The sequence below is a fragment of the Flavobacterium araucananum genome (assembly GCF_002222055.1).
Taxonomy (GTDB): domain Bacteria; phylum Bacteroidota; class Bacteroidia; order Flavobacteriales; family Flavobacteriaceae; genus Flavobacterium; species Flavobacterium araucananum.
Genome location: NZ_MUGS01000032.1, coordinates 1 through 57,233 on the forward strand (window position 1 = coordinate 1; position 57,233 = coordinate 57,233).

Sequence of the window (57,233 nt, forward strand, 5' to 3'; positions counted from 1 at the left end):
TCGCTTTACTAATAGAGATGTTACAGATTAAGAAAATTAGAAAAGATAAATTCTTGTATTTTTTTAATCTTTGATAAAAAAAAATATTGAAATCCTATAACATTTCTGTTTTAAAATATAACATCAAAATTACAAACTAAACTAATTTTACTAAAACTAAAACAAAGTAAAGCCATGGAAAATGAAGATGAAATTGAGGCTTTTTTTTATTTAGATATTACTAAGCAAACTTTTAATAAGTTTAATTATAAAGAGAACATTGGTTATGTTAGTTTATTTTTGGAAAAAAAGCTATTCTATTTTTTAGGATAGCTTTTGTTTTTTTTAGTACCCCTTAAAACAAAAAACAATTATGAAAATTCAGACCTACTACAATCATATCCGGTTTTATACCCCGCATCATTTTGTTTATTACCCAATCTTAAGCCTATTTTTGGCAGCCAGTATTTATTTTGCTTTTACGACAGATGATACTCTGATTTGGTCTTTTGTAAGCGTTGGTTTTGTCTTCTTATTTTGTCTGGCTTTTATGCTGCGACAGCATTATGCACTAATCCTGCAAAATAGAATTGTGCGGTTAGAAACCCGTTATCGTTATTTTACGCTTACCGGAAAAAGATTTGAGGAATTTGAATATAAACTAACCGACGATCAAATATTTGCTTTGCGATTTGCTCCTGATAACGAATTACTGCCACTTATCGAAGATGCACTAAAAAACAATCTTACTGGCGATGCCATAAAAAAAGCAATTGTACACTGGAAAGCAGATTACAACAGGGTTTAAAATGGCAAAGCCAAATTCTTACTACTGATTTTTATTAAACTGATTTTCTTTTGAAATTAAACAAGATATAAATTAGAAATAAAATCAGCCAAACTGCCGCAATAACACCAAAAAAATACGCTATAATAGACGGATGAAGATAGTTGGGTTCATAAAACAATCGCTCTAAAGTCGTGAATTTTTCGGCTAGCGCCTGTCTGTCAAAATTGTTTTTAATGCCATTCAACACTTCATTGTTGTGCGCTTTGTAATATGCAACATCTTTTGCCAGATTCTTAGGTATAATAGAAGTTTCGATTTTATATTTTTTTAATAATGTATCCAGCTTCTGGAAATTAGATACCAACGAATCTTGCTTGTATTTATAAATTAGTTTGTATCGCCTTACCGCAGCATCATATTGCTGTTTTTCTTCCGGAATACCCTTTACAGGTTTGTATAATGTTTTGTTTTCCAGAAAAATACAAATATCTCCGTCATATTTTGGGTTAACTTCTTGGCCTTTGTAGATAATTTGAGTACTGTCTTTTATAACATTCTTTTTTATAATTCTTTCCAGAAGCTCTTTTTTTCCAAAACCAATAGTACTCGTTGCAGTCGAAACTTGATCTAAATCTGCTGTTAACATCTTCAGGGTATCAATGCTGTAGTAATTGTATTCGACACTATAATAATCACCTGTCAAAGTACTGTCGACAACCTCAGCAACAGGATATGGCTTTGGGTATAAGATATTGACGGGATTAAATAATTTCTCTGAACTATAGGACGTATAATTGTATAAAAACGGATTTAAAACATTGAGTAAAGTTTTGTCTTTATTAAATTTCGTCTCCGATAATTCTATTCTCAATTTTGCATTAAGACCAAAGCTATAACTCACAAAAAATGAAAAAGTAAAAAACGAAAGCAGCAGCAACAAACCGCCAATTTTAAGCAAATTACCAAAAGCATAATTTTGCTTTGAATGATTTCTAATTAAAAATATCAGAAAGAAAAATAAAAACAAACCACTTACAAAAAAGTGAGAAATAGAGACATCATCATAGAATTTAAACCTGTAAAACTCCGTGTAGATATTGATATTTCCTATTCCTTCAAACTTAAAATAGCCATATAAAAAATAGCCCAGATGAATCAGTAATAGTATTACAAATGACTTTATAAAGTATTGTTTTAATTTTTTATCCATGTTTTATTTTGAGAAATTACTCTCAAATATAACAAATCCCATTTAAAAATAAAACCTATATCTGTTTGCAAATCAAATATTCAAGACATTATCTGTACAATCTTGTTATAAAGCAGGAAGAAAATATGTAAACAAAAAAAAGACGCACTGCTGTGCGCCTCTACAAACCTTTGAACCTTTGTTCCTTTGAACCTCAGCCCTCGTTATTTAATCTCAAATCCTTCCTTGACAATTTCTTTTTCGACTTTGTCAATAAGTTTATTGGTTTTTCCGGTTAATCGTTCTTTTTTCCAATCGCCTTTAGCATAAATAAGCATCGTTACAATTGCTGTAATAACGGTTGAAACCGGAAAAGCCCACCAAATACCAATTGGTCCAAGAGATGTATTGTGTGATAAAATATAAGCTAGCGGAAATTGCAGAACCCATTGCGAAACCAGTGTTAAAATCATGGGTAATGTGGTGTTTCCAACTGCTCTAAAAACGCCCAATAAACACATTTGAAGCCCCAAAAATCCCCAAGAAAGACAGGTGATTCTTAAAAAAGTTGTTCCCCCCTCTATAACGGCAGGTTCATTTGGAACGAAAAAAGCAATTAAATGTGGTGCAAAAGCAAAAGCAATCAATCCAATTCCGGTTAATAACCCGAAACCTAAATAAGCGCCAAGTTTTGCTATTTTGCCGGCACGAAGCATATTTCCCGCACCAATATTCTGACCTACCAAAGTGGCAATCGCCATCGAAAGCCCCAAAGCCGGAATCATAATAAGCTGAATCAGGTTAGAACCCGCTCCGTAAGACGCTACGGTTGTAGTACCAAAATGCACAATCAAAAAGGTAATTGCCGTTAGACCAATTGCACGCATCGATTGTTCTATCGAAGACGGAAACCCAATTTTGAACGCTTTTTTAATATGTTTGAAATCTGGTTTAAAATCTTTTAGTTGTAAATAAATACCATGTTTGCCTCTAAACAAAATGGCAAATCCTATAATAATTGCTAAACTTTGTGTTGATAAAGTTGCCAATGCGGCTCCTTTTACACCCATTGCCGGAATAAATTTCCATCCAAAAATAAACAAAGGATCTAAGGCAAAATTCAGAATTACAGTGCCCAACACAATATAAACCGGCAAAGTAACGCGACCAACCCCTCGCATAACCGACTGGAAAATCATGAAGCTAAAACTAAAAACCAGTCCAATAAAAGCAATTTGCATAAAGCCCAGGGCATCTTTATAAACTTGCGGGGTTACTTTTAGAATTTGCAGGAAATACGGACTCATAAAATAGCCAATAATCGATAAAACGATCGATGCCGAAATTACCATTAGCAACGTTTGTGCTGCAACATGATTGACCATTTCCTGCTGTCCTGCACCAAAATATTGTGCAATAAGTATCGATCCCGCAATCGCAAGACCGGTTCCTAAAGCAATCATCAGAAAAATTACGGGTGTACTTACAGAAACGGCTGCAACAGCATCCCCGCCTAAACGACCAACCCAAAAGGCATCTACTAATTGATAAGCGGCTTGTAGTAAATTGGCAATCATAATAGGAACCGCCAATTTTAATAAGGAAGAAAGTATTGGACCTTCTAATAATTCGTTTTTGTTCATTTTATATTTTATAATGTTTGTTTGTTTTTGCCACAGATTAAATGGATTAAAAAATTCTTATAATCTATATGTTTTTTTTGCCACAAATTGCACTAATTTTTACTAATTAGTAAGGTATCATTCTTACTAAGGTTTGAAATTTAAACATAGACTTAGCCAATTTTAAAAATTCGGGTTAATTCATGAAATTCGCGGCAAATTTTTTTAAGTTAAAGCGTATCTAATTTATCTGCATATCTTCTGATGGTTTCCAGCGCTTCTGTTCTTTCTTGTGCAGAAAAAACCGCCAGAACCTCATCTTCTGCTTTTTTCATTAAGATTTTTATGTCTTTAGCCAGATTAATTCCTTCTTGCGTGAGACTTACAATATTCTTTCGCTTGTCATTTTTATCTTTTTGAACGACTACCAAAGCTTTTTTTTCTAATGCATTTATACTTCTTAAAATAGACGATTTATCCCGCATTGTTTTGTCCGAAAGTTCTCTTTGTGATAAACTCTTTCGTTGCAAAATCATAATTAATGGCAATTGTTCCAGCTGCAAATTAATGCCCGCTTCGTTCATTAGTGCATTTGTATGACGAAAAATAGTTCGCTTCATACGATGTATCTGAAAGAAAAAACTTTCTGAAATCTCTTCTTTAAAAGTCGCAAAATCTGTTTTGTCATTTTCCATGAGACAAAATTACAAAAAAGAGTGACATGTCAACCAATTTTAACAAAATTACTAAATACCTGACAGTCAAAATAATAAAACTCTAAAAACCAAATTTGAATGATTTTTTTTGTTAACTTTAAATGTTAAAAATTTATCAATAAAATTTAAAAATAAGTCTCATGAAAAAATTATTTTATTTTTTGATAGTTTCCCTTTTCTATGGTACAATTGAGGCTCAGACTACGGCCGAAATTCCAATAGAAAACTCCCTTCCCTCCTTACAAAATGATCCTGAAACACCTCAGGATTACAATGCTACTGATTTGTCCTGGCATGACAGACGGTTTAAAGTAACTGCCGGAGCTTTTTTTCCGGTCAATAATACTGAAATTGAAGTGGGAACGAATAATGGAAACCGGGGTACCAAAATAGATCTTGAAGATGATTTAGGGTTTTCAAAATCAAGTGCCTCTTTTATGGCAACCTTCGACTGGCGTATTTCAAAAAGATCAAGATTGGGTTTTGAATATTTTTCTCTGGACAGAAGTTCCTCAAAAACACTCGAAAAAGAAATTACTTTTGGGGAGCACACCTATACCATAAATACGAGAGTAACGGCCTTTTTTGATGTACAGATTGCAAGAATTGCCTACGGTTATGCTATTTTGGCAAAACCAAAGTACGAAGCCGGTTTACTAATTGGTGCTCACGTACTTTTTACTGATCTGGGCTTACGTGTCAATGCAAATCAGGCGAGTGCAGAATACAGAGATAGCTTTAACTTTACCGCTCCTTTACCGGACATTGGGATCTGGGGCGAATTTGTATTGGCAAAACGTTTTGGATTGTATGTAAATGCAAATTATCTCGCCGTAAAAATTGACGATATCGATGGCCGGATTATTAGTTATAATCTTTCTCTTTTGTACAATGTGCACAAAAATTTTAGTCTTACCGCAGGATATACGGGACTGAATTTTAAAATTGATGCTGTAGAAAAAAGACTGAACGGATTCCTGAAATGGGGATATAATGGTCCAACTCTTGCCGCAGCCTATACTTTTGGCGGGCATATTAAGTTTAAAAAGAGATGATTTCTTTTTAAAAGGTTCATAGGTTCAGAGTTGCAAAGGAGCAAAGGTTTTGATGCTGAAAACTTGAAAACTTGAAAATTGGAACTTGGAACTTGGAACTTGGAACCTGAAAATTGGAACCTGAAACTTGGAACTTGAAACATAAAAAAAACAAACCCGATGTCCTGAAAAAACATCGGGTTTGTGGCTCAAACTTAACTTAACTCAAATAAACTAACTATTTATTTCTGGATTGGGGTAAATTTTATAGCTGTTCCTCCTCCGGCTGCCAACTTAAGATCGAGTATGGTTGTACTGGTTACTTTTTGTTTTGAAATCGTTACCGGATACGGATTCGTTTTATAATTCGCTCCTGCCCCATCTGCATAAACTTCGGCTTCATACTCTTTTCCTTTGTCTAAAAACGATAAGGCAACTTTCAGGTTTCTGGCATTGCTATTTGTTATGGCTCCCAGATACCAGTTTTTCTCGTCCCAGTCTTTACGAACAATTGTAGTATATTCTCCTATTTTAGAATCCAGGACTTTTGTATCTGACCAATTGCACGGTACATCTTTTATGAACTGAAACTCTGGTTTTCCTTCATAGTTCTCCGGCAAATCTGATGCCATTTGCAACGGACTAAAAATAATAACATACAACGCCAATTGGTTTGCCAGAGTAGTTTGCACTCTCGCTCCGGAAGGGGTTTTGTAATCAAAATTGAAATTGCCCGGTGTATAATCAAAAGGTCCTGAAAGCATTCTGGTAAAAGGCAAAGTGGTTAAATGCTCCGGAGTATTCCCGCCATCAACAGACCACGCGTTATATTCCTGCCCTCTACCACCTTCCTGCGACATAAAATTTGGGTAGGTTCGTTGCAATCCTGTTCCTTTTATAGGTTCGTGATTGTCGATCATGATGTGATATTTGGCCGCAGTTTCGATCACTTTTCTGTAATGACGTGCTCCATATTGACTATCATGCCATTCTTTTTTATCTAAATATTTATTTACATAACCTGTTTTTACGGTATTTACGCCCATTTTTTGATACAATTTAAAAGCATCTTCCAATTGACTTTCGTAATGTTTTGTTGCGCCTGCGGTTTCGTGATGCCCTATTAAACGGACATTTTTTATGGCAGCATATTTTGTAATTTCTTCCAGATTAAAATCAGGATATGCTTTTACAAAACTAAAAGATGATCCATCAGCAGTCCAATCGCCATCCCAGCCTTCGTTCCAGCCTTCTACCAGAACGCCGTCTAAATTATTTTTTGCAGCAAAATCAATGTATTCTTTCGTAATCTTAGTTGTCGCACCGTGTTTAGGCCCTTGTCCCCAAGTGTATTTTTCTAAATGCATTCCCCACCAGATTCCTATATATTTTGAAGGTCTGATCCAGGATAAATCTTCAATTTTTGATGGTTCATTTAAATTCAGCATAATAGTCGATGTCGCAACATCTCCGGGCGTTTTACCTACAACAATAGTTCTCCAGGGGGTTTTAAACGGAGTTTCGGCATATACTTTTACACCATTTGCCCAAGGGACTAATTCGCTTTTGTATTGTTTATCATTTGTTTTTAATAACGTCATCGAGGTAAAATCGGTTAAATTGGCTTCATGAATCGCCACAAATAATTTTTCTTTGGTTTCTAAAGTCGCCGGAGTATTTATGGTATCTGTTTTACTAACAGGTGTTTTACGATAGGTACTTTCGTAATAACTGTTTTCGCGATGTACCGGAATCCACCAAACATCATTATCAGATTTAAAAGTAAACTGGGTAATCTCATTCGAGATTTTTACTTTATCTAAATGCGGCTGTTTTGGGAATTCATATCGAAAACCTACACCATCATCAAAAACCCTGAAGATGATATCGACCAAACGTTCTTCTCCTTTTGATTCTTTTAGATGCACAATGAGTTCATTATGATGATCACGTACTTTTTTGAATTCTCCCCAGGGTTGCTCCCAGGTTTCATCGGCTGTATTTTCTTCGGTAGAAACTACTTCAAAATCCTCGGTCATTTTTTGGATTCCCTGAAATTCAAATCCCAGTAAAGACGGCTCGATAACTGATTTTCCGTTTGATGTAAAACTATATTGCGGCTGACCGGAAGGCGTTAATTCAAAAACTAATTCGGTATTTTTTCCCGGCGAACTTATTTTGTATGTTTTTTTAGTACTGCAGGCCACTATCAACATTGATGCTAAGGCGATTATACAGTATCTATATTTTATGTTTTTCATTATTTAATTGTATTAATTACAACTCTTATTTAATTTCGTTTAGTAATTGTTTTGCTTTTGCGGGTTGCATGGATACAAAATAATTAAAAGCCTGATCTAACTTTTTCCAGGCATCGGCATTGCCTTTCTTTTCGATTCTTAGATGGTACATTTTACTGATATCAGGAAAAACAGTTTCGGTATTTTTTACTCCTGCAAATGTTTTTACTTTTTCGATATAGGTATAGCCAAATTCTACTGTGGGTTCGAACATTGTTCCTTCTCCAAAGTCATTCCATGTAATGAGTTGCAGATACTTTAGATTCGCATTTTTAGCCAAAGAAAGTGTTTCATCAAGCGTCGCTCCGTTGTTGTGCTCTATGGTCCAGCCAATCGCCGCTCCGCCACCACCTTGGGCATAAAAATCCTTGAAACCCGGATAAGCACTTCCCATTGCAACAGTAAGTTTGGGTTGGGTATTGGTATAAAAATTAGTGAGATAAGTGCTGTTTTTATAGACCCACGCATATTCGCCCGAGGCGTTATCTCCTGCTTCTGTCGATTGATCCCAAAGCGGTAAAAAAGTAGGTTTTGTGGTCAGGGTATTAAAAACGTTTGTCCATTGGACAGGGGTTTGCAATACAATTGGACCAAAATTTAGCAACAATGGTTTTCCGTTTATTTTGATGTAATTTTTATCGCCAAAATAATTTTTCTCTACATAAGCCAAATCGGTTTTTGCAGCGCTGGTCACTGAAATTGCTTTTCCGGCATCGACCACATTTTTTGTTACGCGATCTTCGTAAACAATTGCATATTCTAATCCTACTTTGCCTAACATGGCAATAAGTTGCTCTGTGTTTTCTTTTACCATCCGATAATCGTTAACATCAAATGTGCCGTACCAATCGATCAAAACTCCGTCGATTCCAGAATATTTCATCAATAATAAATGGTTTTCGATCACATTATTATCACCTGAATGATACGGTCCAATTAGGGGATAATAGTAGGACGCAATTTCTCTGCGATTGCCTGCGCCTATGTTGTCTGGATTTTTGTTTGCCATTGTCCAGTGATATCCCCATTTTTTATCGGCACTACTTTCGTTGGTTTCAAACCAAGGCATATAATGCACATAAATTTTGGTACTATTTGTTTTTTCAATCGCAACAGGTTCAACTGTTACCGGTTCTGTGGGTGTATCAGAATTTTTATCATCGCTGCTACATCCCGCGACGACTAAAATATTCAGAATCCCAAAAAACAGTAATGTGATGGATCTTTTCATAATGATGTACTATTTATTTTTATATTTTTTTGCCACAGATTAAAAGGATTAAAATGATCTTTATCTGCGTTGAATTGATTTGCTTTTAATCTGTATGAATCTTTTATCCCGATTGCTATTTGCAATAGTTAAAATTTTCTCTCGCAGATTTGGCAGATTGAGCAGGTTTTATTTTGTCATAGATCAAGACGAAATAAAATTCACATCTAAAGAAATGCTTTAATAGAGAAAAAAATCTGCTCAATCTGCCAAATCTGCGGGAAACAAAAATCTTTTTAATCCTCTAATCTGTGGCAAAATTATTCTTAAAACATGTCAGCTTTCTACGACTAACCAACATAGAAAACTGACATTCAAGAACCTAATACCCAGGATTCTGTATCAGGTTTTTATTTGTTATTAAAACAGTGCTTGGAATTGGGAAAATCGCTCTGTATTTTTCTGTTGGCCCTTTTTCCCACCAGGATTGGAAGAATGTTCCAAAACGAATATTATCGGTTCTTCTTCTTCCTTCAAAAGTAAATTCCTTAAGCAATTCTTTATCAATAAAATTAAGATCGATTGTTGTTGGCATTTCTTCTCCGGCACGTGCTGTAATTTGCTGAACAAAAGGTTTTGCTAGGTCTGCAGATCCTAAACGCACATAACATTCGGCTTGCATCATTAAAATTTCGGCATAACGAATCAGGACAAAATCATGATCACGTTCCCATTGTTCTCCGGCTTTCATTTCGTATTTTCCTAAACGAACGCCTTGATTTTCTTTGGCATCAGCAACACTTGTTACTTCTTCTGTATAAGTAAGCGGTTCTCCGTTATCCATTACGATCACTTGTCCTGTTGCCACATTGATCTGGTCTCCGGCAACCATACATTTTCTTCTTTTGTCTGTTGCTGCAAAAGCAGAGTAAACTCCCGGTTGTGCACACATCCCGTTGGCGCTCCAGGGATAATCATTTCCAGATGCAGAGATGGTTAATTTATGCAGGTAATGGCAAGACATTGAGTTCATATAATTACCAACGGTTCCTGCTTTTTGATCGTAAGGAATTGCAAAAATAATCTCCGGTGATTTCTCGTTTTGTGTTGCAAAATTGGCAAAGAAATCAGGTGTCAGCGTATATCCGGTTACTTTCTGGCACATGTTGATGCAGTCTTGCCAACGTGCTGTACCTATAAAAGCCTGGGAGTTTAGGTACAATCTGGCTAATAAGGAATAGGCCACATTTTTTGTCAATTTAGAATACACGATATTCGATGTTAAGTGTGGTATAGCATCCAGTAATTCTTTCTCGACAAAATCATATACTTGTTTTCTGGTAGAGTTTGACGGCAATGAGGTATCTTCAAAATTGACTACAATTGGCACATTACCAAATAAATCCAACAGGTTGTAGTAATAATAGGCTCTTAATGCTTTTAGCTCTGCATAAATTGGTGCTTTTGCGGCATCTGTCAATGCCGATTTATCTACCTGATAAATAATCGAATTGATTTTGGCGATTCCGGTATAATTGTATCGCCAAGCCGAAAGTATCAGACGGTTGTCTGTTTTCCAGGTATGTTTTTGTGCGTCCTGATATTGCCCGCCATCGTACCAGTTTGTACCTCTGGTAGGAATTGTAGCTTCGTCTGAAACGGTTTCTTCAAGAAAGAATACATACTCAGATGTTGGGTAATTGTTAGAAATTCCATCTGCAAATCCTCTTAACGAAGAATAAGCTCCTCCAACCAATGCGTCAACCTCTTTTGGAGTATTTCCAAAATTTCCGTCTTCTACCTTATCATATAAGTCTTCATTTAAGTTGGTACATGATATCGTAAAAAGCATGCTAACTACTAATGCTGCTGTTATTTTGACTTTCATTTTTTATATTTTTGAGTTATTCGCTTAGTTATTCAGCGTAAAATTTAATCCTACAGAAATTGTTGTTGGTCGGGGATAATTATTATATCTGTCAATTCCGGGAGCTGCTAATCCGGTTAAATCCATTACTCCGGTTTGGTTTATACCGTCTTGTGCATTTAAACCAATTTCTGGATCTACTCCTTTATAACTTGTAAATACGGCAAGATTTTCGCCCATAAGATATATTCTAAGTTTAGAACTTTTGTATTTTAAAGGCAAAGTATATCCTATAGAAACGGTTTGAAGCCTGAAGAATGAAGCATCTTCGATCCAATAACTAGAATATTTTGGTGCAGATGTAATCCCGCTGTTCAGGAAATTATCAGGAACATTAAAAGTGGGTAATCTGTTAGGATCGTTCAACATCATATTGGTTGCATTCAATGCTTTCTGACCAAACATTCCGTACCCTGAAATACCAAGGTCAAAATTTCCATACGAGAAATTCATTCCCACACCCATCGTCAAATCCGGTTGTACGTTTCCTAAATCTTTTTTATCCCCATCTACCAGTGCAGTGTCCAAAACTTTGTCTCCCGCAGCATTGTAGTACAACATTTTTCCATCAGCACCAAGACCTGCACTTTCAAAACCCCAGAAAGTTCCAACTGCATACCCCTCGGCAATAATTTGAGAATATTGTCCTGACATTCCTGCCAAACCGTGTAGTGATCCGCTATAAATAACATCTGTTTTATAGGTAGGATTGGACAGTTTTTCTATTTTTTGAACATTATGCCCTAAAGTCAAATTTGCATTCCAGGAAAATTTGTCTCCTTTTATAATATCAGCATTTAGCGTAAGTTCTACTCCTTTGTTAGACATTTGTCCAACATTTGCCAACATAGTCCCAACTAAATAAGGAGGCTGAGGAACTTCGTAGGTATACAATAAATCGTCTGTATTTTTAGAATAATACTCGAAGGAACCTGTAATTCTGTTAAACAAACTAAAATCTACACCAATGTTCAATTGTTTTGTCGATTCCCATTTCAGGTCAGGATTCGGGTTTTGTTTAGGCGAATATGCCAAACTCCAGGTTCCTGTAGTTGGATCGTAGTAACTATCGTTTCCAACTCCTAAAATCGAAAGCGATTTATACTCTCCAATTCCGTCCTGATTACCCGTAACACCGTAACCTACCCTAACTTTAAGATTGTCTAACCAGCCTTTTGTTGACCCCATAAATTCTTCGCTCGAAATTTTCCAGGCTGCAGATGCAGATGGAAATGTTCCCCATTTATTGTTTTCTCCAAAACGGCTTGAACCATCTCTTCTTACTGTACCTGTTAGCAAATATTTGCCATCATACGAATAATTTGCACGGGCATAAAAGGATACCAGATTCGATTTTCCTTTATACGAATACACATCGCCCAAACGATAATTATATCCTGCACCCAGATTGTTGTAGCTAAAAGCATCTGTTACAAAACCGCTGCGTTGTGCACCAAAACCTTCGTATATATTCTCTAAATACGAGTATCCTGCAAGCGCACCAATGGTATGTTTATCGATTACTTTATTATAATTTACATAAAGCTCGCCTTGCGCATTTGCATATTCGGCATACGTTTTTTGAGCATAACCATTTTCTGTAGTTCCTTCGAGAACGGCATAACTTGGTTTGTACGTGCTCCCTTTTACGGCATTATGCTCGTATGAAATATTGGCTACAGCCAGGAAATCTTTCAGGAACTTTACTTCGGTTTTAAAATATCCTAACAATCTGTGTCTTTCGTTGTCAACTTTTCTGTTGGTTAGAATTTCGACCGGATTTTCGTAAAGGTTTCCGGAAACAGCCGAAAATTTTCCGTTAGAGTCATACACCGGAATGGTTGGATTTAAATTATAAGAACGTTCAAAAATTCTATAATCCAGCGGATGCCATTTGTCTACATTGGCAAATAAACCCATGTCAAATTTTACTTCTTTATTGTCTCCAAGATATTGGTAGGCGTTAATGTTCCCGCTTAATCTCTCTAAACCTGTCGATTTTATAACCCCTTCGTTGTTCAGGTAAGAAAGCGAAGTTCTAAAACCACTATCTGTTTTACCGGAATTAATACTTAATGTATGCGACTGCGAAATAGCGGTTTGTTGCAATGCTTTTTGCCAGTTTGTATTTCCGCCGTAATCAACAGCATCTTTGTTTCCTGTACTGCGAACATAACCTCGCCATTGATTGGCTGATAAAAGATCTAAATTATCTGTTACATACCCCACACTTGATAAGCCGCTGTAGGTAACCGAAACTCCTTTTGTACCGGATTTTGTGGTTATGATAATGACTCCGTTTGCTCCTCTTGATCCGTATATAGCCGTTGCCGAAGCATCTTTAAGAACGTCTACAGATTTAATATCTGAGGGTTGAACGATGTTGATATCGACACCTGCAATACCATCAACTACAATAAGCGGGCTGTTGCTTGCTGTCAGGGATGTTCCTCCGCGCAAACGAATTGTAGACCCCGCAGCCGGATCTCCAGAAGGACGAATGATGTTTAATCCCGCTACTTTTCCTTGCAAAACCTGCTCTGTAGACGAGATGGTTCCTTTTACTAAATCATCTGATTTAAGGCTTGAAATTGCTCCCGTTAAATCTGATTTTTTCTGCGTTCCATATCCCACAGAAACTACCTGAACTTCGGCAAGCATATAACCATCATTTTGCAAACGAATGTCTATATTAGGCTTTGTTGCTGCCGTTATCTGAACTTTTTGAGTGGTTGCTCCTATGAACGAAACCTCAATAGAACCTCCTACGGCTACAGTCAAAGCAAATTTTCCGTCAAAATCTGTAGTGGTAGCATTTCTGGTACCTGTTTCGATAACCGTCGCTCCGGGCAATAAACCCCCTGTATTATCATAAACGGTACCTGATACCTGCTTTTTTTCCTGAGCAAACATTCCTGCCGAAAGAAAAAGCATGAAAATCATGAATACCACATTTTTAGTAGTCCACATTTGATGCAGGACTATTTTTTTATTTTTACTATTCATATGTAGCTATTTATTGTTTTTTTTATAGGTCATATGTAATTCGCATAACATCATTTGGGCTTGTGACCCATTTTGAGTTATGCTCATTTCATTAGAATTGATGTTTTAATTTGATCGTGAATTATTTGTCTAAAGTTTTAAGCGGAATCGTTGTGTCCGAAATCGTTTTGTCTTTATTGTCTTTTACCAAAACATGTATTTCATTTAGATTTTGAATTCCGTTTAGTTCCGTAACTAAGTTGACAAATCCTTTTATCTCTGCGGTTCCTCCGGCAAACTCACCAGAAATTACTTTGCTTCCTGCCGTAATGGTGTAGCTTAATTTGTTTACCCCGGATTCATTATTTTTTCTGGACATTCCCAGAAAATCTCTCTGACTAATTTGCAAAGGAAAAAATGCAAAAACCGGTGGTGGTGGCGGTACATAAGCTCCTGCAAATAAAACCTGATCCGGAGTTGTTCCTGCCCAATCGTCTTTTACCATCAGGAAAACTAAATTTTTCATCTCATAACCATCCGGTGCATTGTAATACTCTTTTGGAACCAGGTCCATTTTGTAAAAACCATTGCCTAAATCTTTCAATTTTGTTTTGGCTACAACTTCAGGTAACCAGGATTGGTATTCTTGTTTAAGATCCCAATCGTTTAGTCCGCTATGTATATGAACACTGGTAGCGCCTGCGAATCCCGGAACTAAATTGGCATTGAATAAAATGCTTACCCCTTTATCAATTGTTGGTTTGGCCGGATAAGCTCTGATCAGCTCATTGGCCGTAAAAAATGACGAAAAATCGGTATAAGGTACATTGGCGACTTCGCTTTGTTTTGATCCGTTTTTATTTTTTATACGAAGCCAAAACCCGTCGCTTGCAGCAATTTGTGTTGTGGTTTTAGAAAAATATTCGGTTGGGGTTAATGTAAAGCTCCAAATTTTGTCTTTTACATGTGTCAGTTTTGCGAAGTCTGATGAGTTTTCCCAATGACCTGCATCTGGTTCTGATGGTGACCAGATCCAAAGGTATAAATCTTCATTCTCTGCAAATGTGGTTGCCGAAAGATCAAAATACCAGGTCACTTTTTCATCATACTTGTATACTACAGGAAATGATGACATACTACCCACAGCCCCGGCAGTTTCTTGTGCCTGCATAAAATTAGGAACCATAAAAAGGGCTAGTAAAATTGCATATATAAATTTTTTCATATTACTTTTTAATTAATAGCTGTTAATTTAAATACGTAAGACACAAAAACAGTCCCGCCAGAAGTACGTGATAGCTGAATCTCCATCTCTCCGTTTTTTCCCGGAACGGATGATAATCTTAGCTCATCTGTTTTTTGAGTTTTTTGAGCATCACTATACAAGTAAATTTTAATAGCATTACCGGGAGTTGTTGGCTGAAAATCTGAACTTAGTTTCCAGAATCCTTTTGCAGCAAATAAAGGAGGAACATTGCCTGTAACTTCGTAACTCGTTGGCGTATTCTTTTCATCTACATTAAATTTAATTTTAAAATCTTCGTAGTTAAAATAGGTACTCAAGTTTTCTTCGCTTGGCTCGATCTTGTTTGCCTTGGCAAATTCATCTACCATTTTTAAATTTGTCAATCCCCAGTTTCCATTTAATTTTTCGTAAATGGTAACAGGATCAACGTAGCTCCCGTCTTCAGTATTATCGCACCCAATGGCAAATAAACACATGATGACAGCTAACCAGTAAATACTTTTACATCTCATAAATTTTGGTTTTCGTTAGTTTTTTATCCCTCTAAAAGGACAGCACGAAACTAGATGTTAAATAAATCTAAAAAAAAAGATCTTTAAAAAATCAAGATATAATCTGAACAATTAAACACGTAAATACCTAATTATCAAACATTTAAAACATTATAATTAAAACAAAAATCAAGATATTGTTTAGACCAAAAACATAAAAAAAACAGGGTAAAAATGACAATATCTAAATTAAATGATATTATTTTTTCACTATACACATATTTAATTGCTTTTTATTGTATAATTGCAAGTTATTAAACTACTTTTAACATTTTATAACCATTTTTACATTATATTCCTGCTTTCTTTTGACCTGTACTTAAAGAAGTTACCTTATTTTTAAAAGTTGCTAATCATCAGCTCTTAAAGTATTTTTGAATTACAAAACGAATTTACCCACACTGAACTAACCCATTTTTTTACCCTAAACCAAACCAAAAACATGCGAAGAATAGTAATTCTATATTTTTTCATTGCAGGTTTTTCTCTAACGGCAAAAGAGACAAATCCTATTCTTGAAGAATTAGATAAAGTGCTCCTTAAAAAGGATGTTTACTTAAAACAGAAGTATCATAAAATAGAAGCTTTAAAAAAAAATGTATCAAAATTTACTTTAAGCCAGAACAATGAACAGTTATATGATAATTATATGCTATTGTTTGAGGCCTATAAATCTTTTAAATATGACTCTGCTTATTATTATTTAGAACAGGCTAAAATCAAAGCAATTGTTCTAAAAGAACCTAAATATCTCGCAAAAAGCAGGATCAAAGAAGGTTTTGTTTTGCTTTCGTCCGGACTTTTTAAGGAAGCAATTGATACGTTGAATGTTATTGATGATAAAAAATTAGATCTTAAAAACAAATTCGAATTTTACTCCATAAAAGCGCGTGCCTACTATGATTTGGCCGATTATAACAAGGACCAGCGTTTTAACATTCATTATGTACAGCAGGGAAATCATTTCCTGAAAAAAGCTTTAGAGTTAATAGGCACAAATACAAACGAATATTGGGCGGCAGAAAGCTTAAAACGCTTGAAACAGCAAGACTGGCGTGGTGCCGAATTTGCTTTTAGTTACTGGATCAATAATTATCAATTGCCACCGGATTATTACGGAATTGCAACCTCGAGCCTGGGATATATTTACTCCGAAAGAGGGTATACAAAAAAGGCGATTCAGTATCTGGCTCTTGCGGCTATTGCCGATGTAAAAAATGCGACGAAAGAAACTGTTGCTCTTAGAAACTTAGCCAATGAACTCTTTAAAATGGGTTATTTGGATAAAGCCAATGAATACATCAACATTGCAATGGACGATGCCACTTTTTATAATGCGAGACATCGTAAAATCGAAATTTCGTCGATCCTGCCTATTATCGAAAAAGCACAATTGAACAATGTAAAAGACAAAAATGACAAACTCGAAAAGATCATTATTTTATTGACAATTTTGACTTTGATCATCATTTTGTTTTCGATTATTATTTTTAAACAATTAAAAGAAAGAAACAAAGCCCGAAAAATAATGGCATCATCATACGCACAACTTCAGGAAATGAATATTAGTTTAAGCGAAGCCAATGCGATTAAAGAAGAATATATTACGTATTTTATTAAGGCAACATCGGCTTTTATCAACAAGATAGATCATCTTCAGAAAAGTACGCTGCATAAAATCATCACCAAAAAAACAGATGAAGTTATTGCGAGTTTAAAGCAGTATAATGTAAAGGAAGAGCGGGAGAATCTTTTTCATCAGTTTGATGAAATCTTCCTGAAGTTGTTCCCCACTTTTGTGACAGATTTTAATCATTTATTTCCCAATGATCATAAATGTATCGTTAAAAAGGGGGAAATTTTGAACACTGAACTCCGCATTTTTGCTTTGTACCGTTTAGGGATTCAGGACAGCAATCAAATGGCAGAATTTCTGGAACTTTCTGTAGCAACGATTTATACCTATAAAACCAGAATCAAAAGCAAATCAGATTTTAAGGATACTTTTGAAGAGAAGATTATGGCGATTAAAACGATTTAAAAAAGAGTTTAGCCACAGATTAAAAGGATTAAAAAGATTTTTTTATGTAGAGTCTGTTAAAAAGGGATGCCACTAATTGCACCAATTTTCCCTAATTTTTTATGCTGTAAATTGATAAAAATTAATCCGTGCTAATTGGTGAAATTCGTGGCAAAAAAAACCAATTAGTAAATCTTTTTAATCCTTGTAATCTGTGGCAAAAAATGCTTAAAAAAACGCCACGAATTGCACCAATTTTCCCTAATTTTTTATGCTGTAAATTGATAAAAAGAATTCGTGAAAATTCGTGCAATTCGTGGCAAAAAAAACCAATTTTAAATGTCGTTTCTTTACTTTATATTCTATAATCTTTATTCTATGTTCTTTACTCTATAATCTTTACTCTGATGTTTCTAATTGAAGAACTACGTTTTGATATCGTGTACTGAGCGAGAATAATTGCTCGGCAAAAATCATAATTGCCAGCGGAACAAAGAAAAATGATATCTGGTTTTGTTCGTTTAAAAAGTAAGTCGTCACGATAAAAATTCGGCCATATTCAAGATAATACATCCATTTTCGTTGCTCTAATAATGCGCCACAATTGACCAGGGTTATTAGAATAATCGAAAGCACAAAAACTTTATCAATACCATTTAAAAACTCAAAATAATAGGTAAAAACGGTTAAAAACAGTGTGCAGAATCCCAATTGAATATAGAGGTAATTCTTGAATCGAAGTCTTTGATGGGGATTGGCTTTATCCTGCAGAAAACGTTTTTCGAGTGTTGGTCTGATATCCTGATCCATATATGCCGGACTGCCAAAAACAGCTTTCCATTTGGCCTTAAAACCCGTCGAACGTTTCCATAATTCGTAAATTTCAAAATAATAATGAAAATGCTGCCACAGGAAACTATAACTTTTTAGCGGATGTGTTAAACCGTATTTTGGTTTCTCTTCTTCTTGCTGGAAAGTCCCAAAAAGTCGGTCCCAAAAAGTAAACATATCGCCATAATTTTTATCTAAATATTTCTCATCAGATGCATGATGCACTCCATGAACCGAGGGTGTTACAAAAACATATTCTAACCATTTTATTCGACCAATAAGCTGTGTATGCGTAAAAAAAGAATAGGCTCCATGCACAATCAACATGGTAATGACCATCGACGGATGAAAACCAACAAAGGGTAATACACACCAAAATCCGGTCCTGACTACCGCCTGAAAAGTGGTAATTCTGGCTGCGGCTGTAAAATTAAATTCCTCACTATGATGGTGGACAATATGTGCTGCCCAGAAAAAATTGACTTCGTGCCCTAATCTATGATACCAATACCAAACAAAATCTGTGGCAAGAATCAAGGCAAACCAAACAAACGCATTGCTCGGGATATCCAAAATTCTGTAGTTATCATATATCAAATAATACAATTGATAAAAACTTCCGGCTATAAACAAATTTATCAACCGCTCTGCGATACCAATGCTAATATTTGAAACGGAGCTTTCATAATTAAAAATTTCCGGTCTCTTCCTGCGTTGCGCTAATTTATATTCTAAAAATAAGAATAGAAAAAAAGCGGGCATTGCGAAAGCTAGAAAATTAATATGTTTCATTTTAAAAATTTCTTTTTTGATTTATAAAAAATTCAAATACACTTTATTTAAAACCATTGGGTTTAATTATTTTAAGACATAGAAACAGAGCAAATATCTGAAAGAAACACACCCTGCTGGTTGCTATAAACTTAAAACAAAGATATTTTCATCGATTAATACCTTCTCTTTTGAAAATAATATTAACCAATGAAAACAGTCTTTATATTCTAAAACCTAATTTTTAGTTTTGCTTAAACTTCGGAGTATCAAGCGCAACTTCTTTTACAGATTGCGTGTCGGCAACTTTTTGTAAAGCAATAATATAGGCAGCAATACGCGGCGTTACGTTGTGTTTTGCTGCAACTCTAAAAACAGTTTCAAAACCTTTTTCTAAAATATCCTCCAAACGGGTATTGATTTGGTGAATTCTCCAGGACTCCAAAAGCGAGTTTTGCAACCATTCGAAGTAAGAAACCGTAACGCCTCCCGCATTGGCTAAAATATCAGGAACTACTAAGACATTATTATCGTGTAATATTTGATCAGCATCTGATGAGACTGGTCCGTTTGCTCCTTCTACTATAATTTTGGCGCGAATATCAGGGGCATTTTTTTGTGTGATAACATCTTCTTTTGCAGCCGGAATCAAGACATCGACTTCTAATAATAATAAGTCTTCGTGTTTGATGGCAACTGAATTTGGATATCCTTTTATACTTTTATTGTTTAGGTTATAATATAAAATCAGTTCCGGGATATTAAGTCCCTCAGGATTATAAAAAGCCTCAGAAACATCGCTAACCGCTACAACTTTTAGTCCTTTTTCGTATAAAAATAAAGCCGAATGCAATCCTACATTACCAAAACCCTGAATTGCTACGCTGGATCTTGCAGGTCTTAGTTTTAATTTATGAAGTGCCAGCAGGGTAATAATGCTTACGCCTCTTCCTGTGGCCTCTACCCTGCCTAATGATCCTCCTGAATGCAAATGTTTTCCGGTTACAACGGCATGAATTGTTTTGCCGTGTAGTAATGAAAACTCATCCATCAACCAGCCCATTTCGTCAGGTCCTGTTCCCATATCCGGTGCAGGAACATCTTTTTCAGGACCAAAAATATCTGCTAAAGCTTTTGTATACGCTCTTGTAATTTTCTCTAATTCTGTTTTAGAAAGTTTTCTGGGATCACAAATGATTCCGCCTTTTGCACCTCCAAACGGAATTCCGGTTACTGCAGATTTCCAGGTCATCCAGGCTGCAAGTGCCTTAACCTCATCAAGGTTTACAGCTGTATCATAACGAATACCTCCTTTTGATGGTCCTAAAGCGGTATTATGAATAACACGATATCCTTCGAAATTTTGCTCTTTACCGCTGTCTAGTGTAATAGAAAAATTAACCACTATTTGCTTTTCAGGTCGTTGCAATTTTTGCCTGATCGATTCATCTAATTTTAGAATATCGGCAGCGATATTAAAGCGATCAATCATGGATTGAAAGGGGTTCTGTTTTATTAATTCTGCACTCATGATATATATTTTTTTTTAAAATTTGGGTTATTTTGGGTTAGAAGTTTAGGGTTTAAAAATCTTTTGTCGGGCTGCAAAAGATTTTTTACTTTTTATAAATAATTGTAATTCCTGCAACACGGAATTTTCATCAGGCAGCATTGCATCATTATGTTTGTATTTCGATTTGATCTCATTTTATTAATTTTTTACTATTTCTAAAAAAAGCCTTTCATGGTGCATGAAAGGCTAAAAAAAAAAATAACTAACAAGTACTTTCTCTATTAACGCCATTCCATCGCATTGTTTGACATGCAACACATCGTGAAGCTGCACATAAACGGGATGATATATAGGATATAGTTTTTCATTGTTGGGACAAATTTATAAATTATATTCTTAAATTCTATAGAATTAGTCGAGTTTATTTTAAATATTATTCCAATAAAGCAAAAAGAACCTGTAAACTAACGTTTTAAGAGATTAAAAAATTATTTAAATTGTGAGATAACAATAAAAATAATGGAAATTAAGGCCAAAAAGATTCCGATAAAATTAATTTTGGATAATTTTTCCCTAAAAAAAAGCAAGCCTGTAAGACTTCCTAAAATGATCACCCCCATGTTCATTCCGGCAAAAACTGTCGAAGGATTTTCGGCAAAAGCTTTATGTGCTTTTAAATAAAATAGAATATTTCCAAAATTAAAAATTCCCACTAAGGCTCCAAAAAGGATATTTTTAGGTTCTAATTTTATTTTTTTAATTACAATTTGATAAAGCGCAATTAAAAGTGCCACAACAAAAGCAATGCAAAAAACAACAAATAATGACGTAGGATAAGGCAAAGTAGTATAAAGTGCTATTTGCTTAAAAAGGATATCAATTATGCCAAAACCAACCAAAACAGCTGCGGGAAAAATCCATTTGTTTTGTGTGTTTTCAGATTGTTTTCTAAGTATAAATAAAAGTGCCAGAAACCCAATAACAAGTCCTGTCACTTTGTACGAATTAAATTCTTCTTTAAAAATCAACCAGGCGGCAATAATAGGAATAAACAATGATAATCGCTGAGCGGCATCTGTTTTTACAATTCCCATGTGTTTGATAGAAGCAACCAGAAAAAGAAAAACAAATGGCAATAAAACCCCAATAGCAATATAAATATTCCAGGGCGCAGTTGCATCTATTTCTGCCAGATTTGGACTAAATGTAAAATAACATAGTGCTAAAGCAATTACATAATTGTAAGCTACGATCTGAGTTGGATTGCCGTCGTATTTTCGGGTTATCTTAAAAATCACACCAACAATTACACTGCAAAGAATACTTAAAACAAGAAACAACATAGGATTAAATTTTGAACACAAAAATAGTGTTTAAACTCCTTTAGTTTTGTTTTTGACCTCTTTTATTCCAGCCTTTTTTATTTGCAGTTGTGTAATTTTTCCTTTTTTGTCTTTAATAAATTCCAATGTAGTATTATTATTGTCTGAGCGAAAAAACTTTGTTTGAGATTCCGGTAACAATTCTATATCATAATCCAGATAATATAATTTATTGTCTTTCTTTAAGATTTTGATATTCTCATAATCCCCAATATATTGATCATAAACTTTAGTATCTGTTGTTACCTGAACGTGTTTGTACGGAAGTTCTACTTCTTTCCCAAAACATATTCCTGCAAGACCATAAGCGATGTAGTAAGACTTTGATTGATTGTTGGACAAAACCGTAATAAAAACTTTATCCACCATAAATTTATTAAAGGAAGTCATTGCTCCAAAAAAGCCTCCATCATGCGCTATTAATTGATGGTTTTGATTGTAGAAAGGATTAATGATAACACCATAACCATAATTTTGATCATTATAAGCGGTAAACATTTTTTTCTTAGATTCTTCTGATAGTATAATTTCGCTATCAAACAACGCTTTATTCCATAAATTCAGATCTTCAACAGTCGAATAAATGCCGTCATGACCTACATTAAAATTCCAATTGATATAGGGATTTTTCACTAATTTATTATTATCCAGATAATACAATTGGGTCATTTTATCTACTATTGCGTCATTTGTTGTCACTCCAGAATGGTACATTTTTGCTTTATCAAACAAATTTTGCTTTAAATATTCAGCGTAAGATTGTCCCGATGCTTTCTCTATAATTTGGCTTAACAAATAATAGCCGATATTACTGTAAGCAGTGCCGGTTCCGGGTTCAAACAATAAAGGCTTTTTTGCCAGATAAAGGTAAACAGAATCTTTGTCCAGATTGGTTTTAGACAAATAAAGTTCATCATAATCCATTGCCAAACCAGAGTTATGGCTTAACATCATCTTTATCGTTATTTTTTGTCCTTCCGGAAAAGCATTAAAATACTTACTGAGCGGATCTTCTAATGAAAGTTTTTTATTTTCTGCCAATTGTAAAATGGCAACTGCCGTAAATTGTTTTGAAACAGAGGCTAAACTGAATTTAGAATCTATTGTATTCTTTACTTTCCATTCATAATTAGCAAAGCCATATTCTTTTTTTAATACTACAGAATCATTTTTAGTCACGAGAACTGTACCACTAAAATCATTAATAGCAAATTGGGCATCCATGTATCGTTCTAACTTAGTATTGAGTTCTTTTTGAGAATATCCAAAAGCAAATACGAACAATACAATCAGTGATAATGTTGATTTCATATTAACTACTTTTACAATTAGTAATTATTTTATTCAATGTTTTGTCCAGCAATGTTATTTCTTCTAATGATAAACCATCCAGCGCCGTTTGCCTGTTGACCTGAATAACAGGTTGTATTATTTTGAGTGTTTTTATTCCTTTATCAGTAATTTCAAGGTTAAATTTTCTTCGATCTTCCAGATGAAGTGTTCGTGTCAGATATTCTTTTTTAACCATTAACTCTATCATTCTGGTAATCGAAGCATTGTCTTTAAAAACCAGATTTGCCAACTCGATTTGAGAAATTTTCTTATTATCGTTTAGTATAATTAATACCAGACACTGATCGACAGTAATATCTTTTACTACTTTGGTAATGTTTTTTTGTGCCAGTTTTCGATATTCTTTTATTGCCTTTTCTATCGAATAAAGAGCTGTTCCGGTTGGGTTTTCAAGTTTCATATCTTTTTGTTTGACGCAAATATAATTGATATATCAATATAAATTCTAATAATTGACAATTTTTTTAATCTCTCTTTTTTCTATTTTCTATCTTCTATTTTCCAGCTATTAAAAATTAATCACTCTTTAGCCAGCCTGTAATACTCATTCTTGTGTTTTGGGTAACCAGGACTTCGTGAACCAGTTCATTACTTTTAAAGAAAACCGTTTTGCCCTGAGTTGGCGAAATTTTCTGATGATTATTTTCCTGATGAATCATTAATTCTCCCCCGTCACTTTCCTGCCAATTACTATTGAGGTAACTAATCATGGAGTACTTTCGGCTTGGATTATTTTTAAACTGATCTAAGTGTTTTAGATAAAAATCACCTGTTTCATACAAAGAGTAATGAAATTCGTATCCGGTAATTCCGGCGTAACAGCTTTCGTTTAGATAAATAATAAATGCATCGATCTGATCAAAAAATGCATTTTCGAAAACATTATTATGCTTTTTGTCCAGCCAGTATATAGAATCGCTTCTAATGGCTCCATCGTAAGACAATTTTTCTGAATTGCCTATTCCGGCTGCCAGCAATAAACTTTTTTGATTTAAATCAATCAGGTTCTGTTTTAAATGATTTGCTAATTCGGCACTTAAAAAATGCTCCGATGTTCCTACTTTGTTCTCAATATAACTCGCAATTAAATCTTCGAAACCATTTTCCATTTCTATTTTGGGGAAACTGCAAATACAGCCAACGGAGTAAGGTAGACGAAATAAAACTGGTAATGCGTTTATTTTTAATAAATAAAAAATGAAGATGCCAAATCTTTGTAAAAGTTCAAAACTTTGACAAAGACAATCGCGCATAAAAAAATAAACCCGACAGGTTTTAAAACCTGTCGGGTTGAATGCCTAATACGCAAGACAAAATTAATAATTAGTAATTCACAATTTATAATTGCTTACAACTTACTAATATAACTTCCGTACATATCCTTGAACTGATGTCCTTGTGCAAAGCGATCTTTGCTTAGTTTTTTATATTCTACCAATCCCCATAAAATAAATTCTTTCATGAAATATTGATCTTTTTTATCCAATTGCGGCTGATATTTTTTCAGTAATACGTCTAATGGCGTTACTTCGTCCAGGATAGCCTGATAATCCTTATCTGAAGCATCGTCTAATAATTCGAAACCACTTTCGGCAAAAAACCATTCGATCAAATCAGAATAAGCTGTTTTTTCTCCTTGCTTTTCAAGCTTTTCTATTTTAGGCAAAAGCGTTGGAAACAAAGTTCTAATCGCAGATCCAATTAAATTTTGTGCAACTGCGGCCGCTCCCTCCTGCTCTCCTTCATAAACTAATTCTACTTTTCCGGTAATAGAAGGAATAATTCCGATAAAATCAGACAAACGCAACGTCGTTTTATCAACTCCGGATTTTAAAGCTCTGCGTTCTGCCGTACTCATTAAATTCTCGAAAGCTGTGATACTCATTCGCGCACTTACGCCACTTTTATTGTCAATGTATTCGCTGTCACGAGCTTCGAAACTTATTTGTTCTAATATATCCTTAGCTAAACCTGGCACATAAACCAATCTGTGTTGTGTTTCGTCTAACTTGGCTTCTTGTTCTGTAATGGTTCTGGCAATTGCTACACTTTCCGGATAATGCGTCAGGATTTGAGAACCAATTCTATCTTTTAATGGTGTTACAATACTACCGCGATTGGTATAATCTTCCGGATTTGCTGTAAAGATAAATTGCATATCCAGCGGCATACGCAACTTAAATCCTCTTATCTGAATATCACCTTCCTGCAAAATATTAAATAATGCCACCTGAATTCTGGCTTGTAAATCGGGTAATTCGTTGATTACAAAAATGCAACGATTCGCTCTGGGAATCATTCCAAAATGAATGACACGATCATCAGCATACGATAATTTTAAGTTTGCTGCTTTTATAGGATCAATGTCTCCAATTAAATCGGCAACAGTAACATCCGGTGTTGCTAATTTCTCGAAAAAACGCTCGTTTCTGTGCAACCACGAAATTGGGGTTTCATCTCCTTTTTCTGCAATAAGATCTTTTGCAAAACGCGAAATGGGGTTCAAAGGATCGTCATTGATTTCTGATCCCGCAACAAACGGAATATATTCGTCTAATAATTCGACCATTTTACGAGCCAATCTTGTTTTTGCCTGACCTCGAAGTCCTAATAAATTGATATTGTGACGTGACAAAATAGCGCGCTCCAACTCTGGAATTACCGTGTTCTCGAAACCATGAACACCCTCAAAGACAGGTTTTCCAGATTTGATTTTATCACGAAGATTATTTCGCAATTCGTCTTTAATACTTATACTTTTATATCCTGAGGCTTTTAATTGACCTAATGTGTTTATGTTTTCTATTTTCATCTTATTTATTTAAAAATTGAATAATTGAAAGATTCAAAATTCAATTTATTATTCTGGTTTAATCGAACTGCTTTCTATCTTTACTGTAAGGAGACGCACTGCTATACGCCTCTACGATATACTTTATCTATAAAATTTTATCTCCTTCTTTTCAACGTTATGCCAGAAGCACTGCTGTACGCCTCTACAATAGGCGACACCAAAAAAACCTTTGTCCCTTTGCAACTATGAACCTTTGCACCTAATTCAACGAACTCTTTTCTTTCTATTGGTCTCATAATCTTCAAAAATCATTTCGCCCAAACCTTTTAAGCCGGTATAAAATGCTTTTCCCTGATTGGCTTCGGTAAAATGATTGACAAAACGCTGCAAATACGGATCGTTTGCAATCATGAATGTGGTAATTGGGATATGTAATTTTCTGGCTTGTTGCGCCTGAGTGTAACATTTGTCTACAATATAGTCGTCGAGTCCGTTGCTATTCATATAATAAGAACCGTCGCGCTCTCGAACGCAACTTGGTTTCCCATCGGTAATCATGAATATTTGCTTGTTTGTATTTCGTTTTCTGCGCAAAATATCCATTGCCAATTGCAACCCTGCAACGGTATTGGTATGATATGGACCTACTTGCAGGTATGGTAAATCCTTGATTGGAATTGTCCAGGCATCGTTTCCAAAAACCAGGATATCCAGTGTATCTTTTGGGTAACGTGTTGTGATTAACTCAGCTAAAGCCATTGCTACTTTCTTTGCCGGAGTAATTCGATCTTCGCCATACAAAATCATACTGTGGCTAATGTCGATCATCAAAACGGTGCTCATCTGAGCTTTGTATTGTGTTTCTTCTACGACCAAATCATTTTCGGTGAGCATAAAACTTTCAACTCCATTATTGATTTGGGCATTTCGCAAACTCTCTGTCAATGAAATACGTTCTAAACCGTCGCCAAAATTAAATTCACGAAACTCTCCGGTATGTTCATCCCCGTTTCCGGCATGTTTTGTTTTGTGATTTCCTGTTCCGGAACGTTTCAAATTTCCAAAAATCTGATCTAAGGCTTGCTGCCTGATCGCGCGTTCTGTTTTAGCAGTGATTCCAAAACCGCCTGTTCCATCTTCTTTGACCTCGTCTTTTATGTAACCTTTCTTTTTTAAATCTTCGATAAAATCATCGATTGTGTAGTTTTCGTCGGTAAGTTTATATTCTTTATCCAACTCCCGAAGCCAGTCTATAGCTTCATCAAAATCGCCCGAAGTATGGGTGATTAACTCTTTGAAAATGCCAAAAAGTTTTTCAAACGGAGACTGAAATGGGGCTTCGTACGTCTTAAAATAAAAACCTTTTTTAAATTCGTTTTTCATAATTCTAAAATTACACTATTTTAGAATTACGAAAAAAGAAACGTTTATTAATTTTTAGTTAAAGTATTCGAATAAAATCAACCCAAATTGACAAGAAGTATATTAATTATTCAAACTTTCCGTCAACATAAAACCAAGCATTATTTTCGAATTTAAAAGTCGAAAATTCATAATGTGCTTGCGGTTGATTCTTCGAATCTAAAAAATAGGCTTTAAATTCGACTGTATTTTCAGTAAAACTTAAAATTTCCAACTTTTGCCATTTATTACTTGTTGCCCAATTCAAAATTTCGGCTTTCGAGTAATATTTTCTTTCAGAAACAGAGGTCGTTTCCAAAAGATAATTGGCATTATGAATTGCATAAGCTGAATAGCGAGAACGCATTAAAGTCAATGCCGTTGCTGCTTTATTATTATTTTCAAGGTACAATCCGCAGCAATCACTGAACAATAAACCGGTATCGCAAAAGCATTTTTTATTCTCCATCAACTTGCTCTTCGCCATTAATTTTAACGTGAAGCTGATTTAATAAAACCTGATATCTGCTTATCTCTCTTAAATCTTCATCCTCCTCTGCATGATCAAGCATTTCGTCTAAAGCTTCATTTACTTCAAGTAATTTATTATTAGCTTCTCTATCCTTTTTTGCAGCGATTAAATCAATAATTTCCTGTACACTTACTTTTAAATCTTCGAATTTACTCATAATATATTGTTGTTATTTTTCGCCACGAATTTCACGAATTATCACTAATTTTTAATCTGTATTGGACACAAATTTTAAAATTTAATTCGCATTAATTCGTGAAATTCGTGGCAACTTTAATTTTTAATCTATGTTAATCTTTTTAATCTGTGGCAAAAAAACTTTTATTGCTCTTTTTTATCTTCGTTGAACTTTTTTATAATTTCTTTCAATTTTTCTTTACGTGCAATTTCAGCCTGTTTTACTTTGTTTTGGGCTTTGTGCAATTTGTCATTGTGCTTTTTGATATTTCTTTCGTTGTTGCGTCCCATTATATTTCTCTTTTAATTTCGTCTAAAGTTTTCTCGGTAAAAATCAATTCGTTGATCATTTGCTGTCGCAAATCAGCTATATCTTCATAATCAAAATGTTTTGCCCATGAAGTTAATTGTTGCAGATTCCTGATTTGTTTAATCTTTTTTGTGGTTTCAAAACTAGTTCTTAAAATAGCTTTGTTATCATATTTCGGATTCTTTTTGTGCTGATAGGTTACTGTATTATTTTCAAAATCTGCTTCAATATAATATAGTTTTTCTTCGGCATTATCGGGATAGAATTCACTCCAGGCAGCAAAACCAATTTTGGTTTTCGATTCGGTTTCCGGTTCACGCGCTATTAAACGCCATTTACTGTTTGCTAATCTTCCCCAGTGATTCGAAACTCTGTACATTCCTGCTTCTGTATAATAATAGGTACTTCCGGCTTTACTTTCAAACTGTTTCTTTAAACCTTCGATTTCATCTGAAAGTACTTCATGAAAAACACAAAACGTATTTTTGAACGAATTAGGATGTGGCTTGAAGTTTTTTTGCATGTGCAAATATACTGAGATTGTAAAGAACTCCCTAAAACAAACATAAATTGATTAACTTTGTACCTTCAATTTTAAAATAAAAAAGTTATGTCTAAAGATTCACAAGAAAAAATGTTGCAAAAAGGAGTTTATACAGGCATCATGGAGAAAGATGAAAACAACAATTATTTTTGTGGTGAATATCTTTTAGATTATAAAATAGCACATGCTAATCATACTTTAGGCGAATTGATTACTATAAAATCTGTAATCGAAAATCCTAGTGATATTAGCTATGATAAGTATCCAAAAAAATCTAAAAACTTTCATAAAGCGAATCAAAAACCTGAGGATAAATAACAAATTTGTTTCAGGTTTCAGGTTTAAAGTTTGAATGAGCTCTTAATTTTTTCGAATATTTTTTGCTTCAAAACTAAAAAGTTAAAAAAAAGTGTACCTTTGCAAAAAATTTGTCTTTTTGAACAATTAATTTCAATTTCAAACTAATAGACAAGTAGTTACCTTATTTATGAAAAAAATAGTTGAATACCGCAAGTTACTAAACGTAGACAAAACTGCAGAGTTAAAAGATTTAAAGACAATCTATCGTAATGCGATGAAAGAATCTCATCCTGATAAATTTCAAGGTGACGATGCTGGTTTAAAAGAAGCTGAAGAAAAAAGTAAGTCTATTATTGAGGCTTATCACTTTTTGGTAAGTATTAATCCTGAGACGATTAAAGCAAATTTACCTGAATATACGGAGACTATCGCAACTTCATCAATTACTGATTATAAATTTGTTGAAGGTCGTTTGATCATCGATTTTTCTAACGGAAGTGTTTACGAATACATTAGTGTTCCTAAAGCGACTTACGTAAAAATGGTAAATGCTGATTCTCCTGGAAGATTTGCAAAAAGACACATTCTTAACTCTTTTACCTGGAGAAAGAAAACAAATCAAGAATAGATTTATACCTAAATATTTACAAAAGCACTCCCTTAAAAGAGTGCTTTTTTTATGCATAAAAATTAAAATTTTATATATTTATATTCATATTAATAATATAATTAAGAGTTTTAAATCAAATCAAGCCAATAAACACGCTGATTACATGCGAATTACACGAAAAAAAACTATAACAAAATTTTAGGTTACAAAATTCTTTATGTTTTATAATTTTAGATACTTTTGTTGCACAAATCAATTAACTAATTAATTTTTTATAATGAAAAAAATACTTTTTTTACTAACTGCTTCTGTAGCGATTATTTCATGCAGCAAAGTTAAAGACGGAGAATACCTAATCACTGGAACTGCAACAGGTATTGAAAACGGAAAAACAATCATTCTTCAAGGTCAGGATCCTACTACAAAGATGGCAGTATCCCTGGACACCGTAAAAGTTGAAAACGGAAAATTCGAAATAAAAGGAAAAGTAACGGAGCCAGCTTTTCATACTTTAATCCTTCAAGGTGCAAACGGACCAATTCCTTTTATCTTAGAAACAGGAGAAATTACTATCGCTATTGATAAAGATAGTATCCATAAATCTAAAGTTTCAGGAACTTACAACAATGACGAGTATGTAAAATTTAATGAGGACTTAACTAAAACTCAAAAAAGCTTAGTTGATTTTCAGAAAAAAAATACTCAAAAAATGCAACAAGCTCAACAAGCTCAAGATACAGCAACTATCAATGGGTTGATGAAACAATACATGACACTTCAGACTGAAGTTCAGGCAAATTCTAAAAAGAAATATTTAACGTATGCTGAAAGTCATCCAAAAGCTTACATTTCTGCTTTGATTATTCAAAGTATGATTGCTGATCCAAGTGCTGATATTAAAAAGACAGAAAGCCTATACAACGGTTTAGATGAGTCTTTGAAGAATACTGCTCCGGGAAAAGAAATTAAAGCAAAATTAGGTCAAGCAAAAATGCCTGCAGTTGGTGCGTCAGCAGCTCCTGTTGGTAGCCCTAACTGAAGAGCAGATTTTTCAGCTCCTAATCCGGAAGGAAAAGTAGTTTCACTTAAAGAAAGCTTAGGAAAAGTTACTATTGTAGATTTTTGGGCTTCATGGTGTGGACCATGCAGAAAAGAGAATCCTAATGTTGTAGCAATCTATAAGGAGCTACATGCAAAAGGATTAAATATTGTTGGTGTATCTTTAGACAAAGAAGCAGCAGCATGGAAACAAGCCATTGCAAAAGATGGTTTAGTTTGGACTCAGGTTTCTAACCTAAAATTTTGGGAAGAGCCTATTGCAAAACAATACGGAGTAGAATCTATTCCGGCAACTTTTATTCTTGATGCATCAGGAAAAGTAGTTGCTCAAGACTTAAGAGGTCCTGAATTAAAAGCAAAAATATTGGAGCTTTTAGCTAAATAATACCAATATTCAGAATAAAAAAAAAATCTCCCCAGGGAGATTTTTTTTGTTTTATGCAATACCATACATTTTAAATACAAAGTTTTTAAATTATTATTTTTACAGAAGCCTACACATTTAAAACAATATTAAAGTAACCCAAGCAAAATTTAAAGGAAATACATCCTGAAAATGGTTGTTCAAGACTTAAAAGGCCCTGAATTAAAAGTAAAAAACCGAATACTAAACACAAGAATAATCTTATATTTTAAAATAAATCAAAAAAAAATACTAATTAGCGGTTTTTTATTTTATTCAATTCCAACGAATTAAAAAATAACTTTAAAATAACTTAAAATTAAGTGCAATTTTAGTTTGTAAACATCAAAAACGTTTATATATTTGCAACCGCTTAGCACAACAAAGCGCATCAATACAAGCTTCGGGGAGATACTCAAGCGGCCAACGAGGGCAGACTGTAAATCTGCTGTGTGAACTTCGCAGGTTCGAATCCTGCTCTCCCCACGGAAAGGCCAAAAAGGCGGAAAACTTAAAGTTTTCAATCTTTTCAAAAAGCCTTAAAAAATGTCTTAAAGCCAGTAAATCCGATGATTTACTGGCTTTTTTGCTTTATGGGCTGTTTTCAATATTTATAAATGCTCACAAAATTAAAGGTGCAGAATCGGTGCACTTTCCAGTGCGCAGAAAAGTGCACCAGAAACTGCAAAAATCCCTTATATCATAGGGGTTAACGAGATTAACGACTTGATTTGACAGTAATATTATTCTACATTTATTAATTTAAAAAGTAGGATTATGTTGGAAAGCAGTTTTGGTTTGGGATTCTTTTTAAAAAGACCCAAAATAGAAAGTAAAGAATGGATTGTGTATTTCAGAATAACTGTTGACGGTATCCGTAAGGAAAGCTCAACTAAGAGAAAATGGGATAATACACGATGGGATCAAAGGTTCGAAAGAGCGGTCGGCTCAAAGGAAGATGCAAAGTCGCTGAACTTCTTTTTGGATTCGCTGACTTTAAAAATCAATGAAATCAAAACCGAAATGATGTACAGCGGCAAAACCATAACCGCTGAAAAAATTATGGACGAGGTTCTGGGAAGGACAGCGCCAAAGATTAAGGTGCTCGAAGAATTTCAAAAGCATAATGATGAAATGGAGGCGCTTCTTGGAAAAGGCTATGCAAAAGGCACCCTTGACCGGTTTACCATTACTAAAAACCATTTGACTGCGTTTATAAAATTCAAGCTTAAAAAGCACGATCTTGAATTTGCGGATTTGAATCTTGAGTTTGTAAAGGATTTCGAGTTTTACCTTAGAACTGTACGCGACTGCAGCAACAACACAACCCTAAAGTATATTGCAAATTTCAAAAAGATTGTAATCCGCGCCATCGATAAGGAAATAATCACAAAGGATCCATTTAAGAACTTTAAGGGACGTAAAACAAAACTGGTGAAAAAACCGCTCACCGCGCAGGAATTGTACGAACTGGAAAGTCATTATTTCACAACTGACAGGCTCAATGTCGTAAGGGATGTATTTGTCTTCCAATGCTACACTGGCCTGGCTTACATAGACGCTTATCAATTAAAGAAAACTGATATCAAAGAAGGCATTGATGGAAATCTGTGGATTATGTCCGAAAGGCAGAAAACAAACTCATCATTTAATGTCCCTCTTCTTCCCCAAGCACTGAAAATAGTTGAAAAATATAAAGAGCACCCGCTGTGTATCCAGCGTGGAACCGTGCTTCCTGTTTCATCCAACCAGAAAATGAATGAGTATCTAAAAGAGGTGGCAGTCTTGTGCGGCTTTCCTTTTACATTAAACACGCATATGGCACGCCGTACTTTTGGAAGCACTGTGACATTAAATAACAACGTCCCTATTAATGTAGTTAAAGAACTGCTCGGTCATGCATCGGTAAAACAGACTGAGGCATATGCTATAACTGAGCAGGCCACAATCGGACGTGAAATGTCTATTCTCAATAAAAAACTCAATAAAACTGGATCCAAAATATCTAAACCTGATTTGGCGGTTCTCAGCAGGCTCGAAAAGGAAATTCAGGCAATCAAAAAGAAATACAACATTTCTTTGTGATAAATAATTTCAAAATATGTTTAAAATTAAAAGAGGCTATCTCAAATATTTTGAGATAGCCTCTTTTTACACAACTTAACTTCGCTTTTATATCCTGGATGATAAGATGGGGTGTACTTAATGTATCCTAAATCCTGAAGCTGTTTAAAATACTTATGATAAGTCGGCAGCGTATTCACATGTGACAGCTCCATAATTTTACTGCGGCTGACTTTAATCCTTCTTCGTTGGCCCTGCCTATAACCTAATCCCAGTATTGCTGTCAAAATTGATAGATGCCAGACATTTAGTTTAGGATCGTTACTATACATTGACAGATAACTCATTATATAGTTTTCTTTTAATCTTTTAGTGTTTATCATCATCAAATAGTTTTTGAAGATCTTCTTTATTGTAGTAGTACGAGCCAAGCACTTTTTTGAAGCGGACTTTTTGGCTTGTTCTAAGATTCTGAACTGAACCTGCTGAAATATCAAGCAGTTTTCTCACTGCCTTGCTTTTAAGCCATTCAGGTTCCAAAGGTTCTTTTTGTCTGTAATTCATTTCATAAAATACAGCTTGTATTTTATCTATTAGAAGAAGACCAAACTGTCTCAAATCTTCCTTGGTTACAATTTCATTCATAGTACAATTTCATAAAATTATTAATTGCAGAGTCTTTAGATGTCCGCATCAGCTGAAAACAAAAAATATACTTCACTGCCACGATTTTTTTTAAAAGATGGTCTATACTTTATGTATCCATACTGATGAAGCTCTTGGACACATTTATGATACGTATTCGCTGAAGAAACTTTTGCAATAACAATAATCTCCGAGCTAAAGACAAAAATTGGATTAATAAAACCCTTAACGGATCTAAATTGTAATAGAGCTGCATAAATGGCAATATGCATCGGACTAATCCGGTAATCATTCTCTATTGCAGTGAAAAAATCCGATAAAGGCTTTAATTTTTCCATAACTTTTAAAGTGAAGGAGTTTTTCTTTTCTTTACTTTATTATCTTTCCTCCCTGAATCACCTTCATCAGAATCTAGATTTTTTTTTTGATCTTTAGATAATGATTCTTTTTGAGATTCAGCCTTTTTTTCTTCCTTGCTCTCTCGATGGTTAATTCTTTGTAAATTTTCATCATAAACATTAACAGTCTTAAACTGGGGATTTGCCTCCACATACATTTTACTTTCAGTACCGCCGACAACAAAAGTCGCCGACTGAAGGTTTCCTTTCTTTAGTGAATTCAAAAGGTCTTCTTTATACTTCGGAGTATTCAGTTCCTTGATTGAATGTTTTGCCAGACTTGCTTCCAGATCATACCCGTAGTTCTGATGGTATTGATTGAGTTTAAAATTTCCCTGAGAGTCTGATTCTTTGAAGTTCATTTTTAACCAGCAATTGTAGATCTCCCCTTCTTTATTTTTAAGATCTTTATTGACAGATCTGCCTTCCATCAAATTATAAGCCTCTTTCATTGTAATACTGGCGCTGTCTTTGTTGATGTAAAAGGTGTGTTCCAGACCAGGTTTGTTCTCTTCTTTCTGCAGATTGACGTGATAGGAATTAAAAAAGTACATATCTGTCTGCTCAGACTTTTTGAAATTTAAATCTACAGTTAGGGTATCTTTATTTGGAACACCATTGTTCATAATACCAGTGTGCATGATTTTAAAATCCTGATCACCTTTCATCATTTTCTCTCTCAGTTCAGCATCAAACGTCTCTCCAAAGCCAGTGTATTTCAGCTGGTCTTTCAGGAATTCAAAATTTTTCTGATTCATAATATTTGTATTTAAATTGTTATCTAATATTTCTTTGCTCTCCCTAAATAGCTTAGCAAATCCAGTAAGTTCAAAAGCTTCATTATCGGACGTATTAATTCCGCTCTCTAAAACTGCTCGTAAGTCATCAATGACTGATTCAACCGGCAGGCTCCGAAAAGAATTCGCATCATTGGTCATAACCAGACAGTACTCCTTCGCATCCAATGGGTTTCTAAAAAACTCAATTGTGTCGGTATCAGTCACCTCATCGGTATTAAAGGCAGCAAATCGATGGCCATTATAAGCCATTTCCTCAGCAAACGACAGCATCATTTCAGTGTCAGCTAAATTGATTATCATAATTTATTTTAAAGCTTAAAAAGTGTCACTGTTTAATTCGGAAATCGGAAAAACCAGATCAGTCAGATTATTATTTATATCTACTTCCAAATGTCTTCCGCCGTTTTTTTCAATCATCTGAATCGTTAGATACTTATTCTCAGGTATAGTAAATTTCTCCAGCGCATAGACTTTTATTATTTCAGATTTATAAGGAATTACAGAAGATGATGAAGTTGCATACAAAGGCTCCAATTCAATTTCCTGTGAGGCAGTTCGTTTTGATTTTCTCTTATCCCTGATAAAAAAACGAAACTGATCAATATCGTAGTTAATCTTTGATTTGTTTTCAAAAACAACACGCAGATACAAAACATCCTGCTGGATAAAGATGCCGTTCACCTCCAGTCTGATCTGATACTTTGATTTTTTTAGACCACTGATTTTTTTCTTTTTGGAATACGCAGCCGAAGCACACTGTTCAATTCTTTTCTGATTTTCGTTTTCTAAAGAAAACAGCACATCCCTGCTTGCAGCCACTGCATTTTCAGCCTTAAAATTTAAGTCAGGGCAGGAATCATCATAATTCAGTACAAAAACGTACAACTTCCCGTCAGAAGTTATAACTGTCAGATTGGTCTGGAAAAAATGCTGTTTAGCAGCTTTTACAAGTAGTATATTCTCCAATCCTTTTGCTTTCTGTACAAGCACTTCTGCGCTTCCTTTATCTATGCTCTTGATTGTATATGGAAAAACAATACTTGTGGTTTTAGAAAAACCTACTTGTAGATTTTTATACTGGTCTTCGTAAAAGACAGTTTCCCTTGCTTTTGACTGTGGATTAACTGACACACAAACCAGCAGCAAGCTGATTAAAAACAAATAATTCGCTCTTTTCATATTTTCTCTCTTTTAAGGTTTTAAATTCTTTTGTTTTTCATCATACAGAAGCACCTGATAACCTGCCTTTACAACCACTTTTATGAGTTTTACCTTTTTACTCATAAGACTTTTGGCTGCCTCGATGCCCATACCTGCGGCCTGTGCTCCCCATGAATCCGAAATCCCGGTAAGACCGAGAGTTTGAATGGATCTGTCAGCTGATGCTTTAGCTACATCCCTGTTAATCGCTCCGGGAATGTAGATGCCGTCAATCCCGTCCATATCATAGACTGCCAGCTCGACGGGAAATATCGAATTATTGTACTGGATGTTTGTGATTTTTACCTCCAGCCTCTCTCCTTTTAAAGCCGCCATACCATACAGAAAAGTATTTCTGGGTATCATTGTTCCTTGAAGAAAAATATCATTCGTAAGTCTTAATTTAACCACCGAGCCATTGACAATAGTCTGCGTCTGATGCACAACTGCTTCAATAGAATTTTGTATTTCTTCAGCAGGCTGTGCTTCGTCCAGAGAATAAAATTCATTTGTTTTCAAAGAGGTCTGCAAATCGGCATTCCGCTGAAGTGAGCTTACGTTATTCTCTGCTTCTTTTTTCTGCACTGAATATATTTTGCCTTTTTTACTCTCAGATGTTTGTTTAAGCCTTTCCTGCACGCGCTGCGGATGCTGTATATCCAAAATATTTTCCAGCATACCTCCTAACTGCTGAAGTTCCGGATCAGATTCCTGCGGTGCGCTCATGGCTGACATAAGTCCTTCGAGCTTTCTAATTTCTTCTGATTCACCTCCGGAAGTGCCGTAATTCTCAAATTCCCTCATGTCCTGACCGTAAGTCGGGACAGCTGGCTGGCTGATAACTTTTTCAAGAGCCCTGAGCTTCTCATAAACTTTTTGTTCATTGCGGTCCTGAAAAGACTGAGAATTAAAAGCTGATCTGTTTTTTGGAAGCATGCGGGATTCAAAATCACTTGTAGAAAAAGAATCTCCTTTATCTTCCGAGACTTTATTATCAATATAGTTAGGATCTTTTTTTATCTGCTCTCGCAGTTTTATCGAATCAACTGCCGCCTGATCGTAATAGCTCATCTTATCCAGTGCTGAATCTTCTTTAAATTTAGGCAGTGGCAGATTAAAATTGAATCCTTTCTTTTCATCGTTCCCTGCCATCTTGGATTCCATTCTTCCGCCGCCTAATGAATAAAATAAGAATGTGAGAAATGGAAATGTTATAAGAGGCAGCATTAAAAGCATCTTTCTCTTTTTAGATTCCTTTGGAGATAATGTTTTCTCTTGCATAATTTTAGTTTTTTAAATTGATCGTCTTAATTTTTGAAGCTGTTGAAACCTCAGCTTGTTTATAAAATGTCCTATACAGGTTATAAATTAAATAACCCGATGTCAAAACCGTAAAGAACAGAAGTCCCCAGATCAGTTTTGTTTTAGAGAGCCCATGTGTGACGCTCTTCATTTTTTCTGCCCATCTTTTCTGTAATAGCAGATAATACTTGTGATACACAAAAGGCTCAGTCTGTCTTGTAAAAAAGGATTTCATAAATCTCTATTTTCTGGTTTCTGCGGAAAGATCTTTGTTTTCAATCGTATTAAACCGCTCGATAAGAAAACCATGCGGATTATTATCGCTTCTTGATACATTGCGAAGCGCACCTTCTGTAAGCAGGCTTCTTTTCAAAATACTGGTAGTACGGATAATGTTCTGTCTGGCATAACATCTAAAACGGTAGGGATATTCACGGATATCAATACTCACACTGTCAATCTGGATGGTCTGGCTGATATTTCCTGATATAATACCCGAATAAAAATTGTTTTCCTTCAGGTCATCATAAATCCGTTTTGCACTGTCGTCTGCCAGATATAGCGCTTTTGTGATATTGGTTTTAATAACCTTATCGTCAGGATCAAGGGTAAAGAAAAACTTGTGAAAGGTTGTCACGTGGTCCCTTGCTTCAACAGCAATATTATCTTTTCTTTCCGAAGCGTAAGCTTCCAACGCTTTACCGTTTGCCAGAATATATACTTTATCCTGCATAAGGCTCACTGTCTGGAAACTTTTATAGACAGCATAGCAGCTTATTATGATGCAGCCTGCAATTACAAGCATCGTGAAACCTCTCACATATCTAAATGCCGTATCAATGTTTTTCATTTTGGTAAACATATGCTCCTGTTATTAAGTCTGTTTAGAATTTCCTTTAAGCCTGTCATTCATATAGTTTCCTTTATCAGTAAAATAAGGACTGCTTCCTGCTGTCGCAGCCATGCTGCTGTTCATTCTCCGATCCGCATCTCCCATCGCATCAGCAGTCATTCCGACCGCATTTGAAGAGGTTCTCATAACAGAACTAGCTGAACTGCCAAACATACTTGTCACCTTATGACCCAAGGCTCCTCCTCCGCCTGCATGAACTATATAATTGGCAACAGAAGGCACGGTAAAATATCCTATGATACCTATTATCATGAAAATTAAATATGACATATCGGTCCTGCTGAAAAAAGTGTCACCTGTTGCCTGCACCTGCGAGAGGTCCAGCTTGAGCATGAGTTCCTGAATCTTTCCGATTATGCTTCCGAATATATTGGCAACAGGAAGCCAGAGGTAAATATTGATATATCGGGCAAGCCAGACAGTGAGCGTGTGCTGGAAACCGTCAAATACTGCGATTCCAAATACCAGCGGACCTAAAATGGAAAGCACCACCAGCTGAAAGGTCCGAAGGGTGTCAATGCATAAGGCGGCCGCTTCAAACAAAACCCTCAGCACCTCGCTTAGCCGCGCATTCCTAAATGAGGCAGTCGACCAGCTGGAGGGCCAGATCGCTTCTGCTAAAATCTCGCTGGCGAAACTCTCCTCTCCCCAGCTTTACTACGTACTCTCGGGCAGTGATTTTACTCTTGACATTAATAATCCATCCGATCCGAAAATTGTTTCAATGGGAAACAATCCGCAGAAAATACAGACATACGGGGCTGTCCTTTCACTTTTTGTCAGCCGTCTTATTAAACAGGTAAACCAGAAGGGAAAGCTTAAAAGCAGTCTCATTTTTGACGAGTTCCCCACTATCTATCTCAATAATATTGACAGTCTGATTGCAACGGCAAGAAGCAACAAAGTGAGCACCTGTCTGGGGATTCAGGACTTCAGCCAGCTTCGCAAAGACTACGGCCGCGAGCAGGCTGATGTGATCATTAATATAGTCGGAAATATTATCTGCGGACAAGTCAGCGGGGATACGGCAAAACAGCTCTCAGAGCGTTTCGGAAAAATAATGCAGGATAGAGAAAGCCTTTCAATAAACAGCAGCGACACCTCCATCAGCCGTTCCCGACAGCTGGAATCCGCAGTGCCTCCTTCGAAGATTTCTTCGCTGAGTTCTGGGGAATTTGTTGGCATGACAGCCGATAACCCGGACTGCAGAATTGAGCTTAAAACCTTTCACTGCGAGATCATCAACGATCACCAAAAAATTAAAAAAGAAACAGATAATTACAAAGAAATTCCGATCATACGGACAATTGATAATGTTATCATCCAGAAAAATTATCTGCAGATCAAAATTGAGATTCAGGAAATAATCCACAGCGAAATGGAAAGGATAATCAAAAGCCCGGCACTTTCATCACTGGTTCTCAAAAAAGAAAAATAACTTTTAATCCTTAGATGTTTTCTTGAGGCAGAAAAAAAAGAAATGTTTTTTTAGCTGCCGGATTCTTTTATTAGCTGCAGTGTCTTTTCGTCCTCCTCTCCATTGTAATATTTCACAAGCACCTGCCTGAAACATTCAGGCGTTTCAGGCAGAAGTCCAAACAGGGTCATGCAGGATTTCAGTTTTCTTTCATCTGGCCTGCCCAGAATTTCCAGTGCCGTTTTATTCTCGATCTCAAGCATTGCCTGGGTAATTTCCACCAGACGTATTCCCAGTATGGGGTGATTTAGATACAGTGAGGCTTCTTTTAGGTTTTCAATGCCGTAAAAGATGTTATAATCCGTGAATCCCAGTCCTCTTAGCTGGGGGAAAATAAACCACATCCAGTGGGTCTGTTTGCTGCCCTGCCTGATCTCGCGCAGTGCGTTCTCATACGTTTGCTTCTGTGCCTCTAAAAAACGGTCCAGATTATATTGCTTTTCCATTGCATTACTTTTTTCTCACCTGAAATTACAAAATATTTCAATGCCGATCCCAAAACAGGCGTCTGAAATAGGGGTTCAGCCTGCTGTAAAGATTGATAAGGAAATTTCAATAAAAACGGATTAAAAGAGCCGCGAAAATAGCACCCACAGGCTCCTGCATGCGCATAACGGCCTTGCCGCCCTTCGGGACTTATAGCACTCCGGATCCTTTATCGGGCGCTTGATTTTGTGCTTTCTTTTTTTCCGTTTTTTCTTTGAAAAATTTTATGCGGGGCTTGAGAAAAGACAAAAAAAATATTCACTTAAAATTTTACATCATGGAAATCTCAGGACGAATTACAAAAGATGCCGTAACGGCAAAAGTTTCAAATGACAGGGAGGTGGTAAATTTCTCCATTGCCATAAACGACAACTACAGACCAAAAGGATCTGACGAGCTTAAAAAGATAGTAACCTACATCGACTGCTCCTATTGGATGGGTTCCAAAATGGCGCAGTGGCTTAAAAAAGACACTGTGGTTGAACTCTTCGGCCGTATAGGTATGAATGTTTACAATAATGCCGAGGGCAAAGCGCTCGGTTCGCTGACCTTTCACACCAGTAACATTAAAATACTGGTGTTCCCGAGAACAGAAAACACTGCTGAAGTTCCCGCATCCCAAAAGAAAAATACGGATCAAGACACCCCTGACGACCTGCCTTTCTAATTGGAATATATACCGTTTCACATCAAAATTTATACGCCATGAAAGCCTTTGAAAAATCAGTCTACATAGAATATCCCGTATCCGCCCAGTTCAAAAAAATAGTCCTCTCCAATATGGAATCTTATGACGGGACAAAAAAAGAGCAGTTAAAATCTTTCTTGGAAGACCTGCAGAAAAACGGATGCATCTGCGGGATGATTTCAGAGTTTATCTACAACTCGGACTGCAGAAAATTCTATATACAGCATTTGGATGATTTGGAAAATATCCGATACGAAATTGAAGATTCCCTTGGGGAATCTGTCAAAAACCGCCACCGACTGCCCATTACACCTTTGTATGCTGGCTCTGTTTTGAAAAATACTGTTTTGACATCTACAGAAACAGTTTTGAATAACCCTTTTTCAATCTTAAACCTTCCTTTATGAAAGCATCAGATAAATTTAAAACCGCCATAGAAAGCTACCTGAGCGAAAAAGCGCAGAACGATGCCGTTTTTTCAGCGGACTATAAAAAAGAGAACAAAAACCTTGAAAGCTGTTTCCATTACATTTTCGGCGAGGTCAAAAAAACAGGGGAATGCGCCTTTGACAATCAGGAAATCTTTGACATGGCTGTGAAGTACTACACAGACGACACGATTGGAACGCCTGCCCCTGTTCAATGCAGAGTGGCAGTAAGCCCCCCTGCCAAACCTGATTTGTTCTCGACTGCTCCCGCAGTATCTCAAAGCACAGTTCAAAAAATAGAAATAGTGCAACCCGTGAAGCCTTTACAAACCCTAACACTCTTTGACTTATGATACCTAAAACCGTTATAGAAAAAGAAATCAGCGCCTTAAGCACCACCCTAGCCCCAATCAGACCTCAGATGCATCAGTGGGCGGAAAAAAATATTTTCCTGAAATGGGCGGTGCTCTCACGGGGGGAATTCCATTGTCTGGAATGTACCCATTCATGGAAGCCTGACAGCCAGAGCCAGTCCTGCCAAAAGTTTATCAAATGTGCCTCCTGTCCGTCATTATTTTTGATATTATTTTTGTACTTATACTTTCTTAATATTATTGTATGCCAACACCATTGTTAGCATCGGAACCTTTAATCATTTTATAGGTCATATTACTCGCAACAGCTAATTGAGAAGCGTAAGCCGCTTTTGCTTTTACAACTTCATCATCAACCATGTTGTCTCCTTTAACTTCAATTATAGTGTATGTACCATCATTTAGCTTTACTAAGAAGTCTGGATAATAATTTCTAACTGTATGAGAAACTGGATCGATATAATTGATTACGAAATCTGATTGGCCATGAGTAAGCATTCCCGTAAACCAAACTTTGTCTATTGTTTGGTCGTGTAATAAGGTCCAGAAAAGAGCGTTCTCGGGTTTACTGTCAAAACAATAATGATCCAGGTGAAATGATTTTTCTTTGAATTCAGCAAACTTAGGATTGCTTAATGATGCTAGTAATGTTTTGTTTGCATTAATTCTATAACAATCTCCTTCTTTAGGTACTTTAACTAATTCGATTTCTATTTCATCAAGTTTTTCGAAACTTTCAATCTCGAATAATTCATTGAAAAGACGAGGAATAATCCAATCATATAGTAATTCGTTATACTCATTTATTTGCTTAACTATTTCTTCTGTTCCTTGCTTAGTTTCTTCTAAAATCATTTTTATTCTAAGCGGTTTAATATTAAGGTATCTTGAAATTTCAGCTATTAAAGTGAATGCAGAAAAATCTCTTTTATCTTTGTATGATGAATAATCTTTGTCTGCAGTGATTTTCTTTGAAATATCTATAATACTTCTAGCAGCGCCAACAATTTTATATTTTTCTATATCTGCTTTTTCAAATTCAAAGTCTATTACCGATGTCATTACTTTATCTTTTAACTGATGTAGCTTTCTGATTTTTTTGAATTTTATCTTTACTGGTGGTGGAACCAATCTAACTTCAATTTGTTCTTTGTTGTCTCCTGTATTTTTTAAATCATCAACAGACATTTTGAAGTTTTCTTGCAATTCAGCATCAAGTATTTTAATATTTTCATCTGACAAGAAAACCTGTCCCGTTTGTTGTATTGGATTTATTGAACGAAGACATCGCATTGTTGCCTGAAGTACAAATATTTTTGATTTTGGTTCACGGTGCAACGCTACACCAAAAAGAGAACGACAGTTCCAACCTTCTTTTCCTTTGTTTACAAGTAGAATAAATTGTTTTTCTGACGCTGGAGTGTCTAGGTTTTTAAACTCTCTTAAATCGTCGTTTGTTGTTATGGAACTATCACCAACGTTGACTAAAATTTTTGATGTTGAAATATTTAATTCTGATAAAACTTGTTCTACTGCTGGCTTTAATTCGTTTTGAAGTTCATCAATTGAGGAAGCAAAAAAAGCTAATTTTGGTAATAGATTTTCAAATTTTTTATCTTTATTTTTCTTCCAGAATTCAGTAATAGCCAATCTAACAAAAGGAATAGTTTTGTCTTTGATGTTTTCAAAACCTTGTATGTCAACCTTTTTTAAATACTTGTTAGTAATAGCATCTTGAAGACCGTAAGAATAAACCACTTCTGGTAAAAGACGACTTCCAACATACGGAGTACCAGTGTAATTGTAACAGCCAACAACACTCGTACCAGCTTCTTTGAGATTTTCTGCTAACTCATTAATAGTTACTCTTAATGAAGTTGCTGTGTTTTTTAAACCAAAATCAGCTGCTAAAGCATTTCCAAAAACGTGGTGTGCTTCATCTACATAAATACCTAATTGTTTTAATCTTGTAAGTTTTGCAAAACGTTGATTTGTTATTAAATCGATATCAGTATCAATTTCAAAACCATATAAATCTTCAAAATCTTTGTTTAGAGATTTTGCTTTATACACTTTACCAGTATCAGCGAAAAGAGCTTGTGAAGGTGTTTTGGATTTATGCTGCTTTTTTAGAATGATCTTTTGTGTATTAGAAATGATTATATTATACTTTGAATTTTCAATAGTATTTAAAGCATCGCCTGTTTCGTCTAAGAAATGAAATTTTAGATTAGTATCTAACCAATTGACATATTCCGGAGGAATAACTTGTGATTTATCGAAAGTTTCAATCTCCTTTAAAGATTGTAATACTGTTTTATCTGGAGCAAAAACTAAGGCATTGTGGCAGTATCTTTCATCTTTTGGATATTTATTTGATAATAAAAATTCGTAGAAAATAGAGGTTGCCATTAATACCGTTTTACCTAAACCCATTGTTAAGGCAAAAATGTAATTTGGGTAAACTTGCTCAAAAGATTTAATTTGTTTGAAAACTTCTTCGAATGTCTTAAGATCTTCTACATTATTATCTTCTAATGGATTAAACAATTTGCCTTGCCCTTTTGTATCTACGTTTGCTGATAATCTACCTTCAAATTGATTTTGTTTTTTAAACCAATCCTGGAATATATCATAGAGGTATTTATTGTTGCAAAACTCTTTTAAAAACACATACATTTCTAATGCCTCGAATTGAGGTTTTCTTAGATAAGCTGTTGTATTAGTTGGGCTATTAAAATCTAAAAACTTCTTTGTTAATGGATTATAAGATGCTCTTATCTTCTTAGTTTCTTGTTGTAAAAAGAGATTTAAGTAGATATAAAAAGGAAAATCTATGTTTTGTTTTTTATTCTTTGCCATAAATTAAATCTTATTTAAAGTATCAAGAATTAATAGATACTGCTTCTGCGTTACTAATGGATTGCTCAAAATACCGATTAAGATGCTTTTCGCAATATCATTTGAAATTAAAAACCATTGAGGATGTGCAAATACTTTTGGATAACCATTACCATCTTCGCCATCATTCCAGCGCATTGCAATATGCAGTGAATTATTTGGTGTCCAAGTACCAAATGAAATTGAGAAATCATTTTGATTATATAAAACACTTATTACTTTGAATTTTTCTGGGTTTACATTTTGCGGTTGTGGCATATTTTAGTTATTAATTATCGTTTCTTCAAAAGTTTCACTTAATACATCTGTAATTTTTATTCTAATTGTACCTGCATTTTCAGGAATTGTATAAATACCTTTTACTAAGTCACTTTTCTCTGGAACATCAACGGTTTGCGGTTCAAATACAGCACCATCATAATTGAAGTCAATCATAATACTATCTACTAATTCTTTCCAATTATCAACATTTTCTTTCATTAAAGACAATTTTTGCATTAAGTTCATTGGATAAAATTCTCTAACTAAAATTTTGCCTCCTTCAATAACTATTTCAGCTTCTGCATCTCTCTTAAATTCTAAGTTTGCCTTATCGCGAAGAATATCTACAACTTCGACATCCAATTTATAAGGTACCGCATTTTGTAATGCGGCGGCTAAATCTGGTTCGTGTCCCATACAAACTAGTAATAATTGTTCAACTGGTTTGTTTGGACTAATTTCTACTGTCTTTTCAAACTTTTTATAATCAAAATTTGTTATTAGTTCATTTAAATCTGCTCTTGTTGCAATTCGATTTATTGGCATAATTTTGACCATTCTGCCATCTTTCTCACCATCATAACTACTATTGTTTGGTAGTGGTTGAATTTCAAGTGCTTTTATTAATAATTCTTTTGCCTCTAATGGATTTCTAAAAACATCATAATGATTCACATTGTAAACAGAAAATCCAGTATATTTTGTTTCATCCTGAAGTTTACTATTTAACTCTTTCGAAATATTTAGAAGTCTTTTGGTAGTAGTTTGAATTGCTCCTAAGTTAATATCTGCCCCAATAAATTTTCTTCCTAATTTCATAGCTACTGCTTGAGTAGTTCCAGAACCCATAAAGCAATCAAAAACTATATCACCTTTATTTGTCGAAATATTTATAATTCTTTCTAATAATTTTTCTGGTTTTTGGGTTGGATAATCAGTTTTTTCTAATGCTTGTGAATTTAAAGGATTAATATCATCCCATAAATCATTTACCTTTGATCCTTCATTTTCATCTAAATACCCTTTACGTTGTGGCATTCCATTATTTATTTGAAATATTTTACCGTTTTTCAATAATTCTAACAATTTCTCCTCTTTTGTAGCCCAAACTTTTGTATATCCTAGAAATTCATATTTTAAATTAGGTCTATCTTGGTTCATATTTAGCAGAGGGATACCTCTAAATCTTCTACCTTTAGGGAGATTTTTACCTTTTTTTTGTTCACTATTTAAAGTAATTATTTCACCATTTTCTAATTCAAAATAGATGTATTTTGTTAGCATTTCACTTTCTTTTAATGGCTTAAATTGTTGAGTGAAATTATATTGTGTAGGCGATTTTGTATAAAAAAAGATTACATCGTGCTCAGAACCATAGTTATTAAAAGAGGTCGTTTTTGTTGCCTTCTTCCAAGTAATTTCAGCCTTATAGTTTTCAACACCAAAAATCTCATCAAAAATTAATTTTAAATAATGACTTTTTTTGGGATCACAATGCAAATAAATGGAACCATTATCTGTTAATAATTCTCTTAGTAAAATTAATCTTTGATATATAAATTGCAAATATTCATCATTTGACCAAATATCACTGTACTGTTTTTCTTCAAATGAAGTAGAGTGGTTAAAAATTTCAGAATTCTTGATTTTAATTCTTTTTTTATAATCTGCCTTACTGTCAAAAGGAGGATCTATATAGATAAGATCAATTTGACCTCTATATTCTTTTAATAAATGACTCATTACTTGAAGATTATCTCCCCAAAATATTTTATTTAACCAGCCATTTACTTCTTCCCCGTGATTTTCTTTTAATTGAGCAGGATAATATTGAGTTGATGAAAAAGGTCTTTTTCCTTTCCAACTTAACATAGGAAATCCTTTTATTGGTTCGAATTTATAATCTTCAACAGAAGTTACATTTTGTGATACTTTTAGGCCTAAGTTTTGTTGGTCGTCCATCTAATAGTAAATTTTATTTATTATATTGTTTCGGGTTGCAGTGGTAACGCATATCACATTCCCCGCATTGTTTTTCTGATTTAACGATATGGTTCATATCGTAATTTTTAGTTTCAATCTTATTTACTACATCATCAAAAACAGAAATAGTGTATTGTATGTTGTCTTTGTTTGATTTGAAAGTTACATAAGGACTGCTGCTTTCTTCTTTAGGATAGTATAGGTGCATTTTGCTAACAATATGCCCCGTTCTTTCTTCCACTAAATGTGCATATATTTCTAATTGTCTTCTGTATTGAGCTAAAACTTGTTTTGTTTTTGGGTCGTTTGAGTTTATTTCAGGTTTGTTGCCGGATTTAAAATCAATTAGTTCAACCGTTCCATTTTCTCCTTCAATAAGGTCAATAGTTCCTTTTAGAATGTAATCTTCTTTTACCAATGATACATCAACCTCGGCTTCCTTGATTAGATGCCATCTTTTACTTTGATTATCGCGATAACGAAGAATTTGAATTAATAACGCCCTTTGTTGTGCTTCGTGTAAGTAGGTTCTTTGGCTTTTAGAAAGTAAATAATAGTTTTCATTGAACCAATTTGTAATATTATCATCCGTTAGTGTTTTTATTTCATCACGTAAAACCGCTTTATGAATATCTTCAATGGTTTGATGTAATAAACTACCTCCTAAAACACCTCCAGTTCTTACTTCTGTAAATTCTAACTCTTTGTAAAATTTGTATTGTAATGGACAGTTTTCATACAGAAGAATATGTGATGTAAATGAATACTCTTTTTTAATGTTTACTGGTTTTATTGTTTCTAGTTTTAATTCTTTAGGCTTAAATTCTTCACTTTTCCAAGGAATAGCTTTTGCATACGATTTTTCTAAATATTTTGATGGATTTCTACCTGCACCACTTTTTTCATAAGCTGTTAAAACCAACAAATTTTGAGGTCTTGAAAAAGCAGTATAGTATAAACGCCAGAAGTCGTAATACTTCGTTTTTTCAATTGGTTCAAATGGTGGTTTGTGGTAATAATTTTGTTGTAGAATTTCATCTACTTCATCATATTGTTTTGTAGGATTAAGGTTTAGAGAACCTGCAATTACAATAGGGAATTCTAACCCTTTTGATTGGTGAATTGTCATAAAAGAAACACAGCCTGACGGAGCAAACTCATCAAAATCTTCATATTCTTCAATACCTCCTTCAATAATAAATCTCAGATATGTATTGAATAACTCCTTAAGCGTTTTGTCAATATTCTTTTTTGATAATACTGTTATGTTATATAAATATTCAAATTTGAATAACAGCTTTGTTACCTGCGCTATATTATATGCAGCACGTAATTGTATTTTACTATCTGTAATTTCAACATTAATATAATCTCCAAACATTGGAAATTCTAATAGTTGGTAAATTAAGGCCGCAAAACCATAGTTTGTATTTTTAGAGAACACAAGGTGTTCTTTGGCTCTCATTTGGCACCATTTTAAAAGTGCTTCATTAGCTTTTGTGTCTTTACGGATTTCATTTGCAAATTTTTCTTTCCAAGATTGGTATTTATTCCATACTTCCAAATGTGCGTCTTCCTTCCATTTTAAATCTTTAAAGAGATTAGGAAAAATGAAAATTATTGCACCAAAAAGCAATTGTACTTCCTCACGTTCAAAGAATAAAGAAGAACGAGGCGAAAATACATTTATGTAATTGTCTTCAAGGAATTGTGCTAAAGCTATTACTTTGTCATTTTTAACTGATCTAAAAAGAAAAGCAATTTGATTGTAATCTGTAACAGCTCCAGAACTTACCATTTCTTGAATAAAGAAAAGCACCTCTTCACAATATACGTCAAAAGAAACATCGCTTGATACTTTTATAACTGCAGGTATCTTTGTAAATTCTCCTATTCTTGGTTGAATATTTTTTTCGTATCTGAATTTTTTGATTCCTTCCGTCCAGTCTTGTTCATCCATCCATTCGTTGTAAAATTTAATAATGTCTGGATGAGAACGATAATTAGTTACTAGTGAAACTTGCTTACATTGACCTTTTAAAATTGTTTGGAAATTCTAGTATGTTTCTAATAGTAGCACCTCTGAAACGATACAAACCTTGGTCATCATCACCAACAACACAAAAATTATAGTGCTTGGCAGATAATAACAATAATATCTTTTCTTGAATTGTATTTGTATCTTGATATTCGTCAACCATCAAGTAATGAATTTTATCCTGTAATGCTTGAAGGATCTTTGGATTATATTCCAGTAATTTTAATGTTTCAATTTGAATAGTAGAAAAATCTAAGACATTTTCTTCTTCAAGTTGTTCTTGGTAAATTTTATAGTATTCACCAATAGCCTTTATCTCATCTTCATCAGCGTTACATAGGATATCAATATCAAGGCATTCCTCGGAAACTTTAGAAATGTAGTAAATTAAATTACTGGCTTTTTCCCATCTATTTACATAAGGGCTGCCAATAATATGAGCAGGGTCTTCAACCTCTAAATATCTTGAAAGATTTCTAAATACTAAATATTTTTGGTCGAATTGGTCTAATAAACGGTAATTTCTTTTAAGTGTTGTATATTCTCTGTTTTCCTCAATTATCCTCAAAAAGATTGAATGTAATGTACCAATATACATTTCATTTAGATTTATTTTTAAGTCTAGTTCTATTAATCGGTTTGAAACTCTTGTGATTAATTCTTTAGCTGCTTTTTCTGTGAAAGTTGCAACCATAATATTTTCGGCAGAAGTTCCTTCAATAATCAAATAAACAATTCTTTCTACTAATGTTTTAGTCTTACCTGCACCAGGGCCAGCAATAACCAATAAAGGTCCATCTATACTAGTTATAGCTACTATCTTTTGGGGGTCAATACCATCAGCAATAAGATTATTAACAAAAGTTGTTGAATTCATACAAGAGCATTATATCTATAAATTACCGTTTTTAGTATAATTTGTAAATGTATGAAAAGCAATGGTAAGAAAAATGAGTGAAACCGTAAACGAAAGAAAAAGAAGCAAAATTGTTCAAACAATTGTAAAATGGATTACTAAGAAAGATATTTATCAAAAATAAAATTTACAGATACCTTTTAACTCTCAATCAAATATCTTAATCTCAGTAGTACCTTTCCAAGATATTCAGGTTTACTACTGGGTAATTTTCAACTGTCCACAACACAGTCTGTAGCGCAGAACCGCATTAACGAATGGCACGTTTTATGGTATTTGTTCTAAAACTTTTTTGCAATCCAGGGTTTTTCACTAAGAATTCGTAATGAGGATACTTCTCTCCTATCTTAGGTTGACAACACTCTTTAAATTTCAATCCTGAGTTGCAGTTACACCTATCATGTTGATTTACGTCTTTAAAATCTTCTTGCCTGATTTCTTTTTGAAGAACTCTTAAATCCCAAAACTCATAAGGCGTGCTTAAGTGATCAAAAAGGTAATCAATTATGTCATAACTATAATGATCAACCTGTTCTCCTGTAGAAGAGTCTGTTATGAACATCACTGAGTATTTATTTCCTGGGTCATCAACCAATGAAATTCCCAATACTTCAGATTTATCAACTATCCTATAGCACATTTCGCCATCATAAATCTCGCCAACAATATGTCCGCAAGAATTTCTTATCGATACTTTTTTGCTACAAACGCTGCACAGGACACTTGTTTTAACAATCTCCATACTGGCGAAGAATCGGTAAGGAAAGATTACCTGCAAATTCCTGACCGATCTTTCAATAAAATTTAAGAAATATTTATTCTCTTTAAATGGAAAATGCCTTTTGAGAGAACTCATTGTTTTTTCTGTTCTTTCCAATTGGCACCAAGCTTGGTAATATTGTTTATCTTTCAATAATTTAAAAGCGTCCGAATATAGCTTATGTACTCCTATTATAGTTTGACAAATCCAAACTTCTTTGGCTTGTTCCTGAGCATCCTTCTTAACAGCCAGTTCCTTTAAATTTTGTAATTTTACAATTACATCTTCATATGGAAAATCCGATTCTCCTAATTCTTCAATTTTATTCCAAACTTGTTGATTCTTCATTATCCGCAACTTCTTTTTTGGGTTCTTCATATTTTTTTAAAGCTTCAAGGGCACTACTAATTTCTTTCGCAGGTCCTTCAAATTTTATTTCTTTTGAATTTCCAGAGGAATCAACTACCGTTACGGAAAACTTCACTTGAACAGTCTGCAAATATTTTTTTTGTGAGACAGTACTAATATGGATATCATTTACAACAATTTTAGTAGAATTGTCTATTATATTTATTTCAGGTTTTGATTCTTCTTCTTTAATATATCTATCGTATACGTATGCAGATAATATCGTTACAAAGGTCGGAATAGCAACAGTTGCCACTACAAATTTTCCTAGTCTTTTGTAATTGTTATAAAAACCAAACTCAGTATACAAGTCATCTGTGATGCAAATATCAACAGTAAAATCTTTATCAAAATTTTGTTGAAAATAGCTAAGTATATTACTGGTTTCAATAGGAAATAAGGGTTTATCAAAATCTCTAAGTTTTTCAAAAGGTACAATTAGGACAGATGCCTTTTGAAGTTCATTTTTTAATTCTTCTGCTATATAATCGCGACTTATCCAAGTTTGAAAATTTTCACTGCTGTCTAAAACTTCAATATTCATATTAGGGTATTTTATTCATTTTACTAATTCTTAATGTAAAGATCCACTATTCTTAACTGTATAAAAAATTATAAATAGACTACTTTTTTAACAAAAAACACTGCAAAGATTAAATCAACATTAGTTAAAGTACGCTAGTGACTTACTGAAGAAACAGATTTTTCTTTATAGTGGTTCAATTCTTCAATTATTTCCATCGGAACGTGAAATACTTCAAAAGAAATCTTGTTATCAATTTTGCTATAATTATGATATACTTTAATTTCGTTAGTTGCAGTCTTTTTAGTCCCTACAAAAAAATCTATGTTTTCTATTGCCTCTTCTATTTCAGCTTGTTGAATCAAATATATGTTTTTTTGAATTACATTTATTGAATTAGTTAGTTCTTTAATTAAAGGAATTAGATCGATTTCATTGTCTATTTTTTCAAGATCACTCATCACAATCTTTCCAAATAAATCCCTTTCTTTTTTCAACATTTTTGTATATAATATAAGTTTACAAGAATGTTCGCTTATTTCAGGGTTTTCATCCTTAAATTCAATATCGAAATTAACAACTTCTAAAGGAAATCCTAGATGAGCACAATAATTCCTTAATTTACTTAAAAACCTGTATGCAAACGAATTATCAAAACAATAACGCGTTAAATCAATATGACTTTGAACTTCATATGAATTTTTTCCGAATTTCCGTTTTAGATAAACCTCCGCATTATCTAAAAAGAATTTAAACCCTATTAAAACATTAAGCACCAACTTGTTAGAATGCAGTATAAAATGAATATCTGTACCAAGAGTGAAATGCATCTCATTAGCAGGAACTTTTTCCCATCTTTTTATAAAATCGAAATACTCCTTTAAGTTTAATTGTAAATATTTGAAAACTACATATTGTGTATATACAGTTTGAACTAAAGTACAATCAGTTTGAAAACGATCATACTGCTTTTGGTTAATTTCTTTAAACGGAAGCAAATTATTATCTTCAAATGTGGCTATTCTTATCATCTTATACAGTAAAATTGTTGATAACGTTTCATGGCTTTATGCACTGCGGTTAAGCGATTTGTAAAGATATGCAAATTTTAAGTTTACCGTTTTTGTAATTTATGTATTCTAAATTCGTAGAACATAATAATTTAAATCTTTGCGGTCAAAATCAGCAGTCACTTTTAACCACAGAAAACTAATGGAAGATAATATATTGATAAAGCATTAATTTGAATTGGGTGCAGAATCGGTGCACCTAGATTCAAAAGAAAACTTACAATCCTGTACAACAATCACTTGAAACGTTAAGTTCGAAACATTACTACACATTTTACGATTCCGAAAAGATAAATTTTTGAAGTAAATTGCAGAAAATTACGAAATAATTTACAAAACTAACCTTAACTTTTTTTTCCTTTATATTTTTCTTTGCAAAATCCGTACTATAATATATTTTGTGAAAGACAATCACAACCAAAATAATGGATCAAAATTTTACTGATTTCATATTTACTGATTTCATATTTAGTTATAAAAATGTTAAGATAGATACTCCTAACAACCTCTAGTTCTCAAATACATAATGTTAGAAACTAAAAATATTTATATTGATTTATGTTCGAATAACCAACCATAATTTTATTAAATAAGTGCGAATAATTAATCGGATTTAGTCTTATTATTTTCATTACAAATCAATAATATAAATAATGAATTACAAAATAGTTTATTTTCAATTTATAATTGTACTTTCGCTACTTTTTTGCAAAATCACAATGCTTAAAAATTATATTGCCTTGGAATTGAGCAATATTATTAAATAAAATAAAATAAATTATGGAAGAAAAAAAAATTGATCTCAATTCAATCATTGGTTTTGTATTGATATTTGGAATTTTGATTTGGATTATGTACCAAAATCAACCTTCTGATAAGGAAATTGCTGCTGAAAAAGCCAAGAAAGAATTAGTTGCTAAGCAAGAAGCTCAAGCCAAATCTGCTAAAACTAAAACAGCTTTTTTACCTGTTGCTGCTGTAACACCAGGCGATACGGTTCAATTGGCAAACTTACAAAAAAGTTTAGGTGGTTTTGCTTATTCAGCGACACTTCCTTCTGCAAAAGAAGGTTTTACAACTATTGAAAACGAAAAGATTAAACTAAAAATCGCTAATAAGGGAGGTTATATAGTTGAAGCTACTTTGAAAGAATTCAAAAAATTTGAAAAAAAATCCGGGCAATTAGTACAGTTAATTAAAGACAATAATTCGAATTTAAATATTCAATTACAAACAACTGATAATAGAACTTTAAATTCTAAGGATTTGTTTTTTGAGCCAACGTTAACTAAAAACGGAGCAGATCAAATATTGACAATGCGTTTGAAAGCGAGTGCTAATGAATTTTTAGAATATAAGTATGTATTAAAAGCAAACGAATATTTAGTTGGTTTTGATATACGTTCTCAAGGATTGAACAAAGTTTTAAATTCTTCTAGACCATTAGATTTAGTATGGGATTTAAAAACTTATAGAAATGAAAAAAGCGTTGCATATGATAATCGTTTTACTGAAGTTAAATACGAATATGGAGATGAGAAATTTAGTTCAGTAAGCAGTCATGGTCAAGGAAAAGAAGAAAGTCCTGAAAAATTAAAATATGTTGCATTTAAACAACATTTTTTTACAAGTATTTTAATTACTGACAAGCCATTTGAAACCTCTAAATTACAGTCTGATGATTTAGTCAAAGATGAAAAAATTGATACCATTTTTACAAAGCAATTCAAAGCGACGGTACCTTTAGCTTTCTCTAATGGAGAAATTGAGTATAAAATGAATTGGTACTTTGGACCTGCTGATTATAAAGTTTTAAAATCATACGATAAAAACTTGGAAAAAATTATTCCATTAGGCTGGGGTATTTTCGGTTGGATCAATCAATGGATTTTTATTCCATTATTTGGATTTTTAGCTTCGTTTATTCCTTATGGAATTGCGATTATAATCTTTACTATTATCATCAAAATAGCGATGTCGCCAATTACTTATAAGTCATTCTTGTCTCAGGCTAAAATGAAAGTGTTGCGTCCGGAGATTACAGAATTGGGAGAAAAATACAAAAAAGACCCAATGAAGAAACAACAGGAAACAATGAAGTTATACAACAAAGCTGGGGTAAACCCAATGGCAGGATGTATTCCCGCCTTGATTCAACTTCCATTTATGTATGCGTCATTCCAGTTCTTCCCATCTGCTTTTGAGTTAAGACAAAAAAGTTTCCTGTGGGCTGACGATTTATCATCATTTGATGCCGTTGTAAAACTACCTTTCAATATTCCAATGTACGGAGATCATATCAGTTTGTTCCCAATTTTGGCAGCAATTGCGATTTTCTTCTATATGAAAATGACTTCTGGAGACCAGCAAATGGCAGCGCCTCAACAAGAAGGTATGCCGGATATGGCAAAAATGATGAAAATCATGATCTATGTTTCTCCATTGATGATGTTAATTTTCTTTAATAGTTATGGTGCTGGTTTGAGTTTGTATAACTTTATTTCAAACTTAATTACAATCGGAATTATGTTTGTCATCAAAAATTATATTGTTGATACGGATAAAATTCACACGCAGATTCAGGAGAATAAATTAAAAGAGCCTAAAAAGCAAAGTAAGTTTCAACAACGTCTTCAAGAAGTAATGGAACAGCAAGAAGCTGCTAAAAAAGTGAAAAAATAATTTTTTTTAAGTGGTAGATTTTTTTAATCTACCACTTTTTTTTAAAAATATTATTTTAATCTTTTTACTTAACAATTTGTTCCTTATCTATTCATTATTATCTTTTTCAATAGATACTGCTAAAGAGTATTCATCCCATAATCCTAATTCTTTATATTCAAACTGGGTGTTTTTATACTTAAAAATTCTTTTATCTAATGTATTTATTTTTTTGACATTAAAAAAAAGACCTACACCAAATGCTTTTATAATTGATTCTTTTGCTGAAAATAATTGGAAAAAGTAAATTCGCTGTAGAGAAGAATCCTTATAGGAATTAAACCACTCCAACTCAGATTCACACATAATTTCTTTGGCTATTTCATTAATATTAAATTTTGGATTAATATATTCAATATCAACTCCTATTTTTTTTCCTTTAGATATCCCAATTAATATATAGTTTTTTGAGTACGAAAAACTAAAATTTATTGATGGATCTACTTGTAGGAAAGGTTTCTCATATTCATTAATGCCCAATTCAAAATTCATTATATTATATCTAACTTCTAGATATTTATATAGAAATACTCTTGCTAATAATCTTTTATCTGAGTCAATTTTAAATTTATACCAACTTATTTCTTCAATTTGATTTAAAGGAATAATTGATTTATCAATATAATCAACTTTGTTATTTTCTATATTTATTAAATATATTTGGGTATTACTATCTATAAGTATATGTTTTTCTATAATAAAATTGTACATGTGATTTTTTTTCAATAGCTTATTATAATTCTCTTTTTATTCTAAAACAAGATAATTTATATTTTGTTTTAATGCTTATAAATGAAAGAGCAATATACATCTTATAAGTAATATAGCTCTTTCATATTTATATATCCTCTACTATTTTTTAAAGGTTAATATCATTTTACTTTTAATTGCAGACGATCCAGCAAAGACTGGCTTATGTCTACTGAAGTAAAATCACTAGGTGTAAAACTAGTCTCAGAGCGAGCCACTTTTTCACTGCAGTGCTCTATCACTTTTGTCAAATGATTCTTAAAACTATCTGTCAGTTCTTTGGATTTAACCTTATCCAATTTACTCGTTATGCTAAAACATAACTTGTTTTTATTAACACTACCATTGATATTGATCAGATTATGATTCTTGTTCAAAGCATCGATACTTGATCCGCTTCCCTCAAAAACAACCTGCCAGTCATCCCCTTCATTAATATCAAACTGTCCCAGATAGTTGAAACTAATACCGGGAAGATCTTCATGGCCATAAAGCACAGTCTCATCTGTCGCAAAAGCGCCAAAACCAACACCCTTGTTAGGGATGTTTCGTAAACTTTCCTTGATAAACTGAATGCT

Annotated in this window: 51 protein-coding genes, 1 tRNA gene and 2 pseudogenes; 15 read left to right on the plus strand and 39 right to left on the minus strand. The window is 33.9% G+C overall.

From position 1 onward, the window contains the following. Positions 1 to 174: 174 nt before the first annotated feature. Positions 175 to 312: a hypothetical protein gene (locus tag B0A64_RS25205; protein ID WP_165769826.1), complete on the plus strand. Its 138-nt coding sequence runs from the start codon at positions 175 to 177 to the stop codon at positions 310 to 312. 40 nt (positions 313 to 352) lie between these two features. After that, positions 353 to 787, plus strand: coding sequence for a DUF6526 family protein (locus tag B0A64_RS15445; RefSeq protein ID WP_089480410.1), 435 nt, complete (start codon positions 353 to 355; stop codon positions 785 to 787). Positions 788 to 821: 34 nt separating this feature from the next. Here the strand turns inward: B0A64_RS15445 and B0A64_RS15450 are convergent, their stop codons facing one another. The 3 genes from B0A64_RS15450 to B0A64_RS15460 all read right to left on the minus strand — a co-directional run bounded on the left by B0A64_RS15450 (position 822) and on the right by B0A64_RS15460 (position 4,275). Further along, positions 822 to 1,979 carry a hypothetical protein gene (locus B0A64_RS15450; RefSeq protein WP_165769827.1) on the minus strand — a complete coding sequence of 386 codons (1,158 nt, stop codon included), beginning with the start codon at positions 1,977 to 1,979 and terminating at the stop codon, positions 822 to 824. 203 nt (positions 1,980 to 2,182) lie between these two features. Then, a complete protein-coding gene (locus tag B0A64_RS15455; RefSeq protein WP_089480411.1) occupies positions 2,183 to 3,601 on the minus strand; it encodes an MATE family efflux transporter in 1,419 nt (472 codons plus the stop codon). A 209-nt stretch (positions 3,602 to 3,810) separates the two neighbouring features. Then, positions 3,811 to 4,275 carry a MarR family winged helix-turn-helix transcriptional regulator gene (locus tag B0A64_RS15460; protein WP_089480412.1) on the minus strand — a complete coding sequence of 155 codons (465 nt, stop codon included), beginning with the start codon at positions 4,273 to 4,275 and terminating at the stop codon, positions 3,811 to 3,813. Positions 4,276 to 4,436: 161 nt separating this feature from the next. Here B0A64_RS15460 and B0A64_RS15465 point away from each other — a divergent pair, with 161 nt between their 5' ends. After that, positions 4,437 to 5,351: a hypothetical protein gene (locus B0A64_RS15465; protein ID WP_089480413.1), complete on the plus strand. Its 915-nt coding sequence runs from the start codon at positions 4,437 to 4,439 to the stop codon at positions 5,349 to 5,351. A gap of 221 nt (positions 5,352 to 5,572) precedes the next feature. Here the strand turns inward: B0A64_RS15465 and B0A64_RS15470 are convergent, their stop codons facing one another. From B0A64_RS15470 to B0A64_RS15495, 6 genes are all read right to left on the minus strand, one after another. Then, a complete protein-coding gene (locus B0A64_RS15470; RefSeq protein WP_089480414.1) occupies positions 5,573 to 7,591 on the minus strand; it encodes a glycoside hydrolase family 97 protein in 2,019 nt (672 codons plus the stop codon). Positions 7,592 to 7,616: 25 nt separating this feature from the next. After that, positions 7,617 to 8,861: a glycoside hydrolase family 71/99-like protein gene (locus B0A64_RS15475; RefSeq protein WP_089480415.1), complete on the minus strand. Its 1,245-nt coding sequence runs from the start codon at positions 8,859 to 8,861 to the stop codon at positions 7,617 to 7,619. A 361-nt stretch (positions 8,862 to 9,222) separates the two neighbouring features. Beyond that, positions 9,223 to 10,728, minus strand: coding sequence for a RagB/SusD family nutrient uptake outer membrane protein (locus tag B0A64_RS15480; protein WP_089480416.1), 1,506 nt, complete (start codon positions 10,726 to 10,728; stop codon positions 9,223 to 9,225). A gap of 24 nt (positions 10,729 to 10,752) precedes the next feature. Further along, the gene (locus B0A64_RS15485) at positions 10,753 to 13,773 is read right to left on the minus strand and encodes a SusC/RagA family TonB-linked outer membrane protein (protein ID WP_089480417.1); all 3,021 of its coding nucleotides are present in this window, start codon (positions 13,771 to 13,773) and stop codon (positions 10,753 to 10,755) included. Positions 13,774 to 13,894: 121 nt separating this feature from the next. Further along, a complete protein-coding gene (locus B0A64_RS15490; RefSeq protein ID WP_089480418.1) occupies positions 13,895 to 14,977 on the minus strand; it encodes a hypothetical protein in 1,083 nt (360 codons plus the stop codon). An 8-nt stretch (positions 14,978 to 14,985) separates the two neighbouring features. After that, positions 14,986 to 15,510 carry a DUF5004 domain-containing protein gene (locus B0A64_RS15495; protein WP_089480419.1) on the minus strand — a complete coding sequence of 175 codons (525 nt, stop codon included), beginning with the start codon at positions 15,508 to 15,510 and terminating at the stop codon, positions 14,986 to 14,988. Between the two features lie 481 nt (positions 15,511 to 15,991). Here B0A64_RS15495 and B0A64_RS15500 point away from each other — a divergent pair, with 481 nt between their 5' ends. Beyond that, entirely contained in the window at positions 15,992 to 17,590 is a 1,599-nt protein-coding gene (locus B0A64_RS15500) for a DUF6377 domain-containing protein (protein ID WP_089480420.1), read from the plus strand. Positions 17,591 to 17,968: 378 nt separating this feature from the next. On the opposite strand, the gene B0A64_RS15505 is transcribed toward B0A64_RS15500, so the two are convergent. The 12 genes from B0A64_RS15505 to B0A64_RS15560 form a co-directional block, all read right to left on the minus strand. After that, positions 17,969 to 19,192 (minus strand): sterol desaturase family protein, encoded by a 1,224-nt coding sequence (locus B0A64_RS15505; RefSeq protein ID WP_089480421.1) that lies wholly within the window; start codon positions 19,190 to 19,192, stop codon positions 17,969 to 17,971. A gap of 223 nt (positions 19,193 to 19,415) precedes the next feature. After that, positions 19,416 to 20,702 (minus strand): Glu/Leu/Phe/Val family dehydrogenase, encoded by a 1,287-nt coding sequence (locus tag B0A64_RS15510; RefSeq protein ID WP_244285420.1) that lies wholly within the window; start codon positions 20,700 to 20,702, stop codon positions 19,416 to 19,418. Positions 20,703 to 21,172: 470 nt separating this feature from the next. Beyond that, on the minus strand, positions 21,173 to 22,027 hold the full coding sequence (locus tag B0A64_RS15515) for a DMT family transporter (protein ID WP_089480422.1): 855 nt from the start codon (positions 22,025 to 22,027) through the stop codon (positions 21,173 to 21,175). 30 nt (positions 22,028 to 22,057) lie between these two features. Then, positions 22,058 to 23,377: a serine hydrolase gene (locus B0A64_RS15520; protein WP_089480423.1), complete on the minus strand. Its 1,320-nt coding sequence runs from the start codon at positions 23,375 to 23,377 to the stop codon at positions 22,058 to 22,060. 1 nt (position 23,378) lies between these two features. Beyond that, on the minus strand, positions 23,379 to 23,819 hold the full coding sequence (locus tag B0A64_RS15525; protein ID WP_089480424.1) for a MarR family winged helix-turn-helix transcriptional regulator: 441 nt from the start codon (positions 23,817 to 23,819) through the stop codon (positions 23,379 to 23,381). Positions 23,820 to 23,934: 115 nt separating this feature from the next. Further along, a complete protein-coding gene (locus tag B0A64_RS15530; RefSeq protein ID WP_089480425.1) occupies positions 23,935 to 24,528 on the minus strand; it encodes a 2OG-Fe(II) oxygenase in 594 nt (197 codons plus the stop codon). Between the two features lie 239 nt (positions 24,529 to 24,767). Continuing rightward, the gene (locus B0A64_RS15535) at positions 24,768 to 26,231 is read right to left on the minus strand and encodes an AAA family ATPase (protein ID WP_089480426.1); all 1,464 of its coding nucleotides are present in this window, start codon (positions 26,229 to 26,231) and stop codon (positions 24,768 to 24,770) included. A gap of 246 nt (positions 26,232 to 26,477) precedes the next feature. Continuing rightward, the gene (locus tag B0A64_RS15540) at positions 26,478 to 27,596 is read right to left on the minus strand and encodes a vWA domain-containing protein (protein WP_089480427.1); all 1,119 of its coding nucleotides are present in this window, start codon (positions 27,594 to 27,596) and stop codon (positions 26,478 to 26,480) included. Positions 27,597 to 27,702: 106 nt separating this feature from the next. Further along, positions 27,703 to 28,101 carry a YchJ family protein gene (locus B0A64_RS15545; protein WP_244285421.1) on the minus strand — a complete coding sequence of 133 codons (399 nt, stop codon included), beginning with the start codon at positions 28,099 to 28,101 and terminating at the stop codon, positions 27,703 to 27,705. Continuing rightward, on the minus strand, positions 28,073 to 28,303 hold the full coding sequence (locus B0A64_RS15550; RefSeq protein WP_089480429.1) for a hypothetical protein: 231 nt from the start codon (positions 28,301 to 28,303) through the stop codon (positions 28,073 to 28,075). Before B0A64_RS15550 ends, B0A64_RS15545 begins: the two co-directional genes overlap by 29 nt. Before the next feature lie 164 nt (positions 28,304 to 28,467). After that, positions 28,468 to 28,614, minus strand: a complete 147-nt coding sequence (locus B0A64_RS25210; RefSeq protein WP_089480430.1) for a hypothetical protein — start codon at positions 28,612 to 28,614, stop codon at positions 28,468 to 28,470. Further along, positions 28,614 to 29,156, minus strand: coding sequence for a hypothetical protein (locus B0A64_RS15560; RefSeq protein ID WP_089480431.1), 543 nt, complete (start codon positions 29,154 to 29,156; stop codon positions 28,614 to 28,616). Before B0A64_RS15560 ends, B0A64_RS25210 begins: the two co-directional genes overlap by 1 nt. Positions 29,157 to 29,243: 87 nt before the next feature. Here B0A64_RS15560 and B0A64_RS15565 point away from each other — a divergent pair, with 87 nt between their 5' ends. The 6 genes and pseudogenes from B0A64_RS15565 to B0A64_RS15590 all read left to right on the plus strand — a co-directional run bounded on the left by B0A64_RS15565 (position 29,244) and on the right by B0A64_RS15590 (position 33,634). Next, positions 29,244 to 29,495 (plus strand): hypothetical protein, encoded by a 252-nt coding sequence (locus B0A64_RS15565; protein ID WP_089480432.1) that lies wholly within the window; start codon positions 29,244 to 29,246, stop codon positions 29,493 to 29,495. Between the two features lie 169 nt (positions 29,496 to 29,664). After that, a complete protein-coding gene (locus tag B0A64_RS15570) occupies positions 29,665 to 30,105 on the plus strand; it encodes a KTSC domain-containing protein (protein WP_089480433.1) in 441 nt (146 codons plus the stop codon). Positions 30,106 to 30,364: 259 nt separating this feature from the next. Then, the gene (locus B0A64_RS15575; protein WP_089480434.1) at positions 30,365 to 31,126 is read left to right on the plus strand and encodes a DUF4369 domain-containing protein; all 762 of its coding nucleotides are present in this window, start codon (positions 30,365 to 30,367) and stop codon (positions 31,124 to 31,126) included. 18 nt (positions 31,127 to 31,144) lie between these two features. Continuing rightward, positions 31,145 to 31,531: pseudogene (locus tag B0A64_RS25765) on the plus strand (TlpA family protein disulfide reductase); the annotation flags it as partial. Between the two features lie 423 nt (positions 31,532 to 31,954). Next, positions 31,955 to 32,035 (plus strand) — tRNA-Tyr (locus B0A64_RS15585). Positions 32,036 to 32,326: 291 nt separating this feature from the next. Continuing rightward, positions 32,327 to 33,634 carry a site-specific integrase gene (locus B0A64_RS15590; RefSeq protein WP_089480435.1) on the plus strand — a complete coding sequence of 436 codons (1,308 nt, stop codon included), beginning with the start codon at positions 32,327 to 32,329 and terminating at the stop codon, positions 33,632 to 33,634. A 348-nt stretch (positions 33,635 to 33,982) separates the two neighbouring features. Here the strand turns inward: B0A64_RS15590 and B0A64_RS15600 are convergent, their stop codons facing one another. From B0A64_RS15600 to B0A64_RS25565, 7 genes are all read right to left on the minus strand, one after another. After that, complete coding sequence (locus B0A64_RS15600; protein ID WP_089480437.1) at positions 33,983 to 34,258, minus strand: MerR family transcriptional regulator; 276 nt, start codon at positions 34,256 to 34,258, stop codon at positions 33,983 to 33,985. Between the two features lie 35 nt (positions 34,259 to 34,293). Beyond that, positions 34,294 to 34,596, minus strand: coding sequence for a hypothetical protein (locus B0A64_RS15605; RefSeq protein WP_026983253.1), 303 nt, complete (start codon positions 34,594 to 34,596; stop codon positions 34,294 to 34,296). A gap of 5 nt (positions 34,597 to 34,601) precedes the next feature. Beyond that, positions 34,602 to 35,756: a hypothetical protein gene (locus tag B0A64_RS15610; protein WP_089480438.1), complete on the minus strand. Its 1,155-nt coding sequence runs from the start codon at positions 35,754 to 35,756 to the stop codon at positions 34,602 to 34,604. Positions 35,757 to 35,771: 15 nt separating this feature from the next. After that, positions 35,772 to 36,635 (minus strand): conjugative transposon protein TraN, encoded by an 864-nt coding sequence (gene traN / locus B0A64_RS15615; protein ID WP_089480439.1) that lies wholly within the window; start codon positions 36,633 to 36,635, stop codon positions 35,772 to 35,774. A gap of 12 nt (positions 36,636 to 36,647) precedes the next feature. After that, on the minus strand, positions 36,648 to 37,937 hold the full coding sequence (gene traM / locus B0A64_RS15620; protein ID WP_089480440.1) for a conjugative transposon protein TraM: 1,290 nt from the start codon (positions 37,935 to 37,937) through the stop codon (positions 36,648 to 36,650). Positions 37,938 to 38,199: 262 nt separating this feature from the next. Further along, complete coding sequence (gene traK / locus B0A64_RS15625; protein ID WP_244285422.1) at positions 38,200 to 38,808, minus strand: conjugative transposon protein TraK; 609 nt, start codon at positions 38,806 to 38,808, stop codon at positions 38,200 to 38,202. 24 nt (positions 38,809 to 38,832) lie between these two features. Continuing rightward, positions 38,833 to 39,123 (minus strand): hypothetical protein, encoded by a 291-nt coding sequence (locus B0A64_RS25565; protein WP_244285423.1) that lies wholly within the window; start codon positions 39,121 to 39,123, stop codon positions 38,833 to 38,835. A gap of 265 nt (positions 39,124 to 39,388) precedes the next feature. Here B0A64_RS25565 and B0A64_RS15635 point away from each other — a divergent pair, with 265 nt between their 5' ends. Beyond that, positions 39,389 to 40,309, plus strand: a complete 921-nt coding sequence (locus B0A64_RS15635; RefSeq protein WP_244285424.1) for a type IV secretory system conjugative DNA transfer family protein — start codon at positions 39,389 to 39,391, stop codon at positions 40,307 to 40,309. 50 nt (positions 40,310 to 40,359) lie between these two features. Here the strand turns inward: B0A64_RS15635 and B0A64_RS15640 are convergent, their stop codons facing one another. Then, the gene (locus B0A64_RS15640) at positions 40,360 to 40,794 is read right to left on the minus strand and encodes a DUF1810 domain-containing protein (protein WP_089480442.1); all 435 of its coding nucleotides are present in this window, start codon (positions 40,792 to 40,794) and stop codon (positions 40,360 to 40,362) included. A gap of 266 nt (positions 40,795 to 41,060) precedes the next feature. Between B0A64_RS15640 and B0A64_RS15645 the strand changes: the two genes are divergently transcribed. Genes B0A64_RS15645 through B0A64_RS15655 form a run of 3 tightly spaced genes read left to right on the plus strand, consistent with a single transcriptional unit; the run spans position 41,061 to position 42,303 of the window. Then, complete coding sequence (locus B0A64_RS15645) at positions 41,061 to 41,501, plus strand: single-stranded DNA-binding protein (protein ID WP_244285425.1); 441 nt, start codon at positions 41,061 to 41,063, stop codon at positions 41,499 to 41,501. Positions 41,502 to 41,539: 38 nt separating this feature from the next. Continuing rightward, the gene (locus B0A64_RS15650; protein WP_244285426.1) at positions 41,540 to 41,929 is read left to right on the plus strand and encodes a DUF7222 domain-containing protein; all 390 of its coding nucleotides are present in this window, start codon (positions 41,540 to 41,542) and stop codon (positions 41,927 to 41,929) included. Next, complete coding sequence (locus B0A64_RS15655; RefSeq protein WP_089480443.1) at positions 41,926 to 42,303, plus strand: Cas9 inhibitor AcrIIA9 family protein; 378 nt, start codon at positions 41,926 to 41,928, stop codon at positions 42,301 to 42,303. Before B0A64_RS15650 ends, B0A64_RS15655 begins: the two co-directional genes overlap by 4 nt. Positions 42,304 to 42,561: 258 nt before the next feature. Here B0A64_RS15655 and B0A64_RS15665 read toward each other — a convergent pair whose 3' ends face one another. The 8 genes from B0A64_RS15665 to B0A64_RS15695 form a co-directional block, all read right to left on the minus strand. Then, positions 42,562 to 45,186, minus strand: a complete 2,625-nt coding sequence (locus B0A64_RS15665) for a TnsA endonuclease N-terminal domain-containing protein (protein WP_089480444.1) — start codon at positions 45,184 to 45,186, stop codon at positions 42,562 to 42,564. A gap of 3 nt (positions 45,187 to 45,189) precedes the next feature. Next, positions 45,190 to 45,483: a hypothetical protein gene (locus B0A64_RS15670; protein ID WP_089480445.1), complete on the minus strand. Its 294-nt coding sequence runs from the start codon at positions 45,481 to 45,483 to the stop codon at positions 45,190 to 45,192. A 3-nt stretch (positions 45,484 to 45,486) separates the two neighbouring features. Further along, the gene (locus B0A64_RS15675) at positions 45,487 to 47,448 is read right to left on the minus strand and encodes a site-specific DNA-methyltransferase (RefSeq protein ID WP_089480446.1); all 1,962 of its coding nucleotides are present in this window, start codon (positions 47,446 to 47,448) and stop codon (positions 45,487 to 45,489) included. A 13-nt stretch (positions 47,449 to 47,461) separates the two neighbouring features. After that, on the minus strand, positions 47,462 to 49,429 hold the full coding sequence (locus tag B0A64_RS15680; protein ID WP_208863543.1) for a PD-(D/E)XK nuclease family protein: 1,968 nt from the start codon (positions 49,427 to 49,429) through the stop codon (positions 47,462 to 47,464). A gap of 64 nt (positions 49,430 to 49,493) precedes the next feature. Then, positions 49,494 to 50,384 (minus strand): ATP-dependent helicase, encoded by an 891-nt coding sequence (locus B0A64_RS25420; protein WP_208863544.1) that lies wholly within the window; start codon positions 50,382 to 50,384, stop codon positions 49,494 to 49,496. Between the two features lie 289 nt (positions 50,385 to 50,673). After that, positions 50,674 to 51,531, minus strand: a complete 858-nt coding sequence (locus B0A64_RS15685) for an SEC-C metal-binding domain-containing protein (RefSeq protein ID WP_165769828.1) — start codon at positions 51,529 to 51,531, stop codon at positions 50,674 to 50,676. Then, positions 51,506 to 52,135 carry a hypothetical protein gene (locus tag B0A64_RS15690; protein WP_089480448.1) on the minus strand — a complete coding sequence of 210 codons (630 nt, stop codon included), beginning with the start codon at positions 52,133 to 52,135 and terminating at the stop codon, positions 51,506 to 51,508. The genes B0A64_RS15685 and B0A64_RS15690 overlap by 26 nt, the downstream gene beginning before the upstream one ends. 134 nt (positions 52,136 to 52,269) lie before the next feature. Beyond that, a complete protein-coding gene (locus tag B0A64_RS15695; protein ID WP_089480449.1) occupies positions 52,270 to 53,145 on the minus strand; it encodes a hypothetical protein in 876 nt (291 codons plus the stop codon). A gap of 819 nt (positions 53,146 to 53,964) precedes the next feature. On the opposite strand from B0A64_RS15695, the gene yidC reads away from it, so the two are divergent. Further along, positions 53,965 to 55,866, plus strand: coding sequence for a membrane protein insertase YidC (yidC, locus tag B0A64_RS15700; RefSeq protein ID WP_089480450.1), 1,902 nt, complete (start codon positions 53,965 to 53,967; stop codon positions 55,864 to 55,866). An 87-nt stretch (positions 55,867 to 55,953) separates the two neighbouring features. Here the strand turns inward: yidC and B0A64_RS15705 are convergent, their stop codons facing one another. Then, positions 55,954 to 56,616, minus strand: a complete 663-nt coding sequence (locus tag B0A64_RS15705; RefSeq protein WP_089480451.1) for a 4'-phosphopantetheinyl transferase family protein — start codon at positions 56,614 to 56,616, stop codon at positions 55,954 to 55,956. 161 nt (positions 56,617 to 56,777) lie between these two features. Then, positions 56,778 to 57,233, minus strand: a pseudogene (locus tag B0A64_RS15710) (hypothetical protein); the annotation flags it as partial.

What these genes read in the sequence shown, in the direction of transcription:
- B0A64_RS25205 (WP_165769826.1), top strand. Translation starts at nt 175, where the DNA reads ATGGAAAATGAAGATGAAATTGAGGCTTTTTTTTATTTAGATATTACT.
- B0A64_RS15445 (WP_089480410.1), top strand. Translation starts at nt 353, where the DNA reads ATGAAAATTCAGACCTACTACAATCATATCCGGTTTTATACCCCGCAT.
- B0A64_RS15450 (WP_165769827.1), bottom strand. Translation starts at nt 1,979, where the DNA reads ATGGATAAAAAATTAAAACAATACTTTATAAAGTCATTTGTAATACTA.
- B0A64_RS15455 (WP_089480411.1), bottom strand. Translation starts at nt 3,601, where the DNA reads ATGAACAAAAACGAATTATTAGAAGGTCCAATACTTTCTTCCTTATTA.
- B0A64_RS15460 (WP_089480412.1), bottom strand. Translation starts at nt 4,275, where the DNA reads ATGGAAAATGACAAAACAGATTTTGCGACTTTTAAAGAAGAGATTTCA.
- B0A64_RS15465 (WP_089480413.1), top strand. Translation starts at nt 4,437, where the DNA reads ATGAAAAAATTATTTTATTTTTTGATAGTTTCCCTTTTCTATGGTACA.
- B0A64_RS15470 (WP_089480414.1), bottom strand. Translation starts at nt 7,591, where the DNA reads ATGAAAAACATAAAATATAGATACTGTATAATCGCCTTAGCATCAATG.
- B0A64_RS15475 (WP_089480415.1), bottom strand. Translation starts at nt 8,861, where the DNA reads ATGAAAAGATCCATCACATTACTGTTTTTTGGGATTCTGAATATTTTA.
- B0A64_RS15480 (WP_089480416.1), bottom strand. Translation starts at nt 10,728, where the DNA reads ATGAAAGTCAAAATAACAGCAGCATTAGTAGTTAGCATGCTTTTTACG.
- B0A64_RS15485 (WP_089480417.1), bottom strand. Translation starts at nt 13,773, where the DNA reads ATGAATAGTAAAAATAAAAAAATAGTCCTGCATCAAATGTGGACTACT.
- B0A64_RS15490 (WP_089480418.1), bottom strand. Translation starts at nt 14,977, where the DNA reads ATGAAAAAATTTATATATGCAATTTTACTAGCCCTTTTTATGGTTCCT.
- B0A64_RS15495 (WP_089480419.1), bottom strand. Translation starts at nt 15,510, where the DNA reads ATGAGATGTAAAAGTATTTACTGGTTAGCTGTCATCATGTGTTTATTT.
- B0A64_RS15500 (WP_089480420.1), top strand. Translation starts at nt 15,992, where the DNA reads ATGCGAAGAATAGTAATTCTATATTTTTTCATTGCAGGTTTTTCTCTA.
- B0A64_RS15505 (WP_089480421.1), bottom strand. Translation starts at nt 19,192, where the DNA reads ATGAAACATATTAATTTTCTAGCTTTCGCAATGCCCGCTTTTTTTCTA.
- B0A64_RS15510 (WP_244285420.1), bottom strand. Translation starts at nt 20,702, where the DNA reads ATGAGTGCAGAATTAATAAAACAGAACCCCTTTCAATCCATGATTGAT.
- B0A64_RS15515 (WP_089480422.1), bottom strand. Translation starts at nt 22,027, where the DNA reads ATGTTGTTTCTTGTTTTAAGTATTCTTTGCAGTGTAATTGTTGGTGTG.
- B0A64_RS15520 (WP_089480423.1), bottom strand. Translation starts at nt 23,377, where the DNA reads ATGAAATCAACATTATCACTGATTGTATTGTTCGTATTTGCTTTTGGA.
- B0A64_RS15525 (WP_089480424.1), bottom strand. Translation starts at nt 23,819, where the DNA reads ATGAAACTTGAAAACCCAACCGGAACAGCTCTTTATTCGATAGAAAAG.
- B0A64_RS15530 (WP_089480425.1), bottom strand. Translation starts at nt 24,528, where the DNA reads ATGGAAAATGGTTTCGAAGATTTAATTGCGAGTTATATTGAGAACAAA.
- B0A64_RS15535 (WP_089480426.1), bottom strand. Translation starts at nt 26,231, where the DNA reads ATGAAAATAGAAAACATAAACACATTAGGTCAATTAAAAGCCTCAGGA.
- B0A64_RS15540 (WP_089480427.1), bottom strand. Translation starts at nt 27,596, where the DNA reads ATGAAAAACGAATTTAAAAAAGGTTTTTATTTTAAGACGTACGAAGCC.
- B0A64_RS15545 (WP_244285421.1), bottom strand. Translation starts at nt 28,101, where the DNA reads ATGGCGAAGAGCAAGTTGATGGAGAATAAAAAATGCTTTTGCGATACC.
- B0A64_RS15550 (WP_089480429.1), bottom strand. Translation starts at nt 28,303, where the DNA reads ATGAGTAAATTCGAAGATTTAAAAGTAAGTGTACAGGAAATTATTGAT.
- B0A64_RS25210 (WP_089480430.1), bottom strand. Translation starts at nt 28,614, where the DNA reads ATGGGACGCAACAACGAAAGAAATATCAAAAAGCACAATGACAAATTG.
- B0A64_RS15560 (WP_089480431.1), bottom strand. Translation starts at nt 29,156, where the DNA reads ATGCAAAAAAACTTCAAGCCACATCCTAATTCGTTCAAAAATACGTTT.
- B0A64_RS15565 (WP_089480432.1), top strand. Translation starts at nt 29,244, where the DNA reads ATGTCTAAAGATTCACAAGAAAAAATGTTGCAAAAAGGAGTTTATACA.
- B0A64_RS15570 (WP_089480433.1), top strand. Translation starts at nt 29,665, where the DNA reads ATGAAAAAAATAGTTGAATACCGCAAGTTACTAAACGTAGACAAAACT.
- B0A64_RS15575 (WP_089480434.1), top strand. Translation starts at nt 30,365, where the DNA reads ATGAAAAAAATACTTTTTTTACTAACTGCTTCTGTAGCGATTATTTCA.
- B0A64_RS15590 (WP_089480435.1), top strand. Translation starts at nt 32,327, where the DNA reads ATGTTGGAAAGCAGTTTTGGTTTGGGATTCTTTTTAAAAAGACCCAAA.
- B0A64_RS15600 (WP_089480437.1), bottom strand. Translation starts at nt 34,258, where the DNA reads ATGAATGAAATTGTAACCAAGGAAGATTTGAGACAGTTTGGTCTTCTT.
- B0A64_RS15605 (WP_026983253.1), bottom strand. Translation starts at nt 34,596, where the DNA reads ATGGAAAAATTAAAGCCTTTATCGGATTTTTTCACTGCAATAGAGAAT.
- B0A64_RS15610 (WP_089480438.1), bottom strand. Translation starts at nt 35,756, where the DNA reads ATGATAATCAATTTAGCTGACACTGAAATGATGCTGTCGTTTGCTGAG.
- traN (WP_089480439.1), bottom strand. Translation starts at nt 36,635, where the DNA reads ATGAAAAGAGCGAATTATTTGTTTTTAATCAGCTTGCTGCTGGTTTGT.
- traM (WP_089480440.1), bottom strand. Translation starts at nt 37,937, where the DNA reads ATGCAAGAGAAAACATTATCTCCAAAGGAATCTAAAAAGAGAAAGATG.
- traK (WP_244285422.1), bottom strand. Translation starts at nt 38,808, where the DNA reads ATGAAAAACATTGATACGGCATTTAGATATGTGAGAGGTTTCACGATG.
- B0A64_RS25565 (WP_244285423.1), bottom strand. Translation starts at nt 39,123, where the DNA reads ATGATAATAGGTATCATAGGATATTTTACCGTGCCTTCTGTTGCCAAT.
- B0A64_RS15635 (WP_244285424.1), top strand. Translation starts at nt 39,389, where the DNA reads ATGCATAAGGCGGCCGCTTCAAACAAAACCCTCAGCACCTCGCTTAGC.
- B0A64_RS15640 (WP_089480442.1), bottom strand. Translation starts at nt 40,794, where the DNA reads ATGGAAAAGCAATATAATCTGGACCGTTTTTTAGAGGCACAGAAGCAA.
- B0A64_RS15645 (WP_244285425.1), top strand. Translation starts at nt 41,061, where the DNA reads ATGCGGGGCTTGAGAAAAGACAAAAAAAATATTCACTTAAAATTTTAC.
- B0A64_RS15650 (WP_244285426.1), top strand. Translation starts at nt 41,540, where the DNA reads ATGAAAGCCTTTGAAAAATCAGTCTACATAGAATATCCCGTATCCGCC.
- B0A64_RS15655 (WP_089480443.1), top strand. Translation starts at nt 41,926, where the DNA reads ATGAAAGCATCAGATAAATTTAAAACCGCCATAGAAAGCTACCTGAGC.
- B0A64_RS15665 (WP_089480444.1), bottom strand. Translation starts at nt 45,186, where the DNA reads ATGGCAAAGAATAAAAAACAAAACATAGATTTTCCTTTTTATATCTAC.
- B0A64_RS15670 (WP_089480445.1), bottom strand. Translation starts at nt 45,483, where the DNA reads ATGCCACAACCGCAAAATGTAAACCCAGAAAAATTCAAAGTAATAAGT.
- B0A64_RS15675 (WP_089480446.1), bottom strand. Translation starts at nt 47,448, where the DNA reads ATGGACGACCAACAAAACTTAGGCCTAAAAGTATCACAAAATGTAACT.
- B0A64_RS15680 (WP_208863543.1), bottom strand. Translation starts at nt 49,429, where the DNA reads ATGGATGAACAAGACTGGACGGAAGGAATCAAAAAATTCAGATACGAA.
- B0A64_RS25420 (WP_208863544.1), bottom strand. Translation starts at nt 50,384, where the DNA reads ATGAATTCAACAACTTTTGTTAATAATCTTATTGCTGATGGTATTGAC.
- B0A64_RS15685 (WP_165769828.1), bottom strand. Translation starts at nt 51,531, where the DNA reads ATGAAGAATCAACAAGTTTGGAATAAAATTGAAGAATTAGGAGAATCG.
- B0A64_RS15690 (WP_089480448.1), bottom strand. Translation starts at nt 52,135, where the DNA reads ATGAATATTGAAGTTTTAGACAGCAGTGAAAATTTTCAAACTTGGATA.
- B0A64_RS15695 (WP_089480449.1), bottom strand. Translation starts at nt 53,145, where the DNA reads ATGATAAGAATAGCCACATTTGAAGATAATAATTTGCTTCCGTTTAAA.
- yidC (WP_089480450.1), top strand. Translation starts at nt 53,965, where the DNA reads ATGGAAGAAAAAAAAATTGATCTCAATTCAATCATTGGTTTTGTATTG.
- B0A64_RS15705 (WP_089480451.1), bottom strand. Translation starts at nt 56,616, where the DNA reads ATGTACAATTTTATTATAGAAAAACATATACTTATAGATAGTAATACC.